Annotated in this window: 45 protein-coding genes (1 of these 45 running past the window's edge); 29 read left to right on the top strand and 16 right to left on the bottom strand. The window is 60.8% G+C overall.

All coding sequences use genetic code 11. The annotated features are described in order from the left end of the window. Positions 1 to 153 carry the 5' end (the start) of a hypothetical protein gene (locus ACVW0Y_RS20475; protein WP_457440941.1) on the bottom strand. 195 nt of this gene lie to the left of the window's left edge, so the window shows 153 of its 348 coding nt (coding positions 1-153); the start codon lies at positions 151 to 153; the stop codon falls past the left edge of the window. Positions 154 to 382: 229 nt separating this feature from the next. On the opposite strand from ACVW0Y_RS20475, the gene ACVW0Y_RS20470 reads away from it, so the two are divergent. Continuing rightward, positions 383 to 820 (top strand): nucleoside deaminase, encoded by a 438-nt coding sequence (locus tag ACVW0Y_RS20470; protein WP_457440940.1) that lies wholly within the window; start codon positions 383 to 385, stop codon positions 818 to 820. Between the two features lie 222 nt (positions 821 to 1,042). Beyond that, on the top strand, positions 1,043 to 2,149 hold the full coding sequence (locus tag ACVW0Y_RS20465) for a polyamine ABC transporter substrate-binding protein (RefSeq protein ID WP_457440939.1): 1,107 nt from the start codon (positions 1,043 to 1,045) through the stop codon (positions 2,147 to 2,149). Positions 2,150 to 2,292: 143 nt separating this feature from the next. On the opposite strand, the gene ACVW0Y_RS20460 is transcribed toward ACVW0Y_RS20465, so the two are convergent. The 3 genes from ACVW0Y_RS20460 to ACVW0Y_RS20450 form a co-directional block, all read right to left on the bottom strand. Further along, positions 2,293 to 3,231, bottom strand: a complete 939-nt coding sequence (locus ACVW0Y_RS20460) for a glutathione S-transferase family protein (RefSeq protein ID WP_457440938.1) — start codon at positions 3,229 to 3,231, stop codon at positions 2,293 to 2,295. 66 nt (positions 3,232 to 3,297) lie between these two features. Beyond that, positions 3,298 to 3,621, bottom strand: a complete 324-nt coding sequence (locus ACVW0Y_RS20455) for a GIY-YIG nuclease family protein (protein ID WP_457440937.1) — start codon at positions 3,619 to 3,621, stop codon at positions 3,298 to 3,300. A 177-nt stretch (positions 3,622 to 3,798) separates the two neighbouring features. Continuing rightward, on the bottom strand, positions 3,799 to 4,269 hold the full coding sequence (locus tag ACVW0Y_RS20450) for a nuclear transport factor 2 family protein (RefSeq protein WP_457440936.1): 471 nt from the start codon (positions 4,267 to 4,269) through the stop codon (positions 3,799 to 3,801). A gap of 120 nt (positions 4,270 to 4,389) precedes the next feature. Between ACVW0Y_RS20450 and ACVW0Y_RS20445 the strand changes: the two genes are divergently transcribed. Continuing rightward, the gene (locus ACVW0Y_RS20445; protein WP_457440935.1) at positions 4,390 to 5,334 is read left to right on the top strand and encodes a GlxA family transcriptional regulator; all 945 of its coding nucleotides are present in this window, start codon (positions 4,390 to 4,392) and stop codon (positions 5,332 to 5,334) included. Positions 5,335 to 5,397: 63 nt separating this feature from the next. Next, entirely contained in the window at positions 5,398 to 6,177 is a 780-nt protein-coding gene (gene yaaA / locus ACVW0Y_RS20440; protein ID WP_457440934.1) for a peroxide stress protein YaaA, read from the top strand. A 78-nt stretch (positions 6,178 to 6,255) separates the two neighbouring features. Here the strand turns inward: yaaA and ACVW0Y_RS20435 are convergent, their stop codons facing one another. After that, a complete protein-coding gene (locus ACVW0Y_RS20435) occupies positions 6,256 to 8,094 on the bottom strand; it encodes a glycosyl hydrolase family 18 protein (protein WP_457440933.1) in 1,839 nt (612 codons plus the stop codon). A gap of 960 nt (positions 8,095 to 9,054) precedes the next feature. Between ACVW0Y_RS20435 and algD the strand changes: the two genes are divergently transcribed. The 12 genes from algD (at position 9,055) to ACVW0Y_RS20375 (ending at position 25,534) form a co-directional block, all read left to right on the top strand. Continuing rightward, the gene (gene algD, locus ACVW0Y_RS20430) at positions 9,055 to 10,365 is read left to right on the top strand and encodes a GDP-mannose 6-dehydrogenase (protein WP_457440932.1); all 1,311 of its coding nucleotides are present in this window, start codon (positions 9,055 to 9,057) and stop codon (positions 10,363 to 10,365) included. 121 nt (positions 10,366 to 10,486) lie between these two features. After that, on the top strand, positions 10,487 to 11,968 hold the full coding sequence (gene alg8, locus ACVW0Y_RS20425; protein ID WP_457440931.1) for a mannuronan synthase: 1,482 nt from the start codon (positions 10,487 to 10,489) through the stop codon (positions 11,966 to 11,968). 45 nt (positions 11,969 to 12,013) lie between these two features. Continuing rightward, positions 12,014 to 13,180, top strand: coding sequence for a PilZ domain-containing protein (locus tag ACVW0Y_RS20420; RefSeq protein WP_457440930.1), 1,167 nt, complete (start codon positions 12,014 to 12,016; stop codon positions 13,178 to 13,180). Positions 13,181 to 13,182: 2 nt separating this feature from the next. Next, a complete protein-coding gene (algK, locus tag ACVW0Y_RS20415) occupies positions 13,183 to 14,604 on the top strand; it encodes an alginate biosynthesis TPR repeat lipoprotein AlgK (RefSeq protein ID WP_457440929.1) in 1,422 nt (473 codons plus the stop codon). After that, entirely contained in the window at positions 14,601 to 16,079 is a 1,479-nt protein-coding gene (locus ACVW0Y_RS20410) for an alginate export family protein (RefSeq protein ID WP_457440928.1), read from the top strand. The genes algK and ACVW0Y_RS20410 overlap by 4 nt, the downstream gene beginning before the upstream one ends. A 26-nt stretch (positions 16,080 to 16,105) precedes the next feature. Further along, positions 16,106 to 17,740, top strand: a complete 1,635-nt coding sequence (gene algG / locus ACVW0Y_RS20405) for a mannuronan 5-epimerase AlgG (protein ID WP_457440927.1) — start codon at positions 16,106 to 16,108, stop codon at positions 17,738 to 17,740. A 14-nt stretch (positions 17,741 to 17,754) separates the two neighbouring features. Beyond that, positions 17,755 to 19,221 (top strand): alginate O-acetyltransferase, encoded by a 1,467-nt coding sequence (locus tag ACVW0Y_RS20400; RefSeq protein WP_457440926.1) that lies wholly within the window; start codon positions 17,755 to 17,757, stop codon positions 19,219 to 19,221. Then, positions 19,218 to 20,324, top strand: coding sequence for a mannuronate-specific alginate lyase (locus tag ACVW0Y_RS20395; protein WP_457440925.1), 1,107 nt, complete (start codon positions 19,218 to 19,220; stop codon positions 20,322 to 20,324). Before ACVW0Y_RS20400 ends, ACVW0Y_RS20395 begins: the two co-directional genes overlap by 4 nt. Positions 20,325 to 20,519: 195 nt before the next feature. Then, positions 20,520 to 22,073 carry an MBOAT family O-acyltransferase gene (locus ACVW0Y_RS20390; protein ID WP_457440924.1) on the top strand — a complete coding sequence of 518 codons (1,554 nt, stop codon included), beginning with the start codon at positions 20,520 to 20,522 and terminating at the stop codon, positions 22,071 to 22,073. Between the two features lie 11 nt (positions 22,074 to 22,084). After that, positions 22,085 to 23,269, top strand: a complete 1,185-nt coding sequence (locus ACVW0Y_RS20385) for an alginate O-acetyltransferase (protein ID WP_457440923.1) — start codon at positions 22,085 to 22,087, stop codon at positions 23,267 to 23,269. A gap of 46 nt (positions 23,270 to 23,315) precedes the next feature. Then, a complete protein-coding gene (locus ACVW0Y_RS20380) occupies positions 23,316 to 23,978 on the top strand; it encodes an alginate O-acetyltransferase AlgF (RefSeq protein WP_457440922.1) in 663 nt (220 codons plus the stop codon). 110 nt (positions 23,979 to 24,088) lie between these two features. Further along, entirely contained in the window at positions 24,089 to 25,534 is a 1,446-nt protein-coding gene (locus tag ACVW0Y_RS20375) for a mannose-1-phosphate guanylyltransferase/mannose-6-phosphate isomerase (RefSeq protein WP_457440921.1), read from the top strand. 289 nt (positions 25,535 to 25,823) lie between these two features. Here ACVW0Y_RS20375 and ACVW0Y_RS20370 read toward each other — a convergent pair whose 3' ends face one another. The 3 genes from ACVW0Y_RS20370 to ACVW0Y_RS20360 all read right to left on the bottom strand — a co-directional run bounded on the left by ACVW0Y_RS20370 (position 25,824) and on the right by ACVW0Y_RS20360 (position 29,525). Further along, complete coding sequence (locus ACVW0Y_RS20370) at positions 25,824 to 27,542, bottom strand: ABC transporter ATP-binding protein/permease (protein WP_457440920.1); 1,719 nt, start codon at positions 27,540 to 27,542, stop codon at positions 25,824 to 25,826. Positions 27,543 to 27,690: 148 nt separating this feature from the next. Beyond that, on the bottom strand, positions 27,691 to 28,251 hold the full coding sequence (locus tag ACVW0Y_RS20365; RefSeq protein ID WP_457440919.1) for a response regulator transcription factor: 561 nt from the start codon (positions 28,249 to 28,251) through the stop codon (positions 27,691 to 27,693). Between the two features lie 14 nt (positions 28,252 to 28,265). Then, complete coding sequence (locus tag ACVW0Y_RS20360) at positions 28,266 to 29,525, bottom strand: ATP-binding protein (protein ID WP_457440918.1); 1,260 nt, start codon at positions 29,523 to 29,525, stop codon at positions 28,266 to 28,268. 264 nt (positions 29,526 to 29,789) lie between these two features. On the opposite strand from ACVW0Y_RS20360, the gene ACVW0Y_RS20355 reads away from it, so the two are divergent. From ACVW0Y_RS20355 to ACVW0Y_RS20325, 7 genes are all read left to right on the top strand, one after another. After that, a complete protein-coding gene (locus tag ACVW0Y_RS20355) occupies positions 29,790 to 30,503 on the top strand; it encodes an SIMPL domain-containing protein (protein ID WP_457440917.1) in 714 nt (237 codons plus the stop codon). Positions 30,504 to 30,830: 327 nt separating this feature from the next. After that, positions 30,831 to 32,432: an ABC transporter substrate-binding protein gene (locus tag ACVW0Y_RS20350; RefSeq protein ID WP_457440916.1), complete on the top strand. Its 1,602-nt coding sequence runs from the start codon at positions 30,831 to 30,833 to the stop codon at positions 32,430 to 32,432. A 66-nt stretch (positions 32,433 to 32,498) separates the two neighbouring features. After that, entirely contained in the window at positions 32,499 to 34,115 is a 1,617-nt protein-coding gene (locus tag ACVW0Y_RS20345) for an ABC transporter substrate-binding protein (RefSeq protein ID WP_457440915.1), read from the top strand. Between the two features lie 404 nt (positions 34,116 to 34,519). After that, entirely contained in the window at positions 34,520 to 35,530 is a 1,011-nt protein-coding gene (locus ACVW0Y_RS20340; RefSeq protein ID WP_457440914.1) for an ABC transporter permease subunit, read from the top strand. A gap of 13 nt (positions 35,531 to 35,543) precedes the next feature. Then, positions 35,544 to 36,461 carry an ABC transporter permease subunit gene (locus ACVW0Y_RS20335; protein ID WP_457440913.1) on the top strand — a complete coding sequence of 306 codons (918 nt, stop codon included), beginning with the start codon at positions 35,544 to 35,546 and terminating at the stop codon, positions 36,459 to 36,461. A gap of 10 nt (positions 36,462 to 36,471) precedes the next feature. Next, the gene (locus tag ACVW0Y_RS20330) at positions 36,472 to 37,461 is read left to right on the top strand and encodes an ABC transporter ATP-binding protein (protein ID WP_457440912.1); all 990 of its coding nucleotides are present in this window, start codon (positions 36,472 to 36,474) and stop codon (positions 37,459 to 37,461) included. Continuing rightward, complete coding sequence (locus ACVW0Y_RS20325; RefSeq protein WP_457440911.1) at positions 37,458 to 38,432, top strand: peptide ABC transporter ATP-binding protein; 975 nt, start codon at positions 37,458 to 37,460, stop codon at positions 38,430 to 38,432. Before ACVW0Y_RS20330 ends, ACVW0Y_RS20325 begins: the two co-directional genes overlap by 4 nt. Positions 38,433 to 38,619: 187 nt before the next feature. Here ACVW0Y_RS20325 and ACVW0Y_RS20320 read toward each other — a convergent pair whose 3' ends face one another. Then, positions 38,620 to 41,190, bottom strand: a complete 2,571-nt coding sequence (locus ACVW0Y_RS20320; RefSeq protein WP_457440909.1) for a PepSY domain-containing protein — start codon at positions 41,188 to 41,190, stop codon at positions 38,620 to 38,622. A 318-nt stretch (positions 41,191 to 41,508) separates the two neighbouring features. After that, positions 41,509 to 43,758, bottom strand: a complete 2,250-nt coding sequence (locus ACVW0Y_RS20315; RefSeq protein WP_457440907.1) for a TonB-dependent receptor — start codon at positions 43,756 to 43,758, stop codon at positions 41,509 to 41,511. Between the two features lie 218 nt (positions 43,759 to 43,976). On the opposite strand from ACVW0Y_RS20315, the gene ACVW0Y_RS20310 reads away from it, so the two are divergent. Next, a complete protein-coding gene (locus ACVW0Y_RS20310) occupies positions 43,977 to 44,657 on the top strand; it encodes a Fe2+-dependent dioxygenase (RefSeq protein ID WP_457440905.1) in 681 nt (226 codons plus the stop codon). 1 nt (position 44,658) lies between these two features. Continuing rightward, complete coding sequence (locus tag ACVW0Y_RS20305; RefSeq protein ID WP_457440903.1) at positions 44,659 to 45,447, top strand: tetratricopeptide repeat protein; 789 nt, start codon at positions 44,659 to 44,661, stop codon at positions 45,445 to 45,447. A gap of 48 nt (positions 45,448 to 45,495) precedes the next feature. Here the strand turns inward: ACVW0Y_RS20305 and zapE are convergent, their stop codons facing one another. From zapE to ACVW0Y_RS20290, 3 genes are all read right to left on the bottom strand, one after another. Next, entirely contained in the window at positions 45,496 to 46,590 is a 1,095-nt protein-coding gene (gene zapE / locus ACVW0Y_RS20300; protein ID WP_457440901.1) for a cell division protein ZapE, read from the bottom strand. Positions 46,591 to 46,832: 242 nt separating this feature from the next. Beyond that, positions 46,833 to 48,182 carry a tryptophan--tRNA ligase gene (locus tag ACVW0Y_RS20295; protein WP_457440899.1) on the bottom strand — a complete coding sequence of 450 codons (1,350 nt, stop codon included), beginning with the start codon at positions 48,180 to 48,182 and terminating at the stop codon, positions 46,833 to 46,835. A gap of 18 nt (positions 48,183 to 48,200) precedes the next feature. Next, complete coding sequence (locus tag ACVW0Y_RS20290; RefSeq protein ID WP_457440898.1) at positions 48,201 to 48,836, bottom strand: alpha/beta hydrolase; 636 nt, start codon at positions 48,834 to 48,836, stop codon at positions 48,201 to 48,203. Positions 48,837 to 48,992: 156 nt separating this feature from the next. On the opposite strand from ACVW0Y_RS20290, the gene ACVW0Y_RS20285 reads away from it, so the two are divergent. Then, positions 48,993 to 49,451: a YhcB family protein gene (locus tag ACVW0Y_RS20285; RefSeq protein WP_457440896.1), complete on the top strand. Its 459-nt coding sequence runs from the start codon at positions 48,993 to 48,995 to the stop codon at positions 49,449 to 49,451. Positions 49,452 to 49,577: 126 nt separating this feature from the next. On the opposite strand, the gene cysN is transcribed toward ACVW0Y_RS20285, so the two are convergent. The 3 genes from cysN to ACVW0Y_RS20270 form a co-directional block, all read right to left on the bottom strand. Beyond that, the gene (gene cysN, locus ACVW0Y_RS20280; protein WP_457440894.1) at positions 49,578 to 51,476 is read right to left on the bottom strand and encodes a sulfate adenylyltransferase subunit CysN; all 1,899 of its coding nucleotides are present in this window, start codon (positions 51,474 to 51,476) and stop codon (positions 49,578 to 49,580) included. Position 51,477: 1 nt separating this feature from the next. Beyond that, positions 51,478 to 52,395 (bottom strand): sulfate adenylyltransferase subunit CysD, encoded by a 918-nt coding sequence (gene cysD / locus ACVW0Y_RS20275; protein ID WP_457440892.1) that lies wholly within the window; start codon positions 52,393 to 52,395, stop codon positions 51,478 to 51,480. Positions 52,396 to 52,542: 147 nt separating this feature from the next. Continuing rightward, on the bottom strand, positions 52,543 to 53,301 hold the full coding sequence (locus ACVW0Y_RS20270) for a Nif3-like dinuclear metal center hexameric protein (RefSeq protein ID WP_457440890.1): 759 nt from the start codon (positions 53,299 to 53,301) through the stop codon (positions 52,543 to 52,545). Between the two features lie 112 nt (positions 53,302 to 53,413). Between ACVW0Y_RS20270 and algW the strand changes: the two genes are divergently transcribed. The 3 genes from algW (at position 53,414) to ACVW0Y_RS20255 (ending at position 57,538) form a co-directional block, all read left to right on the top strand. Further along, complete coding sequence (gene algW, locus ACVW0Y_RS20265; RefSeq protein WP_457440888.1) at positions 53,414 to 54,568, top strand: Do family serine endopeptidase AlgW; 1,155 nt, start codon at positions 53,414 to 53,416, stop codon at positions 54,566 to 54,568. Between the two features lie 136 nt (positions 54,569 to 54,704). Then, positions 54,705 to 56,798 carry a TonB-dependent siderophore receptor gene (locus tag ACVW0Y_RS20260; protein ID WP_457440886.1) on the top strand — a complete coding sequence of 698 codons (2,094 nt, stop codon included), beginning with the start codon at positions 54,705 to 54,707 and terminating at the stop codon, positions 56,796 to 56,798. A gap of 23 nt (positions 56,799 to 56,821) precedes the next feature. After that, on the top strand, positions 56,822 to 57,538 hold the full coding sequence (locus ACVW0Y_RS20255) for a DUF4198 domain-containing protein (RefSeq protein WP_457440884.1): 717 nt from the start codon (positions 56,822 to 56,824) through the stop codon (positions 57,536 to 57,538). Positions 57,539 to 57,671: the final 133 nt, after the last annotated feature.

Below are 57,671 nucleotides of genomic sequence, written 5' to 3'. Positions count from 1 at the left end.
TTCAGCGACGCGGTTTACGCCGGTACGGTCAGCGCCACTTTCAGCGACTACCGGGGAACTCAGTTGTTGGTACAGGTCGGTGGCATGCACGGTGACTGCGCTGGCGGCCAGTACGGAGAGGGTCAGGCTGAGGATCAGTTTGTTGGTTTTCATGATGGTCGCTCCAGAAGATGTTTTGAGAGGTTGTTTTGCTTGGGTGGAGCTAGTGTTGATCGAAACAATTCGATTAAAAAGCGCAAATATTCGGCTTAAACAATCAACAATTTCGATTCGTAAGCAAAAAACACTCTAGCTCAGAGGGTTAGCAGCGGCTGGTCATGGGCAAAGGACTGCTCTAGGGTAAGGCTCAGCGCCACTTACCGGTCTGAATCAAGGAGAAACCATGGACGCTTTTATGCAAGCGGCAATCGAGGAAGCACAGCTGGGGTTGGCCGAAGGCGGCATTCCCATTGGTTCGGTGCTGGTGCATGACGGCCGCATCATTGGCCGCGGGCACAACCGCCGGGTGCAGGAAGGCAGTGTGATCAAGCACGGTGAAATGGATGCCCTGGAAAATGCCGGCCGCCAACCCGCCAGCCTGTACCGCGAGGCGGTGCTCTACACCACCCTGTCGCCCTGCCCGATGTGCAGTGGCGCGATTCTGCTCTACGGCATTCGCCAGGTGATCGTTGGCGAGAACCAGACCTTTATGGGCGACGAGGAGCTGCTGCGCTCGCGCGGCGTGAATGTCGATGTGCTGCAGAACCACAGCTGCGTGGCGATGATGGAGCAGTTCATTGCCGACCAGCCGCAGTTGTGGAATGAAGATATCGGCGAGTAATTGCCGGGCAGCGCACTGATGCTGCCAACGGCCCCGCCCCCCACATCCAGCGATTTTCCATGCGTGCACGCGCGAACGACAGCGTACCGGGCAGCCCCTAGATTCGAGCAACTGCCCGCTTTACCTGTTTGCGCGCCAACCACTCCCGTGGCTTGGCAAACCCTCACCGAACCGACGCCGGCCTAATTCCAAATCACCTGCGCGGTTCACTGGAGTACGCATATGAAAAGCTCGTTCGGCAAAACCACGCTTAGCTGTGCAATGGGGCTGTTATTGGGGTTCACACTGCAAGCCAGTGCAGCCCAGCAGGAAATTCACTTCGCCAACTGGGCCGACTATGTTGGGCCAACCACCTTCGCCGATTTTGAAAAAGAAACCGGCATCAAAGTGGTGCTGGAACCCTTCGACTCCAACGCCATCCTGGAAACCAAGCTGCTCACCGGCAACTCCGGTTATGACGTGGTGGTCACCCCGGCCGACTTTCTCGCTCGCCAGGTAAAAACCGGCATCTATCTCCCGCTGGACATGGCGCAGCTGCCGAACAGCAAAAACCTCAATCCCTCGCTGTTGAAACGCCTGGAATCCTCCGACCCGGGCAATAAATTTGCCGTGCCGTACCTGTGGGGCACCGTGGGCATCGGCTACAACGCGGAAAAAGTCAAAGCAGCGTTCGGCGACAACGCACCCGTCAACAGCTGGGACTTTGTGTTCAAACCCGAGAACTTGGCCAAGCTCAAAGGCTGCGGCGTGGCGATGCTCGATGAGCCGACCAAGATCATTCCGCTGGCCATGCTCTACCTGGGTCTGGACCCCAATAGCGAAAAAACCGAGGACATCGCCGCCGCCACCAAACTGCTAAAAACCCTCACGCCGTCGATCACCTACTTCAACTCCACCAAATACATCGCGGACCTCGCCAACGGTGACATCTGCGTAGCCATCGGCTTCTCCGGCGACGTGCTGCAAGCACGGCAAAGCGCGATTGATGCCGGCAACAAAAACACCGTCGCCTACAGCCTGCCGAACGGTGGCAGCAACATCTGGTTCGACAACCTGGCCATCCCGAAAACCGCCAAAAACGCCGCCGGCGCCCACGCGTTTATCAACTACCTGTTGCGCCCGGACGTGATCGCCAAGGTCAGCAACTACCTGCATTACGCCAACCCCAACACGGCGTCGCAGGAACTGCAGGACGCGGCCGTGCGAGAAAACCCGGCGATCTACCCGGATGAAAGACTCATCGACAAGCTGTTCGTCAGCCTGCCGCCGTCGCAAGCGGCGATGCGCGTGATTACCCGCAGTTGGAGTTCGATCAAGTCGGGTATCTGATTTAAAAGCGCACACAAAAACGCCCGGCCATTGCCGGGCGTTTTTGTTCAGATCTCGCGTAGGAGCGGCTTCAGCCGCGATGCTCTTGATTTTTCGTTTCCAAGAATCGCGGCTGAAGCCGCTCCTACGAGATCGAGGGATGCTTACGCCTGCGCTTCGATCTTGAAGCCATAGCGCGGGAAGTGCACATGCACCACGCCGCCACGGGCATCTTCACGGCGCAGGATCAGCTCCTCACGACCGGCATACACCAGCTCACCGGCCACCGGGTCCACACCGTAGTCGGTAGCGGCGATGGTCACCTGCTGGCCGGCCTTGAAGCCGTTGGGGTCTTCGAATACTTCATCCGGCAGTGGTGCCGGGGTGGCGTTGCGTGCCACGTCCAGGGCTTCCTCGGCAGTCATCGGCGTCGAAGAGCCATGACCAAAACCTAGCACCCGAGCGAGCCAGGCAGAAACCAGCGGGTAGTTATCCACCAACGGCGAAGTTACCGGTGTGCCTTTGAGGAACCACAGTTGGTGGGCGACGGCAAAGTCGGCATGGCTGGCTTCACCAAACAGGAAATCGCTACCGCTGGCATCGAGCTGTTGCTCCAGACGGGTCATCAGTTGCGGCCATTGGTGCTGCGCCTGCGCCAAGGGCACACGGGCGGCGCTACCACCGCTGAAGAGCCCGGCGCGGTCAGCGATAAACGCCTTGACCGCTTCCGGCGGCAATTTGCCAAAGCGGATCGCCACCGAATCCGGCTGGAACACCAAGGCGACGGCGTGCTGGAACAGCACCGAATCGATCCAGTTGGTAAAGCCGGTGATGGCGAACAATTGTTCCGCCGGGAACAGTGCCGGGGTGGCCTTTTCCGCTTCCAGACGGCGGGCGATCAGCGCGGTGTCGCAGTAGATATCAGCGCCCACTTGCAGCACCGGAGTCTTGCGGTAACCACCGGTCAGCGCCACCAGATCAGGCTTGGGCATCACCGGCGAGATCATTACCGAGCGCCAGGACAACTGCTTGAACCCCAGCATCAGCCGCGCTTTTTCGGCAAAGGGCGAAGTGGGGTAATGGTGCAGGATCAACTCGTGCATAGCAGGCTCCAGGCGCATTTTTATGAACGCTGAGCTTACGCGGCTGCGCCGCCCCGGCCTACCCAATCAGGCTGATGGCGCGTCATAACCGGGTTGAATCGCCGCCCAGGCCAGCACCAGGTTTTCCTTGGCCTTTTTGCTCAGGCGCTTGATCGTGCGCTCACGCCGCAAGGCATCGCCCTTGCCCGCGCAAGTCTCGACATACACCAAGGCCACCGCCGGGCTCGAATAGAAAAACCGCGCGCCCTTGCCACTCTGGTGCACAGCGAAACGGCGTTGCGCGTCGTCGCTGATACCGCAGTACAGCGCGCCATTGGCGGCGCGGACGAGGTAGACGAACCAGGGTTTACCAGCAGTTTCGACGACAGGCGTCGGGAGAGATTCGGGCAACGGCAACGCGATCAGCCTGCAAGTAAATAGAAGTTCCCCCGGTCGTCCCAGCGCAGGCTGGGACCCAGATTCTGAAGTCCAACCTCAAACGTTGTAACGTCCAACATTCTGGGTCCCAGCCTTCGCTGGGACGACGGAGTTGTGGCCGCTATGGTAACCGACGCCTCTCCAGAATATTCAGCGCCCCGCGCGAAACGCCGCCAGCCCTTTGGCCGCCTGCTTGCGAATCGCCCCCTGCACCAAGGGCGTCCAGCCCAGCAGCGCGCCCTTGGCACCCAGCGCCTGGGCCGACCATTTCCACAGATCGAAGTAGTCGTGGTGCTCGACAATCTTGCCGTCACGAAACACGAAGCTCGCCTGGATACGATTGACCACCATGCGCCCGGTGCCGCTGAACAGATAGGTGGCCACCCACTGCGCACTGCCCTGCTGATCGTCGGCCTGAACAGCGGAAAAATTCAGGGAGAAGTTCTGCGCGCGGCTGGTGAGCATGCGCCACATATCGGCGGCTTCAGCACCTTTCAGTTCGGGAAACACCGGGTCGCTGAACTGCACATCATCGGCATAACAGGCAGCCATGGCTTCGGCGTCCTGGCGTTGAAAGGCCTGGTAAAAGAGGGTGATCAGTTCGGCATTGGGGTGGCTCATGACAACTCCGGTGTGGACAAAGGATGGCCCATTGTCGAGGCGTCAAGGCCAGGCGGCGATTGGCTATATCGACAACTTTGTGTCAAATATAGCCAATATTTACCCCTGGCTAGCTGACTCATGCTGCGTATCGCTCTGTATGTTTGCCCGCAAACCGTCTGTTCAAGCCTGAGCACGGCGATGGACGCGTTTCAGTTGGCCAACCAGTTGGCGGGTGAGCGGGTGTTTCAGCTGCAACGCTTCAGCCTGGATGGCCATGGGGTGGATCTGCAGTTCGCGCGTATCAATGTCAACGGTGCGCTGCGCTTGGCCGAGACAGCGGATCTGGTTCTGCTGCCTGCCACCGGCAGCGCCATCGACACCACCCTGAGCAGCAACGCCGCCCTCCTCCCCTGGCTGGCAGCACAGGCCCCACAGCGCCATCTGGCCAGTCTGTGCAGCAGCGCCTTTCTGCTCGGCGCGGCCGGGGTGCTGGATGGCCGCACGGCCACTACGCACTGGAGTCTGGCGGCCACGTTTCGCCAGCGCTTTCCTTTGGTGAAGTTGCAGGTGGAGCAGTTGCTTACCCATGACGGTCAGGTGTTCTGCTCCGGGGGTGCCCAGGCTGGACTGGATCTGTGCCTGTACCTGATTGCCTGGCATGCCGGTGCCGACCTGGCGCAAAAGGTCGCGGCCGCCCTGGTGTTCGAACACAATCGCGGTCAGCAAACCCGCTTCGAGCCGCTGCTGCCCGAGGCCGCGCGCCACGACCCGCTGCAACCGCTGCTGCACTGGATGCACCAGCACTACGCCGAGGCGTTGGATCTGCAACGCCTGGCGCAACAAGCCAACTGCTCGCCGCGAACCTTGTTGCGGCGCTTTCGTGCCGGCACCGGCATCACCCCCAACGAGTACCTGCAACGTCTGCGCATCAGCGCGGCCCAGGCCGCCTTGCGCCAGCCATCACGTTCGCTGGAGCAGGTCGCCGCGCAGGTAGGCTTTGCCGATCGGGCGGCGTTCGCCAAGTTATTCAAACAGCTCTGCGGAGAAACGCCGGGGGCCTTTCGCCAGCGCCTGCGCGGCTGAGTACGAACCAGACAAAAACCGCCGCACCGCATAGAATCGCCGCAGCCTTTAGGAGACGCGCCCATGCTGATGGTGATTTCACCCGCCAAAACCCTGGATTACGACACCCCGCCTGTCACCACCCGCCATACCCAGCCGCAACATCTGGATCACGCTCAGCAACTGATCAGCCAACTGCGCGATTTCAGCCCGGCGCAGATTGCCGAGCTGATGCACCTGTCCGATAAGCTCGCCGGCCTTAACGCCGCGCGCTTTGGCAGCTGGACGCCGAAGTTCACCGCCAGGAACGCCAAACAGGCGCTGCTGGCATTCAAAGGTGATGTGTACACCGGCATGCACGCCGAAGACTTCAGCGAAGACGATTTCGACTTCGCGCAGAAACACCTGCGCATGCTCTCCGGCCTCTACGGCGTGTTACGCCCGCTGGACCTGATGCAGCCCTACCGCCTGGAAATGGGCACCAAGCTGGCCAATGCCCGTGGCAAAGACCTGTATGCGTTCTGGGGCGAAAACATCAGCGGCTGGCTGAACCAGGCGCTCAAAGCCCAGGGTGATGACGTGCTGCTCAACCTGGCCTCCAACGAATATTTTGGCGCGGTAAAACGCCAGGCCCTGAAAGCGCGGATCATCAACACCGACTTCAAGGACCAGAAGAACGGCCAGTACAAGATCATCAGCTTTTACGCCAAAAAGGCCCGCGGCATGATGGCGCGCTATGTGATCAAAGAACGCCTTACCGACCCGGCCGGCCTCAAGGACTTCAACTACCAGGGTTATCGCTTCGATGCGGCCCAGTCCAAACCGGACCACCTGGTGTTTCTGCGCGACGAAGCTGAGGACTGAGCAATTCCCGCAGGCAAAAAACAGCCGCATTGCGCGGCTGTTTTTGTTTGCACAGGTTAACTACCCTGCACTCCAGCGTTATGGCCTGATCTGGATGACTGCGTTGATCTTCTGCGCCTCCAGCAGTAGGTTTTTCAACGACGCAGGCGAGGTGTTAAGCGCATTGATAACCTCGTTGAAGGTCATGTCCAAGGTAGCGGGCATCCACACCCCGGCTTTGAACTGATAAGTAGCGCTCGTACCACGCGGAATCTTTACGGCCGTACCGCCGACCAACAGATTGTTTGCCCAGCTGGAGTAGCGAATCAGCTTGACGGTCGCGCCTTCGCTGGCGGTGGCAGGCAGGTAGATATTCTGCGTCCAGGCACCGTCGGCCAGCACAATGGTGGTGGTGGTCGGGGTACTCACATACTTGCTCAAACCGTCCGGTTTGTTGCCAATCGCATCAAACTGCACCTGCTTGGTTATGGTAAAGCCATCAGAGTGCCAAGCCCCATTGCTATAGGTGTAGGTACGAACTTCGCCTGGCAGCGGGGTATCAACTCCATACTCCTGGCTGACAATATCTGTAGGCCAACTCGCTGCTCGTTGAAACTTGAATACACTGCCTTCGGCTACGCCACTGGCTGGCAACACAAATGAACCGGTCCAGGCACCATCTCTGGTAATGACACTGATGCTTTTGTAGGTCTGCAGCAGCGCACCCACGTTAGCCGAGCGAATATCACTGTCACTGGTTAATGTGATCAGCTCCTTACGAGCAGCAGGCGTTACTTCTGTTGGCGTTACGGGGGTTGGAGTGACTGGTGGCACGAGATCAGCCGCTGTATCGGTACTGCTCATCGCCGCAATCATGGCATTGGTTTTGGCCACCTGCTCGGCCATCGACAACTGCTGACTGTTAGCGCCAAAGTTCCAGACAAACAAGCCACCAAAACCATTTTGCGCCTGCCATTTGGCCCGGGCGTTATTGTTCTCGTCGGTTTCTACAAACGGACCTGTGGGTGCCCACTGGGCATTGATGGTGTTACCCAGAACAACTTTGGTTTTGTCGCCCACTTTGTTCGCGTAGTTCTGCAACGCCACCTGATATTTGAAGTTCTTGCCGGCGTCGTAGGTCATCACGTTGAAAAAATTGAAAAGGTTCTTCGACTGAACCAACAGATCCGACACCTCGCCGTGGTGCGCAGAGCGATCTGTCTCGATATACGAGCAGTTCTCCACCACCCCACTGTTGGCGCATTCAACCGGATCGGCGCCGACATGGTAGGTGGTCAGCGACATGATCTTGTTGGCCGGTGCCAGGGCCTTGATGCGCATGGCCAGCGCCAGCAGGTTGGCACTTTCTTCAGGGGTGATGCGTGCGGCCTTTTCGAAGTCGAAGTCGACGCCGTCAATCTGCACGGTGCCGGCTTTCTGGTAATTGTTCAGGTTACAGATGCCGTCCCAATTGCTACTCAAGCAGTCGCCGGAAAGCTGCGATGCCGTAAGGCCTTTGGTATAGACGGGAAAGTCTTTGGTCAGTAACGCGACAATATTCTGCGCGAGAATTTCACGCGCTTCAGGCGTGGTTATATAGGACCAGATGCTTTCATAAGTTTGCCCACCAAACGCCAGCATAATCTTGCGCTGTGGATTGTTACGTTTAAGGTTGGTCCAGGCGGTATAACCCGGCGGCAGCCAATAGTCATTATAAGGAGGGGCGGTAACTAAATTGTCGGAGGAGCTGATGTTTCCGTTTGAGTCCCATTGGCCAAAGGAAAGAATATAAGTATCAACTTCCGACTTCTCCAAAGCGGCCGGATCCGACAAACCCCAAGACGTCAAATAAGCGATTTTGTGCGGGGTAGCAGCCGCATGTGCGGACAAGCAGGCACCCATTAATAGGGCTGCGTATAAGGCGTTGGCTTTAACCATTTAATTGATCTCGATGTAAATAACCTAGGGGGCTGGCGCATAGCTGCACAGCAGCGCGCCCATGCTAATTACCTCACCTTGAAAATATTGAAGGCTCGGTCTTCCTGAGCCATAAGAAAATTCTGTAAATATAAAATGGTCTGACCAGACATCCTGAAAACAGGCGACAGCGAGAGCGTCTGCGCTAAATATTCACCCCGATATCAAGACATCGCTAAGCAACGAACAAATGGAAACACCGCTTCGCTTACTCTTGACGTCAAAAAACAGCGAAGCGGCCAAGGAAACAGCACAAGTAGCAAGAAAGTTCCCTGAATGCCCCCCTAACTTTATAGCGGTGCTGCCGTGCTGGCTTTGCAGCACTGGCAGCTGTGCTCGCCCCCAACTTTAGTCATGGCAAAAAGTTATTGCACCGCTACACGCCCAGTACTTCAGGGTATACAGCGCCGCTGCCATTATCGTGCAATCATCCTATTGCTCCGCACTAAGGGAAAGTGCCGGGCAAGTCTGACGAACGGTAGGAACTATCATTAAATCTGCGGGCTCATAACCCCGTAACGACTTTTTACAGGTTGGTTTTCTTAGTGCTGCCCAGCAATGACCAGCCTAACTTGCTGAATAAGCCGTGGCTGTTTATTCGCACCAAGTCGGTACCGTTAACCGAAGCCGGTTAGCGAAACAGGAAGTGGCTCTAACGAACCAGCCAATAATGGAGAAGCAGGTAGAAGCAGACCTACTGCACAAGCCTCACCCAGGCTCTACGACCAGTGTTGGAGCGTAGGCCAAAGATCCGGGCGCATCCCTTTTACAACATGCCCAAACACGCATTCATAACCTGGATGTGACGAACTTATTATGCCTGCACTTTTGCGATCACAAGTTGCACGGTGCATTACCAGAGCAGTGGAAAGTTGCACACCCACTGTTTAACGGCGTAACTCAAAGTAATAGGTGAATACAATGCGTATTAGCATTTTTGGTTTAGGTTATGTCGGCGCAGTATGTGCCGGCTGCCTGTCTGCACGCGGCCATGAAGTTGTCGGTGTGGATGTTTCCACCGCCAAGATCGACCTGATCAATAACGGCAAATCGCCAATCGTCGAACCCGGCCTGGAAGCCCTGCTGCAGCAAGGGATCGACACCGGACGCCTGCGTGGCACCACTGATGTGGCCGCAGCGATTCGCGATACCGAACTGTCGATGCTATGCGTCGGTACCCCGAGTAAAAAGAATGGCGATCTGGAGCTCGATTACATCGAGTCGGTCTGCCGTGAAATCGGTTTTGTTCTGCGCGATAAAACCTCCCGGCACACTGTCGTCGTTAGAAGCACCGTGTTACCCGGCACGGTGAAAAACGTGGTGATCCCGATTCTGGAGGACTGCTCCGGGAAAAAAGCCGGGGTGGACTTCGGTGTGGCAGTGAACCCCGAGTTCCTGCGCGAAAGCACCGCGATCAAAGACTACGACCACCCACCGATGACCGTGATCGGTGAGCTGGACCGACAATCAGGCGACGCCCTCGAATCGCTGTACAGCGAACTGGACGCGCCGATCATCCGCAAAGACATCGAAGTTGCCGAGATGATCAAGTACACCTGCAACGTCTGGCACGCGGCCAAGGTCACCTTCGCCAACGAGATCGGCAATATCGCCAAGGCCGTCGGTGTGGACGGTCGCGAAGTAATGGACGTGGTCTGCCAGGACAAGACCCTCAATCTGTCCCAGTACTACATGCGTCCCGGCTTTGCCTTTGGCGGCTCGTGCCTGCCCAAGGATGTGCGCGCCCTCACCTATCGCGCCGGCCAACTGGACGTCGAACACCCGATGCTCGGTGCCATCATGCGCAGCAACGTGGCCCAGGTGCAGAACGCCTTCGACATTATCGCCAGCCACGACAAACGCAAAGTTGCCCTGCTTGGCCTGAGCTTCAAGGCCGGTACCGATGACCTGCGCGAAAGCCCGCTGGTGGAGCTGGCCGAGATGCTGATCGGCAAAGGTTTCGACCTGAGCATCTACGACAGCAATGTCGAATATGCGCGCGTGCACGGGGCCAACAAGGACTATATCGAGTCGAAGATCCCCCACGTTTCATCCTTGCTCAACAGCGACTTCAACCAGGTGGTTGATGGCTCCGACATCATCGTGCTGGGCAACCGCGACGAGCGTTTCCGACCCTTGGCGCAGCATGCCCCGGCGGGCAAGCAAGTGGTCGATCTGGTGGGCTTCATGAACCACACCAGCAACGGCACTACCGAAGGCATCTGCTGGTAGCCGTAAGGCCGAAGGCCCGCGCCTTCGGCCTTTACCCCGGCCTTGAACGCAATACGGCCAGGCGCGCAAACCACGCGCCGACGCCGAAGCTATGCCCAAAATCGACGTACAGGACACATAAATGGATAGGCTCAAGCAGGGTTTGGCAGAAGGTGCCGGGTGGTTGTTCTACCTCAGCCTGCTGTGCGGGCTCGCCCTCGCGCTACCCCGAACGGTGTTCGACCCCGAGTCGAAAGACTTTATCTTTCTGATCGGCGCGGTCGGCATCTGGCGCTACTCCATGGGTGCCATGCACTTTCTGCGCGGCGTGCTGTTTCTGTATGTGGTATTTCCGCACTACCGGCGCAAGGCGGCCAAGCTGGGAACAGCGGCCGACCCTTCCCATGTATTTCTGATGGTCACCAGTTTTCGTATCGACGCGCTGACCACCGCGCAGGTGTACCAATCGGTAATCCGCGAGGCGATTGAAAGCGGCTACCCGACCACCGTGGTGTGCTCCATCGTCGAACTCTCGGATGAGTTTCTGGTGAAAAGCCTGTGGGAGAAATACAACCCACCGGAACACGTCACCCTCGACTTCGTGCGCATTGCCGGCACCGGCAAACGCGATGGCCTGGCCCACGGTTTTCGCGCCATTTCCCGGCACCTGCCCGACCGCGATGCAGTAGTGGCGGTGATCGATGGCGACAGCGTGCTGGAGCCTGGTGTGGTGCGCCGCACCGTGCCGTATTTCAAGCTGTTCCCCAATGTCGGTGGCCTCACTACCAACGAATTCTGCGAAGTGCGCGGCAGCTACATCATGAGTGAGTGGCACAAGCTGCGCTTCGCCCAGCGGCACATCAACATGTGCTCCATGGGGCTGTCCAAGCGGGTGCTGACCCTGACCGGGCGGATGTCGATGTTCCGCGCCCCGGTGATCAGCAATCCGGAGTTTATCGCCGACGTCGAAAGCGACTCCCTGGACCACTGGCGCCTGGGCCGTTTCAAGTTCCTTACCGGTGACGACAAGTCCAGCTGGTACAGCCTGATGCGCCTGGGCTACGACACCTTCTACGTACCCGATGCCGCCATCAACACGGTCGAGCACCCGCCGGAAAAAAGCTTTATCAAGGCCAGCCGCAAGCTGATGTTCCGCTGGTACGGCAACAACCTGCGGCAGAATTCGCGGGCCATGAAACTGGGTAAAAAGCGCCTGGGCCTGTTCACCAGCCTGGTGCTGTTCGACCAGCGCGTATCGATGTGGACCTGCCTGCTCGGCCTCACCGTGGCGATCATCGCCAGCCTCAAATACAGCGTCGCCTTTCTGCTCGTCTACCTGCTGTGGATCGGCTTTACCCGCCTGGTACTGACCCTGTTGCTGGCCATCAGCGGCCACCACATCGGCCCGGCCTACCCGGTGATTCTCTATTACAACCAGATCGTCGGCGCGCTGGTGAAGATCTACGTGTTCTTCCGCCTTGACCAACAATCCTGGACGCGTCAGCCAACCAGACTCAACCGCGACCTGGCCAGCTTTCAGCAGTGGTTCAACACCTGGTCGTCCCGAACCATGACCTTCTCCGCCGCCAGCGTGTTTGTCGCCACGTTGCTGCTGGTGGTGTGAGTCGCCGCCATCAACGGATCAATACCTTTGAGTAGGAACAACGCCATGAATACAGCCGTGAACGTCAATGTGGTGCACGAATCCGAAGCCCAGCGCCAGCACGCCCGGGTGCGCCTGCCGGCGAAGATCCGCTTCAGCGGCAAGAACCGCGAAGTGGTCGAACAGACCGTGATGGATATCTCCGCCGGTGGTTTCAGCTACGGCGCGATCAACAGCAACGTACGCGTCGGCGACTTCCACAAAGGCAAAATGCTCTTTGTCATCGACAACATCACCCTGGCCATCGACGTCGAGTTCCAGGTGCGCTCGGTGGACTTCGACGCCAACCGCATCGGCTGCCAGTTCAGCAACCTGCGCCCACGGGAAATCAGCACCCTGCGTCACCTGATCACCGCCCATTTGAGCGGCGAGCTGGTCAGCGTCGGCGAACTGCTCACCACCCTGCAGCGGGAAAACTTCACCAAAGCGCGCAAGCAGAAACTTGGTAGCGGCATGAGCGCCTTTGCCCGTCTACGCGCGGTCACCTTCAGCATCGCGCTGTTTGTGGTCGGTCTGCTGGCCTTCGGTTTTCTGTTCAAGTCGATCTACAGCCTGTACTTCGTCACCCATGCCCAATCGGCCCTGGTGCAGGTCCCCGGCATGCAGGTGACCATGCCCCGTGAAGGCACGGTGCAAAGCCTGATCGGTGCCGACGGCGCAGTGAAAAAAGGCGCGCCAATCGCCACCTTCAGCGCCTCGATGCTGGAGATGCTCAAGGGCCATCTGGACGACAAGGACCTGAGCCCGAGCAATGTCGCCAACCTGTTCAACAAGCAGATGAAAGGCACCCTGACCAGCCCCTGCGACTGCGTGCTGGCCAAGCAATACGTGGCCGACGGCCAATACGCGAGCAAGGGCGATGTGATCTTCGACCTGGTCTCCCGTGAAGCCACCGCGCAAGTGGAAGCACGTTTCCCCTACAGCAAATTCAACGAGATCAAACCGGGTGCGCGGGTGAATTTCCAAGTGGCCGGCGTCGACGAAGTGCGCGGCGGCAAGGTGCTCAGCAGCAGCCTGAATGACACCGGCAACCTGTCTTCGGATATCCGCGTCAGCATCCAGCCGGATGAACCGCTGGACAACGCCCTGGCCGGCCGCCCTGTGGAAGTGAGCAGCGACAACGGTCCTTCCTTGGGCTGGTTTATCGACAAAGCCAACGCAGCAGGGCTCTGATTATGCCGAGTACTCAACCCAAGCTTCTGCTGTTGGCCATGGCCCTGAGTATGGCCGGCTGCGCCGGGCTGCCGGACCAGCGCCTGGCTAACGAGGCATTGAAAAACGGCGACACCGCCACCGCCCAGGCCAACTACCAAGCCCTGGCGGATATGGGTTACGCCGATGCCTCCGTAGGCCTGGCCGATATCCAGCTGGAAAGCGGTGACCCGGCGCAGTTGGCCGCTGCCGAAAACACCTACCGTCAGGCCGCCGATAACTCGCCACGCGCCGCCTCACGGCTGGGCCGCCTGCTGGCAACCAAACCGAATGCCACCGAGGCTGAACACAAGGAAGCGGAGCAGCGCCTGAAGCAAGCTTTCGCCAACGGTGAAGAAGGCGCGGTGCTGCCCCTGGCCATGCTCTACCTGCAATACCCGCAAAGCTTCCCCGAGGTGAATGCCCAGGAAAAAATCAGCCAGTGGCGTGAGCAAGGTCATCCGCAAGCGGAGCTGGCTCAGGTGCTGCTCTATCGCACCCAGGGCAGCTACGACGCGCACCTGGCGGACGTGGAAAAGATCTGCAAAGCCGCGCTTAACACGGCCGACGTTTGCTATGTGGAACTGGCCACCGTGTACCAGAAGCGTGGCGAAGCGGATAAGCAGAAAGCCCTGGTGGACCAACTGCGCGGAGCCTATGGCCGTGGCGTAGTGCCGGCGGCGCGGATGGAAGGTGTGGCGCAGGTTTTGGCCGATCCGGAGCTGGTTGCAGGCCCTCAAGGTGGAGAGAGCGGCGGCAAAACCGACCCCGCCACCGCGCAACAGATGCTCGAACAGATCGCCCCCACCTACCCCGCTGCCTGGGTGAGCCTGGCGCAGTTGCTCTATGACTACCCCGAGCAGGGCGACATCGACAAGCTGCTCGAGTACCTGAAAAAGGGCCGCGAGGCGGCGCAACCGCGCGCCGAACTGTTGCTCGGCAAGCTCTATTACGAAGGCAAGCTGCTGCCCGCCGACCCGGAGAAAGCCGAAGCGCACCTGCTCAAGGCGGCGCAAAGCGAGACCAGCGCCAACTACTACCTGGGCCAGATGTATCGCCGTGGCTACCTCGGCCAAGTCCAGCCGCAGCAGGCACTAGACCGCCTACTGGCCGCCGCCCGCGCCGGGCAGAACAGCGCCGATTTCGCCCTGGCGCAGATGTTCTCCCAAGGCCGCGGCATCGCCCCCGATCCGGTGAACGCCTATGTGTTCAGCCAGATCGCCGTGCAAAAAGGCACAGCGCAAGCGCCGGAACTGGCGGCGCAGATCGAACAGCAATTACCCCCTGACTCGCGCCCCCAAGCGGAACGCTTGCTGCGCGAGGAACAGGCCTTGCGTGGCGCAACGCTACAAACAGCGACCCAGATGCAAGCCATGCAAAGTCAGGACGGGCAGGAGCCACTATGAATCGCACAAAACGTAAAACCGCAAACACATGGACGCGCGCCGGTTTTTGCCTCAGCGCGACCTTGATCACCGCCCATTCCGCCTGGGCCGTGCAGATGACCGACAGCAGCAGCTACGGCCTGGACGTGAAGATCACCGCCCAATCCGAAGATGACCGCGACCTCGGCACCCGCAGCGGCGGCGATGTAAACGGTATCGGTATCGACCTGCGCCCCTGGGTGTATGGCAAGCGCGGCAACTGGAGCGGCTATGCCATGGGCCAGGCGGTGAGCGCCACCGACATCATCGAAACCGACACCCTGCAACAACCCGAAGACGGCGAAAACACCGATAGCGGCAGCGGCGACGACCGCCGTCAGCCGGACAAAAGTTACCTGGCCCTGCGCGAATTCTGGGTGGGTTATTCGGGCCTCACCCCCTACCCCGGCGAAGAACTGCGCCTGGGTCGCCAGCGCCTGCGCAACGACGACGGCATGTGGCGCGACACCAATATCGAAGCGCTGAACTGGACCTTCGATACCACCCTGCTGAAAGCCAATCTGGGTGTCGCCGAACGCTTTAGCGAATACCGCACCGATATCGACGAACTCTCGCCCAAAGACAAAGACCGTCTGCATATTTACGGCGACGTCGCGGCGCAATGGACACCCGGTCACTGGGTGGGCCTGAACGTGCAGCACGCCCGTGACGACGGCAACCTCAATAGCCCTGGCGAAAGCGTCGATGAACTGGATAAAACCAGCACCGGCGATCTCACCTGGGTCGGCCTGCAAGCCAATAGCGATGCCTACAACCCACGCAACGAAAACCGCCTGAACTACTGGGCCAGCGTCACCAGCCTGACCGGTGACCGGGATCGCCTGACCACCCAGAGCGTGGGCGGCGAAGAGTTTGCCACCGGCAAGCAGAGCGGCGATGTCAGCGCCTGGGCCACCGACCTGGGCCTGCGCTGGAAATTCGATGAAAACTGGCAGATCGGCGGTGCCTACGCCCGCGGTAGCGGCGGCGGGGGTGACGATGGCGGCGACAACTACGAGCAGACCGGCCTGCAAAGCAACCGCTCCACCTACACCGGCACGCGCTCGCGGGTGCATCGCTTTGGTGAGGCGTTTCGTGGCGAGCTAAGCAACCTGCAGGCGGCCACGCTGTTCGGCTCCTGGCAGCTACGCGAGGACTACGACGCCAGCCTGGTGTACCACAAGTTCTGGCGCGTCGATGACCAGCAGCCCATCGGCACCAGCGGCATCAACGCCGCCATGCAGGACGGCGAAAAAGACGTTGGCCAGGAAGTGGATCTGGTGCTCACCAAGTACTTCAAACAGGGTCTGCTACCCGCCTCCCTCAGCCAGGCCATCGACGAACCATCGGCCCTGGTGCGCTTTCGCGGCGGCGTATTCAAGCCCGGCGATGCCTACGGCCCGGATGCCGACTCGTATATGCACCGCGCCTTCGTCGATGTGATCTGGCGCTTCTGATGACGCGGCCATGGAGAACTCCTGACATGCCTGACCAGACCCCGCCGTTGCTTGCGCTGCTATTGGCTGGTGCGCTGCTGCTCAGTGGCTCGGCCCTGGCCGTCGAAGCACCGGCCACCCCCAGCCAACAGGATGTGGCGCGCGCCAGTGACGCGCCCCTTCCACAAGCAGGTGAAGACGGCAAACCGCAGGCCACCAAAGAGCTGCGCCAAGCCAAGAGCTACACCGTGACCACCGCGCCCACCAAGGCCCTGGAGCTGGACGCACCGAAGTTGCCCGACCTCAGCGGCTACACCGCGAAGGCGGTCAACGCCAAGATCGAGCGCAGCAAAAAGGGCAGCGTCACGGTCCGGCGCATGGTGCAGCAAGACGCCCTGAAAGAATTTATCGGCGGCAACAACCGCATGGCCGAGTGGGTGACCCGCCAGCGCGGTATGCCCCAGGCAATCTTCGTCGAGGGCGGCTATATGAGCTTCAGCGAGCTGACCAAGAAGGTGCCCAAGCAGTACCTCAGCAGTGATGCCGATGGCACCTACACCCTGCGCCTGCCACTGGTGGTGGCGCACAACGCCAGCCTGCAGATCGACAAAGACGTAAAAGAACTGCACCTGTCGCAAGACCGCGGCGCGTTTATCGTCAACGACGGCAAGCTGTTTATCACCGACACCCGGCTGACCGGTTGGAATGAAGCGAAAAAGGCCCCGGCCACGTTTAAAAAACCGGAAGAATTCCGTCCGTTTCTGCTGTCCTGGGGCGGCACCGAGACCTATATCGTCAACAGCAAGATCGCAAGCTTTGGCTACAACACCAGTAAGTCCTACGGCCTGAGCATTTCCCAGTACACACCGAACATGAGCAAGCAGATGGGCCGTGGCATGCCCACCGGCTGGATCATCGGCTCCGAGTTCTCGGACCTGTGGTACGGCTTCTACTGCTACGAAACCCAAGACTTCGTGGTGAAAGACAACACCTACCGCGACAACATCATCTACGGCATCGACCCCCACGACCGTTCCCGTCGCCTGATCATTTCCGGCAACACCGTATACGGCACCCACAAAAAGCACGGGATCATCATTTCCCGCGAAGTGGATGACAGCTGGATCATCCATAACAAGGTCTACGAGAACGCCCTTTCCGGCATCGTTATCGACCGCAACAGCGTCAACAACCTGGTGGCCTACAACGAGGTTTACCGCAACCAATCCGACGGCATCACCCTGTACGAAAGCTCCAACAACCTGCTGTGGGGCAACAAGGTGCTGAGCAACCAGCGCCACGGCATTCGCCTGCGCAACAGCACCAACATTCGCCTGTACGAAAACCTGGCGGTGGATAACCGCCTGGTGGGCGTGTACGGCCATATCAAAGACTTGAGCGACACCGACCGCGATATCGACCTCGACCCCTTCGATACCAAGGTGTCGATGATCGTGGTCGGCGGCCAGCTGATCAGCAATGGCTCCGGGCCTTTGTCCATCGACTCGCCGTTGTCGGTGGAGCTGTACCGGGTGGCCATGCTGGCGCCGACCAAATCCTCGGGTATCAGCTTTTCGGGAATTCTCGGCGACAAGCAAAACGAAATTCTGGACCTGATGGTCCGCCAGGATAAGGCAGTGCTGATCGACCCCGTTGAAAGCCAGGCCGAACTTCAGGACTGAGGAGCATGCATTCCATGACAGCAACCACCACAACCCGCCATTGGCTCGCCCCTTCTGCCCTGGCTATGGCACTGCTGGCAGCCAGCAGTCTGAGCCAGGCTGCTGACGAAGGCGTGCCGCAGTACAAAGTGAGCGGCAACCCGCCACTGTGCCCCGCCGCCGCCAATAACGGCCTGTACAACACTAAATACCTGGGCTTCTTTACCCACCTGGTACAGGCCCAGGACGACTGGCTGTTCCGCACCACCTACGACCTGCGCACCGACTTCGGCACCAGCCCCGAGGGCTACGCCAAACTCAAGGGGCTGCGCGATGCCCTGCACCAAAAAGGCATCGAGCTGGTGGTGGTCTACCAACCCACCCGAGGCCTGGTGAACCGGGAAAAACTCACCCCCGCCGAAAAGGCCGCGTTCAACTACGACCTGGCGAAAAAGAACTACCTGGCGACCATCGAAAAACTGCGCGCCACCGGCCTGTACGTGCCCGACTACAGCCCGCTGTTCGATGAAAAGGAAGAGCACGCCTTCTACTTCAAGGGCGACCACCACTGGACCCCATACGGTGCCGAGCGTGCCGCGAAGATCACTGCCGAAACGCTGAAAGAAGTCCCAGGCTTTGCCGACATTCCCAAGCAGCAATACGAGAGCAAGCGCGTCGGCCTGCTAAGCAAACTCGGCACCTTCCACAAGGCCGCCGCCCAGCTGTGTGGCAATAGCTACGCCACCCAGTACGTCGACCGTTTTGAAACCACGGTGGCCGGCAGTGGCGATGCCGCTGGCGGTGAAGGCGATCTGTTTGGCGATGAAAGCCAGCCACAGGTGGCGCTGGTGGGCACCAGTAACAGCGGTCCGGCCTATAACTTCGCCGGTTTTCTGGAGCAATACAGCGGCGCGGAAATTCTGAATAACGCCATCTCCGGCGGTGGTTTCGACAGCTCCCTGCTGCAATACCTGAGCAGCCAGGAGTTCCACGAACACCCACCGAAAATCATCGTCTGGGAATTCGCCACCCACTACGACATGGCGCAGAAAAGCTTCTACCGCCAAGCCATGCCGCTGGTGGACAACGGCTGCGAAGGACAACAAGCAGTACTTAAAAACGATGTAAAGCTGCACAACGGCGCTACCGAGATTCTGGTCAACGGCAAGAACCAATTGCTCAACCTGCAGGGCAACCAGTACCAGGTTGACCTGACCTTCAGCGACCCCTCGGTAAAAACCCTGAAGGCCACCATCTGGTACCTGAATGGCCGCCGGGAAAACTTGAAACTGGAACAGAGCGCCGCTGCCGATACCGGCGGCCGTTATGTCTTCCAACTGCGCAACGACCCTGGCTGGGCAGACCTGAACATGCTCGCCATGGAAATTCACAGCCCCGAGCAGATGCCGGACAACCTCAGCGTCAAAGCCACGCTGTGCAAACGGCCAAACCTCGGTGGCGGCACCCTTACGGCGAAAGCCGCAGGAGGCACAGACTCATGAACACCTCCCATCCGTTGCTACGCGGGGTTGCGCTCAGCACCCTGATTTTTGCCGGCAGCGCCAGCGCGGCGCTGGTTCCACCCCAGGGCTACTACGCGCCCATCGAAAGCCACAAAAGCAAACCGCCGCAAGAGCAGTGCGGCGCGCCGCCCAAGCCGTACACCGACAAGCTGGTGTTCCGCAGCAAATATGAAGGCTCGGACAAAGCCCGCGCCACGCTCAACAAGGAGTCGGAAAAAGCCTTTCGCGACTCCACCGCGAGCATCACCGAGCTTGAGCGAGGCGTGAGCAAGCAAGTGATGGGCTATATGCGCGATGGCCGCCAGGAGCAGCTCGACTGCACGCTGAGCTGGCTGACCAGCTGGGCCCAGGCCGATGCGCTGCTGTCCACCGACTTCAACCACACCGGCAAGTCGATGCGCAAATGGGCCCTGGGCAGCGTGGCCTCGGCCTACCTGCGGCTGAAGTTCTCCGAGTCCAAACCGCTGGCCAACTATGGCCAGCAATCCCAGCTGATCGAAGGTTGGTTCGCCAAGCTTGGCGAGCAGGTGGTGAAGGACTGGAGCTACCTGCCACTCAAGCAAGTGAACAACCACTCCTACTGGGCGGCCTGGTCGGTCATGGCCACCGCCGTGGCCACCAACCGCCAGGACCTGTTCGACTGGTCCGTGGAGCAGTTCCGTGTCGGAGCCAACCAGGTCGATGCCGACGGCTACCTGCCCAACGAACTCAAACGCAAACAGCGCGCCCTGTCCTACCACAACTACGCCCTGCCGCCGCTGGCGATGATTGCCAGTTTTGCCCAGGCCAACAACGTCGACCTGCGCACGGAAAATCGCGATGCCTTGAGCCGTTTGGCCAAGCGGGTGATGGAAGGGGTCAACGACCCCGATGAGTTCGCCGACAAGGCCGGCCAGAAGCAGGACATGGACGACCTCAAGATCGACAGCAAATACGCCTGGCTGGAACCCTACTGCACCCTCTACCAGTGCGGTGCCGATACGCTGAAATGGAAACAGTCGATGCAGCCGTTCAAGACCTTCCGCCTCGGTGGCGATTTGACCCGGGTGTATGACCCCAAGGCGGAGAAAAAGAGCTCCTGAGCAAACGCTGGCCCCGTAGGAGCGGCTACAGCCGCGATTGCTTGTTAACGATCAACAGCATCGCGACTGAAGTCGCTCCTACAAGGGCCCAAGTGGCTGGAAAGAACGTTATCCCTCCGGAAACCCTGGGGGGGTTGGGGGGGATGTGGCGCTAGCCACGTCCTCTGAACCGAAGGTGAAGATGGAGAGAGGCGGATGGTTTTCTCGTCCAACGTGTTCCTGTTCTTGTTCCTGCCGATCTTTCTCGGCTTGTACTACTTGAGCGGGCGACGCTATCGCAACTTGCTGCTGCTGATTGCCAGCTACGTGTTCTACGCCTGGTGGCGAGTGGACTTCCTCGCCCTGTTCGCCGGGGTCACCCTGTGGAACTACTGGATCGGCCTCAAGGTGGGTGCCGCCGGGGTGCGCAGCAAACCGGCACAGCGTTGGCTGCTGCTCGGTGTGGGGGTGGACCTGTGCATTCTGGGCTACTTCAAATACGCCAACTTTGGCGTCGACAGCCTCAACGCCATCATCACCTCGTTCGGCCTTGAGCCCTTTATCCTCACCCATGTGCTGCTGCCAATCGGCATCTCGTTCTACATCTTCGAGTCGATCAGCTACATCATCGACGTGTACCGCGGCGACACCCCGGCCACCCGCAACCTGATCGACTTCGCCGCCTTTGTGGCGATCTTCCCGCACCTGATTGCCGGCCCGGTGCTGCGCTTTCGCGACCTCGCCGACCAGTTCAACAACCGCACCCACACCCTGGATAAATTCAGCGAAGGTGCCACGCGTTTTATGCAGGGTTTTATCAAGAAGGTGTTTATCGCCGACACCCTGGCGGTGCTCGCCGACCATTGTTTCGCCCTGCAAAACCCCACCACTGGCGACGCCTGGCTTGGCGCTCTGGCGTACACCGCGCAGCTGTATTTCGACTTTTCCGGCTACAGCGATATGGCCATCGGCCTGGGTCTGATGATGGGCTTTCGCTTTATGGAGAACTTCAAGCAGCCCTATATCAGCCAGTCCATCACCGAGTTCTGGCGGCGCTGGCATATCAGCCTGTCCACCTGGCTGCGCGACTACCTGTACATCACCCTGGGTGGCAACCGCGGTGGCAAATTCGCCACCTATCGCAACCTGTTCCTGACCATGCTGCTCGGCGGTTTGTGGCACGGAGCCAACATCACCTACATCGTCTGGGGTGCCTGGCATGGCGTGTGGCTGGCGATTGAAAAGGCCATCGGCATCAACACCGCGCCGCGCAGTTTCAATGTGCTGCGCTGGGCCTTGACCTTCTTGCTGGTGATCATGGGCTGGGTGATTTTCCGCGCCGAGAACCTGCACGTCGCCGGGCGCATGTACGGTGCCATGTTCAGCTTCGGCGACTGGCAGCTGTCGGAACTCAACCGCGCCAGCCTCACCGGTCTGCAAGTGGCGACCCTGGTGGTGGCCTATGCCACCCTGGCCTTCTTTGGTCTGCGCGACTTCTACACCAACCCGCCAACCAAGCCGCAAGTCAGCACTGAAGCGGACGGCCCGGCCACCGCGCAACCCGGCACCGTCAAAGCCGTGCCCGGTGAGCAGCCGACCATTCATGTGCCTGGCTACACCGTCGGCAGCGACGCCAACGTGCAAGCGGCCTACTGGACCACCGACCGGCCGCGTTACGCCATGCGCGCCCTGGTGCTGCTGCTGTTTGTCGCCTCGATTCTCAAGCTCTCGGCGCAGAGCTACTCGCCCTTCCTCTACTTCCAGTTCTGAGCGAGCCGACCATGACCCGATCCTTACGCATTCTCTATATCGCCGTGTTCCTCGGCCTGCTGCTGGGCTTGGGCCTGTGGTCGTTGCGCGGCTTTATGGGCTTTAACACCACGCCGCAAGACACCGTGCTCAACGGCAAATGGGCCAAGGCCACGGAAACCCAGTACGACAAGGAGTTCCCGCTGAAACGCCTGGGCACCAACCTCTGGGCCGCATTGGACTTCAAGCTGTTTAACGAAGGCCGTCCCGGCGTGGTGCTGGGCCGCGATCAGTGGCTGTTCAGCGATGAAGAGTTCAACCCCATCGCGAACGGCAGCCAGTACCAGGATGAAAACCTGGCATTGATCCAGGGCGTGCGCGAGCAGTTGGATAAAAACGGCGTGAAGCTGGTGCTCGCTATCGTCCCGGCCAAAGCGCGGCTGTACCCGGAACATATCGGCGACCAAGAGCCGGCCAAGCTGCATGAAGACCTGTATCAGCGCTTCCACGCCAGCGCCGAACAGGCCGGCATTCTTGCCCCCGACCTGCTCACCCCGCTGCAACACGCCAAGCTGCAAGGCCAGGTGTTTCTGCGCACCGACACCCACTGGACGCCCATGGGCGCTGAAGTGGTCGCGCAGAACCTGGGTGCCAGCGTGGCGCAGAAAGCTCCGCTGGATGCGCCGCCGCAGCAGTTCGTCACCGAAGCCAAGCAGGCCGAACCCTACAAGGGCGACCTGACCACCTTCCTGCCGCTGGACCCGCTGTTCAGCAACCTGCTGCCCAAGCCCGACCAACTGCAACAACGCACCACCCGCGCCGCCGAAGAAGGCAGCAGCGAGGGCGGTGACGACGCGTTGTTTGCCGACAGCCAAGTGCCGGTGGCGCTGGTAGGCACCAGCTATAGCGCCAACCCGCACTGGAACTTTGTCGGTGCCCTGCAACAGGCGTTGCAAAGCGACGTGGTCAGCTACGCCGAAAACGGCCATGGCCCCATCGAGCCGATGCTCAAGTACCTGCAAAGCGGTGCCTTCAAAGACTCGGCACCGCAGTTGGTGATCTGGGAATTCCCCGAACGCTATCTGCCAATGAAAACCAACCTGAGCGATTTCGACCCGAACTGGATCGCTCAACTAAAGGCCGCCGGTGCGGCCACCCGCAACCTGGCCACTTCAGCGGCCAGCCACTCACCGTTGCCAATTCAGGCAAACCGCTAGACCCGGTGCTGCTCGAAGCACCCACCCAATCATGGAGAACAACACAATGAAGCCATCCATCACCCATGCAATCGTTAACAACCGCCTCGGTAAAGCCTGCGCGTTCGTGGTAGTTGGCCTGCTCGCTGCCCAGGTGCACGCCGACGAAGCCGCCCTCTACGGGCCGACCGCGCCGAAAGGCTCGGCCTTCGTGCGGGTGTACAACGCCGGTAGCCAGGAAGTCAGTGCCAATGTCGGCAGCGCCAAACTCAGTGAAGTCGGCCCCCTGGCCAGCAGCGACTTCGGCTTTCTGCCAGGCGGCGACTACAGCGCCCAGGTGGGCTCACAAACCCTGCCGGTAAAACTGGCCGCCGATAAGTACTACACCATCGTCGCCCTGCCCGGCGGCCAGCCGAAACTGGTGGAAGAACCCCCATTCAAAAACAAACAGAAAGCCCTGGTGCGCGTGCAAAACCTGAGTGACACCAAGGTCACCCTGAAAACCGCCGACGGCAAAACCCCGGTGGTGGCCGACGTGGCACCTGCCGGACGAGGCGACCGGGAAATCAACCCGGTGAACGTCAAGCTGGCGCTGTTCAACGGCACGCAAAAAATCAGCGACCTCAAACCGGTGAACCTGGCCCGTGGTGAAGCCGTGGCCCTGTATGTCACCGGCAGCGGCAGCAAGCTTTCGCCGGTGTGGGTGAAACGCCCGGCCGCTACCGAGTAAATGCCTTTCGCGGCTGACCGGCCACTCCTACGGATCGCGTAACCCGTAGGAGCGGCTTGAGCCGCGATGCCCTCGATCTACCCAACCGATCTTTGCCAGGAGAAACCCCCATGATTCCAATCATCTTGTCCGGCGGTAGCGGCTCACGCTTGTGGCCTTTGTCGCGCAAACAGTTTCCCAAGCAGTTCCTCGCCCTCACCGGTGAGCACACCATGTTCCAGCAAACCCTGCAGCGCCTGGTGTTCGAAGGCATGCAGCCACCAGTGATCGTCTGCAACAAAGACCACCGCTTTATCGTGCAGGAGCAACTCAGCGCCCTGAACCTGGCCAGCCAGGCCGTACTGATGGAACCCTTCGGCCGCAACACCGCCCCCGCCGTGGCGATTGCCGCCATGAAGCTGCTTAACGAAGGCCGTGACGAACTGCTGCTGGTGATGCCCGCCGACCATGTGATCGACGATCAGAAAGCCTTCCAGCGTGCCCTCGCCATTGCCACCATTGCCGCCGAAGGCGGTGACCTGGTGCTGTTTGGCGTGCCGGCCAGCAAGCCGGAAACCGGCTACGGCTATATCAAATCCAGCCAGGATGGCGAGTTGCCCGAAGGGGTCAGCCGCGTCGAGCAATTCGTGGAAAAACCGGACGCGCAACGCGCCGCCGAATTCGTCAAATCCGGCAACTACTTCTGGAACAGCGGCATGTTCCTGTTCCGCGCCAGCCGCTTTCTGGATGAACTGAAACGCCACGACCCGGATATCTACGACACCTGCCTGCTGGCCCTGGAGCGCAGCGCCATCGACGGCGAAAACATCGACATCGACGCCGCCACGTTCGAATGCTGCCCGGACAACTCCATCGACTATGCCGTCATGGAAAAAACCACCCGCGCCTGCGTGGTACCGCTGTCCGCCGGCTGGAGCGACGTCGGCTGCTGGAGCTCGCTATGGGACGTGCATGAAAAAGATCAAGACGGCAACGTCACCAAAGGCGACGTGGTGGTACGCGACAGCCACAACTGCCTGGTGCACGGCAACGGCAAGCTGGTGTCGGTGATTGGCCTGGAGAACATCGTGGTGGTGGAAACCAAAGACGCCATGATGATCGCCCACAAAGACCGGGTGCAGGAGGTCAAGCAACTGGTCAACACGCTGAACGAGGCTGGCCGTAGCGAAACCCAGAACCACTGCGAGGTATACCGGCCGTGGGGCTCGTATGACTCCGTCGATATGGGCGGGCGTTTTCAGGTCAAACACATCTCGGTGAAGCCAGGGGCGCAGCTGTCGCTGCAGATGCACCACCACCGGGCTGAGCACTGGATTGTGGTGTCGGGCACGGCTGAGGTGACCTGTGATGAGAATGTGTTTTTGCTGACGGAAAACCAGTCGACCTATATCCCGATTGCTTCGGTACACCGCTTGGCCAATCCCGGGAAGATTCCGTTGGAGATTATCGAGGTGCAGTCGGGGAGTTATTTGGGTGAGGACGATATTGAGCGGTATGAGGATATTTATGGGCGTAATGAAGAGCATGGGGTGCAGGTGAAGACTGTGGTGCGGTAACGGTTATACGTATCGCGGCTGAATCGGATGGCCGCCCCCCTCTCCCCCAGGAACCGAGTTGTTTGTGGGAGGCTTCAGCCTCGATTCCTGCAAACGGTGGTTCTGTAGGGGCGGCTGGGCGGCATTCCGATCAGCCGCGATGCTTTTTGTGCGGGCTGCTTCGTGGTTGTGGCGTTCTTTTTTTTCGCGTGCGCTGGGCGTTTTGTTTCGCGCGTAAGGCGCGAAACAAAACGCCCAGCACACGCGGTAATGAAGACCATCACCGCCCCCGAAACAAACGACAGAACTATCAGGCCTCAACGAGGCCCTTCTCCTCCAACCGCAATTGCCGCGAATGAAACTGCTGCAAGCTCGTCCGGTGGCCAATACTCACCAAACTGCTGCCCGGCAGTTTCTCGGTCAGCAACCGATAAACCGCTGCCTCGTTCACTTCATCCATCGCCGAAGTCGCCTCATCCAGGAACAACCAGCGCGGCTCCACCAACAACGCGCGGGCAATCGCCACCCGCTGCTGCTCACCCGGCGACAACACCCGCTCCCAGTGATCTTCCTCATCCAAGCGCCCAGCCAGATGCGCCAGATTGCAGGCCTGCAATACCTCCTGCAAGCGCTCGGACGAGTACACATCATCAGCCTGGGGATAACTCAACGCCGCACGCAAGCTACCAATCGGCAAGTACGGTTTCTGCGGCAAGAACAGACTGCTTTCCGGCAGGTTCAACGCCCCGCTGCCAAACGGCCACAGGCCACTCAAGGCACGCAGCAAGGTGCTCTTGCCACTGCCTGAAGCGCCGCTAAGCAACACATGCTCACCTGGTGCGATAGTCAGATCGGATGGGTTCAACAACACACGGCCATCGGCCAGGCTCAACTGCACGTGGTTCAAACTCACCTGGCCGGCATTGCGAGTGCGCTGGATGGCGGGGTTGGCGTCCAGGTGGTCACCTTCGGCCAGGGCCTGGCGGAAGCTCAGAATCCGGTCGCAGGTGGCGCGCCAGGTGGCCAGGCTGGCGTAGGCGTCGATAAACCAGCTCATGCTCTCCTGCACATTGCCGAAGGCGGAGTTGATTTGCATCAGATCGCCCAACTGAATCTTGCCGGCGAAATAACGCGGGGCGGCAACGATCATGGGGAAAATAATCGCCGCCTGACCATAAGCCGAGCTGAAAAAAATCAGGCGTTTTTGCACCTTCATGATTTCCCAGAAATTGCTCCACACATTGGTGAATCGCGACATCAAGCGCTGGTGCTCGTTTGCTTCGCCGTTGTACAGCGCAATGCTTTCGGCGTTCTCACGCACCCGCACCAAGCCAAAGCGCATGTCGGCCTCGAAACGTTGCTGCCGGTTGTTCAGCCCGATCAGGCGACGCGCAACCAGATGCACCAGCCAGCTGCCCACCAGCGCGTAGAGCAACGCGGCCCAGAACATGTAGCCGGACACTTCGACGCCAAAGATATCCATGCTGCCGGACACGCCCCAGAGAATGACGGAGAACGACACCAAGCTGACCACGTTACGAATCAGCCCCAAGCCCAGGCTCAGGGTGCTGTCGGTGAAGCTGTTGAGGTCTTCGGCCAGACGTTGGTCAGGGTTGTCGGTGTAGCCGGCCTGTTCCAGGCGGTAGTAGTTTTTATGGGCCAGCCACGCGGAGAAATGCTGTTCGGTCAGCCAGCGACGCCAACGGATAGTCAGCATCTGGGTCAGGTACATCTTGTACACGGCAACCAATATGTAAACGGCCGCGATGCCGCAGAAGTAACCGATCAACGTGGTAAACGCCGCCAGGTCCTTGTTCTGCAGAGCGTTGTAGAAGTCGCGGTACCAGCTGTTGAACCACACCGAAATCGCCACCCCCACCAGCGACATGGCAATCACCACAATCAGCAGCAACCAGGCCATGCCCTTCTCTTCGCTGCGCCAGTACGCACTGGCCAGCTGCCAGACGCGGGAAAAAAAGTGACTGGGCAGCGCATCATTGACCGCTGAATATTCGGCGTTCTTGCTCATGAAAGGCACTCTGGGCGGTTATAAAAAAGCGCCTCTGAGGGCGCTCTTGTGGGAGGCGACAATCGGCGTATATCGACTGCGGTGTATCCGCCGATTCACCGATTAAGACAGCTTCGCGTCCTCTTGGATAGTCCAACAAAAGGTGAGTTCAGCGCCGTACCGGACGCTTCTGCAACTTGCGCTGCAAAGTCCGCCGGTGCATGCCCAGGGCTCGGGCCGTGGCGGAGATATTGCCGTCGTGCTCGCCCAGTACGCGCTGGATATGCTCCCACTGCAGACGGTCGACCGACATCGGGTTTTCCGGCACCAGGGTCGACAGATCGGCATGCTCGGAAACCAGTGCGGTCAGCACATCATCGGCATCGGCTGGTTTGCACAGGTAGTTGGCGGCGCCGCGTTTGATCGCTTCCACAGCAGTGGCGATGCTCGAGTAGCCGGTAAGGATCACCACGCGCATTTCCGCGTCCAGGGCCAGCAGCTTGGGCAGCAGCACCAGGCCGGAGTCGCCTTCCATTTTCAGGTCGAGCACGGCGTAGTCGGGCAGGTCCTGTTCGGCCAGGGCCAGCCCCTCTTCGGCCGAACCGGCAATCGACACCCGCAGACCGCGGCGGCTCATGGCGCGGGCCATCACGCGGGTGAAGGTCTGGTCGTCATCGACCAGCAACAGATGCGGTTGCTCTTCGCCTTCGATGGGGGTTTCTTCGCTCATTGGGATCTCCCGGTTCAGCTTGGCTGACGAGGCAGGCGCAGCTCGGTAAGCGTGCCGCCCTCTTCATGATTGTAGAGTTTCACCGAACCGCCAGCCCGCGTAACGCTGGCCTGGCTAAGGAACAGGCCGAGGCCGAAGCCTTTGCCCTTGGTGGTGATAAAGGGTTTGCCCAGCTGTTCGGCGATGGCCAGCGGCACACCGGCACCGTGGTCGCGAATGCTGATGCACATTTCCAGCACGTTCCAGTCCACGCGAATGTCGAGCTTGTCGGCGCAGGCATCGGCGGCGTTGTTCAGCAGGTTCAGCAGCGCCTGGGTGAGGTCCGGTGGCGGTGCCATCCGCGGTACCGAGCCGATGCCGAGAATCTGGTAGCGGTAGGTCGCTTCCGGGCGCATCAGGTGCCAGCGGTTCAGGGTGGTTTCCAGCCAGCTGGCTACCGACTGATCTTCCACGGTCAGGCGGCGATCGGCTTCGGCGGCGCGCACCAGCTGCTGCAGGGTTTCTTTGCACAGGCGCACTTGTTCCTGCAGGACGGCGAGATCTTCCTGCAGCAGGGGATCGGGGTGTTCGCGGCGCAGTTCCTTGATCAGCACGCTCATGGTCGCCAGCGGCGTACCCAACTCATGGGCGGCACCAGCGGCCTGGGTGGCGACGGCAAGCAGTTGCTGGTCGCGCATGCTTTCCTCGCGGCGCTCGGCCTGCAGTTGCACCTGGCGGCGCACGGCACCGGCCATCTTGACCACGAAGAAGGTGATAAAGGCCGCCGACAGGGCGAAGTTCAGCCACATGCCGAACAGGTGCAGGCTGATCAACATGGCTTCGTGCTGCACGCCGTGCAGGTGCAGCGGGTGGTACCAGATCAGCAAAGCGGTGTAGCCGGTCAACGCCAGGCCACTGAGCACCATGGAATACAGCCAGGGCAAGGTGGCGGCGGCGATGGTCAGCGGCACCAGGTAGTAGGACACGAAGGGGTTGGTGGAGCCGCCGGAGTAATACAGCAGCACGCTGTGGATCAGCAGGTCGCAGGCCAGTTGTGCGGCGTACTCCAGCTCGGTGACCGGCCACGGCCCACGCAGGCGCAATGCGGTGAACGCACAGAGGACGGCGGAGCAGATCAGGGTCAGGCACAGCGGCAGCCACGGCAGCGGCAGCAGATCCAGCAGATAGGCCACGCCCACCGAACTGGCCTGAGCGGCGAGCACCAGTACGCGGATCAAGCTCAGGCGCCAGAGGTTCTGGCGGCTGGCAGACAGCAGTAACACGGGGGCGAGCATGAGCGCTCCTGATGAGAGCTTCAAATGACGGGCGAGTATAACCAGCGGTGCGACAAACAGTGCCAAGTGCGGCAACGGGCCGCAGTGATTGCGCTCAGCGCTGAAATCAAAAGCTCGCGGCTGAAGCCCCCACATGGATCGTATTTCCTTGTGGGGGGGCTTTAGCCGCGATGCTCTTCGCCGCGCTCCAAGCCGTGACGGAACCCGCCCCCACCGCTACAGTCTCATGCGCGTAATCCTGCCCCGCGCCAACAAGGAGTTTGCATGTCGTCCCTCAGCCGTCTTACCGCTGCCATTGCCTTCAGTGCCGCCGCTCTGGCCGCCCTGCCCAGCCATGCCGAAGAGGCTCGTTACAATCAGGTGGCGCTGCGCGCCGAAGTCAGCCAGGACGTGGCGCACGACCTGATGAATGTCACCCTGTACACCGAAGCGCAGAACAACGATCCGGCCAAGCTCGCCGCCGACACCACGCAAACCCTGAACATCGCCGTCGAGCGCGCCCGCCAGAGCAAAGAGGTAACCGTGAAGCTCGGCAGCCGCAACAGCTACCCGATCTACGACAACAATGGCCAGCAGATCACCGGCTGGCGCGAGCGCGGCGAGATCCGTCTGGAAAGCGCCGATTTCGCCACGCTGTCCAAACTCACCGCCGAGCTGTTGAAAGACCTGAAGATGGGCAGCATGGACTTCGCCATCGCCACTCCAACACGCAAAAAGGCCGAGGACGAGCTGCTCAAGGACGCCGTCGCCGCCTTCAAGGCCCGCGCCGATATCGCCACCGCGGCCGTGGGTGGCAAGAGTTACAAGCTGGTCAGCCTGAACCTCAGCAGCGCCGGCTTCCAGCCGATCCGGCCGATGCGCATGGAAGCCATGGCGTCGATGTCGATGAGCAAGTCGGCAGCGCCGCAGGAAATCGAAGCGGGTACCAGCGAAGTGACAGTCGCCGCGGATGGTGTGATTGAAGTGCAGATGCCGTAAGTCCGGCGTTACCTGAAAGACCCAATCGCGGTTGAGGCCGCTCCTACGGATTGTGCGTTTTCGTAGGAGCGGCTTTAGCCGCGATGCTTTTAGCCCCACTCGGTGCTCCTTTCGGAAGCACTCGCCCACCGCCCCGCACCCTGCCGTTTCCCCGACCACCCGGTCAGCCCGCCGAGAGTTACAAAAACGCGACATCCTCGGACGATCCCGTCACAGCTTCTACACTCTTTGACCTATGCAGCTTGTAGTGGGCATACGCCCTGCATAGTTTCTGCGGTCTCGGCTTAAAAGGCCGACTGCAAACAACGACAACAACTTGAGGCCACCATGCATAAGAAAGTTGCCCTTCCTCTGGTACTCGCAAGCGGATTGCTCGCCAGCGCCCCCTTCGCTCACGCCGCCAGCACCCTGGTGTTCTGTTCCGAAGGCAGCCCTGCCGGTTTCGATGCCGCGCAGTACACCACCGGCACCGAGTTCGATGCCGCCGCAGAAACCATCTTCAACCGCCTGAGCCAGTTCGAGCGTGGCGGTACCGCCGTAGTACCGGGCCTGGCCACCAGCTGGGATGTCGCCCCGGACGGCCTCAGCTACACCTTCCACCTGCGCGAAGGGGTGAAGTTCCACACCACCGAGTACTTCAAGCCGACCCGTGAGTTCAACGCCGACGACGTGCTGTTCACCTTCGAACGCATGCTCAACAAGGACCACCCGTTCCGTAAGGCCTACCCCACCGAATTCCCGTATTTCACCGATATGGGCATGGACACCAATATCACCAAGGTGGAAAAACTCGACGACAAGACCGTCAAGTTCACCCTGGCGGCAGTCGATGCGGCCTTTATCCAGAACCTGGCCATGAGCTTTGCCGATATTCACTCGGCTGAGTACGCCGACAAGCTGCTGAAGGAAGGCAAAGCCTCCGACATCAACCAGAAGCCTGTAGGCACTGGGCCGTTTGTGTTCAAGCGTTACCAGAAAGATGCGCAGATCCGTTACACCGGCAACAAGGATTACTGGAAGCCGGAAGACGTGAAGATCGACAACCTGATCTTCTCCATCGTCACCGACGCCTCGGTGCGCATGCAGAAGCTCAAGGCCAACGAATGCCAGATCACCCTCAACCCGCGTCCGGCCGATCTGGACTCGCTGAAAAAAGACCCCAATCTGCTGCTGCCTGAGCAGGCTGGTTTCAACGATGGCTATATCGCCTACAACGTCACCCACAAACCCTTCGAGCAGCTGAAAGTGCGTCAGGCACTCGATATGGCGGTGAACAAGAAAGCCATTATCGACGCCGTGTACCAGAGCGCTGGCCAGCTGGCAGTGAACGGCATGCCACCGACCCAGTGGTCTTATGACGACAGCATCAAAGACGCGCCCTTCGATCCGGAAAAAGCCAAGGCCCTGCTCAAGGAAGCCGGCGTAGCCGAAGGCACCGAGTTCACCCTGTGGGCCATGCCGGTCCAGCGTCCGTACAACCCCAACGCCAAGCTGATGGCCGAAATGCTGCAAGCCGACTGGGCCAAGATTGGTATCAAGGCCAAGATCGTCAGCTACGAATGGGGCGAGTACATGAAGCGCGCCAAAGGCGGCGAGCACGACATCATGCTGATCGGCTGGAGCGGTGATAACGGTGACCCGGATAACTGGCTGGGCACCCTCTACGGCTGCGACGCCGTGGATGGCAACAACTTCTCCAAGTGGTGCGACAAGGACTACGACAAGCTGATTCAGGCTGCCAAGCGCACCACCGACCAGGCCAAGCGCACCGAGCTGTACAAGCAGGCGCAGCAGATCCTCAAGGCCCAGGTGCCGATCACCCCGATCGCGCACTCGACGGTTTATCAGCCGATGCGCACGTCGGTTAAGGACTTCAAGATCAGCCCGTTTGCGCTCAACTCGTTCTACGGCGTCAGCGTAGACAAGTAAGCCACCGACAGCCGCCTGGTTCACGCCAGGCGGTTTTCTTTTTTGTTTTGACAGCGGAGGGCATCCATGACGATTCGGGCATTGCGTTGTTCCCTCTTGCTCGCCCTCAGCTTCACCCCCTTTTTCTCTAATGCCGCCAGCCCTGAACAATCCCTGGTGGTCTGCACCGAAGCCAGCCCCGAAGGCTTCGATATCGTTCAATACACCGCCGCGACCACCGCCGATGCCTCGTCGGAAACGCTGTTCGACCGTCTGGTGCGTTTCGCCCCGGGCAGCACCGAGCTGATTCCGGGGCTGGCTGAACGCTGGGAGATTGCCGAAGACGGCCTGACCTATACCTTTCACCTGCGCTCCGGGGTGAAGTTTCACCACAGCAAGGGCTTTACCCCGAGCCGAGAATTCAATGCCGAGGATGTGCTCTGGAGTTTCCAGCGCCAGCTCGACCCCAAGCACCCCTGGCACGCACTGGCCACTCGCGGTTTCCCCTATGCCGAATCCATGGGCATGGCCGGGTTGATCGCACGTATCGAGGCACCCGATCCGCATACCGTGGTGTTTACCCTGACGCACCCGGAAGCACCGTTTCTGGCTGATCTGGCCATGGGTTTTGCCTCTATCTACAGCGCCGAATACGCCCGCCAATTGCTGGCCAGCGGCACCCCCGAGCAGCTCAATCAACAGCCCATCGGCACCGGGCCCTTTGTATTCGAGCGCTACAGCAAGGACGCGCAGATCCGCTTTACCGGCAACCCGGAGTATTGGGACGGCGCGCCGAAGATCGCGCGGCTGATTTTCGCCATCACCCCCGACCCCAATGTGCGCCTGCAACGGCTAAAGGCCGATGACTGTCAGGTAGCGGTGTACCCGAGGCCCACGGATATTCCAGCACTGCGCAACGAGCCGGAGCTGCAGGTACTGGAGCTGGATTCGCTGCTGATCGCCTACCTGGGCATCAACACCCGCCATCCACCGCTGAACGATGTGCGCGTGCGCCAGGCGATCAATATGGCCTTCGACAAGGCCGTGTATGTGCGTGCGCAATTTGGCGAAGGCGGGGCCAGCCCGGCGGTGGCACCCTACCCGCCGACCCTGTGGGGCAGCGACCCAACTATTGCCGACTGGCCCCATGATCTGGCGCGCGCCAGACAATTGTTGAAAGAAGCCGGCCAGGACCAAGGCTTCAACCTGACCATCTGGACCCGCCCCGGCGGCGGCCCGACCAACCCCAATCCCGGCATTGGTGCCCAACTGTTGCAGGACGACCTCGGCAAGCTGGGGATCAAGGCGACAATCCGCGTGTATGAATGGGGCGAGCTGCTCAAGCGCGCCAAGAACGGTGAGCATGATCTGATCTTTATGGGCTGGGCCGGCGACAACGGCGACCCGGACAATTTCCTCACCCCCAACCTGTCCTGCGCCGCCGCCCAGTCCGGAGAAAACCAGGCCGGCTGGTGCAATGCCGAATTCGACGCACTGATCACCCAGGCCCGCGGCATCAGCGACCAGGCGCAGCGCGCCGGGCTGTATCGCCAGGCCCTGGCGATTTTCCATCAGCAGGCACCGTGGATTCCCCTGGCCCACCCCAAGCAATTCAGCGTGATTCGCCGCGACGTGCAGGGCTTTGAACTGAGCCCCATGGGCTCGAACAACTTTGCCAAGGTGCGCCGTGCTCCCCGCCCGTAGGAGCGGCTTCAGCCGCGATTATCCCCTGCCCGGGGTGGGTTCTTTCCATAGTCGGTGCCCGCCATCGCGGCTGAAGCCGCTCCTACAGGAAAACGCAGTTGCCGTTGCGGCCGGCCGTCAGGAGACGCCTATGCTCTGTTGCAGGGGCGGGCAATTGCGCGAAAAATACGCGCCCTTTTCTGCCTGGGGCGGTTAACCAGGCCGCGTGGCACGCACAGAGACTGAACCTGCACCGCTGGCCGCGCTCCATGTTTCAAGCAGCACCGTCACGGGCACCACCATTAACCCGTCGACCCATAACAGCTTCGCGAACACCGACGCGAAGCGATAAGAAACGTCCGGCACCGCTGACTCTATGCGCTGCCGGGTATGCCTAACCGGCTGATGAGGAGTTCCACCCCGCGATGCTCACTTTTATTGCCCGACGCTTGGGGTTACTGATCCCCACGTTTTTCGGCATCACCTTGCTGACCTTCTCCCTGATTCGCCTGATCCCCGGTGACCCGGTGGAAGTGATGATGGGTGAACGCCGCGTCGACCCTGTCATGCACGCCGAAGCGCTGGAGCGCCTGGGCCTGAACAAGCCGCTCTATGAGCAGTACCTGAACTACATTGGCGACCTGGCCCAGGGCAACCTCGGCGAATCGCTGCGCACCCGCGAAAGCGTGTGGCACGAATTCCTCACCCTGTTCCCCGCCACTCTGGAACTGTCCCTGGCTGCCCTGCTGTTCGCCGGCACCCTGGGGCTGCTGGCCGGGGTGGTCGCTGCGCTCAAGCGCGGCTCGCTGTTCGACCATGGGGTAATGGGCATTTCGCTGGCCGGCTACTCCATGCCGATTTTCTGGTGGGGCCTGCTGCTGATCATGTTCTTCTCCGTGGGCCTGGGCTGGACCCCGGTATCCGGGCGCATCGACCTGCTCTACGACATCGAGCCGAAAACCGGTTTCATGCTGATCGACACCCTGCTCAGCGACGAAGAGGGTGCTTTTGTCGACGCCCTGCGCCACCTGATTCTGCCGGCCATTGTGCTGGGCACCATTCCCCTGGCGGTGATTGCGCGCATGACCCGTTCGGCGATGCTCGAAGTGCTGCGTGAAGACTATGTGCGCACCGCGCGGGCCAAAGGCCTGTCGCCGAGCCGGGTGATTTTTGTGCATGGCCTGCGCAATGCGCTGATTCCGGTGCTCACCGTGTTCGGCCTGCAGGTCGGTGCCTTGCTGGCCGGTGCCGTGCTGACCGAAACCATTTTCTCCTGGCCGGGCATCGGCAAATGGCTGATCGAGTCGATTGGCGCGCGTGACTACCCGGTGGTGCAGAACGGCATTCTGCTGATTGCCTGCCTGGTGATTCTGGTCAACTTCGTCGTGGATATCCTCTACGGCCTGGCCAACCCACGCATTCGCCATCAACGTTAAGGGAGGCCTGACTATGACAACTTCAACTTCCAGTCCGGCACCAGTGGCCGACCCGAGCACCCTGTATCCATCACCGCTGAAAGAATTCTGGCAGCACTTCGCCCGCAACAAGGGCGCGGTAGCCGGCCTGCTGTTTATGGCCCTGATCGTGTTTTGCGCGCTGTTCGCGCCCTGGGTTGCGCCCCATGACCCCAGCGAGCAGTTCCGCGATTTCCTGCTCACCCCGCCGTCCTGGCTGGCCGAAGGCAATAGCCAGTTTCTGCTGGGCACCGATGAGCTTGGTCGTGATCTGCTGTCGCGGCTGATTCACGGCGCGCGCCTGTCGCTGATGATCGGTTTGGCATCGGTGTTGATGTCGCTGATTCCGGGGGTTTTCCTCGGCCTGGTCGGTGGCTTTTTCCCGCGGATTCTCGGCCCGACCATCATGCGCGTGATGGACGTGATGCTGGCCCTGCCCTCCTTGCTGCTGGCGGTGGCGATTGTCGCCATCCTCGGCCCTGGGCTGATCAACACCGTGATCGCGATTGCCGTGGTGTCCTTGCCCTCCTATGTGCGCCTGACCCGCGCAGCGGTGATGGGCGAGCTCAACCGCGACTACGTAACAGCGGCCCGCCTGGCGGGTGCCGGGCTGTTCCGCCTGATGTTTATCACCGTGTTGCCCAACTGCATGGCACCGCTGATCGTGCAGGCGACCTTGAGTTTTTCCTCGGCCATTCTCGACGCGGCGGCCCTGGGTTTCCTTGGCCTGGGCGTGCAACCGCCGACGCCTGAGTGGGGCACCATGCTGGCTTCGGCGCGCGACTATATCGAGCGTGCCTGGTGGGTGGTGAGCCTGCCCGGCCTGACCATTCTGCTCAGCGTGCTGGCAATCAACCTGATGGGCGATGGGTTGCGCGATGCGCTCGACCCGAAACTCAAGAATGCCGTCTGAGGAGCCCGTCATGAGCCTGCTGAATATCAAGAACCTGAGCGTGCGCTTCGGCGACGCCAACGCAGTACCGGTGGTCGACGGCCTCGACCTGAACGTGAACAAGGGCGAAGTGCTGGCGATTGTCGGCGAGTCCGGTTCCGGCAAGTCGGTGACCATGATGGCCCTGATGGGCCTGATCGACGCTCCCGGCATCATCAAGGCCGACGCCCTGAGCTTTGACGGCCACGATATGTTGAAGCTCAAGGGCCGCCAGCGCCGCAAGATCGTCGGCAAGGACCTGGCAATGGTTTTCCAGGACCCGATGACCGCGCTGAACCCCAGCTACACCGTGGGTTTCCAGATTGAAGAAGTGATTCGCCAGCACCTCGGCCTGTCGGGCAAAGCCGCCCGTCAACGTGCGCTGGAACTGCTCGAACGGGTGGAAATTCCCGGCGCTGCCAGCCGCTTGAACGCCTACCCGCACCAGCTCTCCGGCGGCATGAGCCAACGGGTGGCGATTGCCATGGCGATTGCCGGCGAACCGAAACTGCTGATCGCCGACGAGCCGACCACCGCGCTGGATGTGACCATTCAGGCGCAGATCATGGACCTGCTGCTGAACCTGCAACGGGACCAGGACATGGCCCTGGTGCTGATCACCCACGACCTCGCCGTGGTGGCCGAAACCGCCAATCGGGTGTGCGTGATGTACGCCGGCCAGGCGGTGGAAGTGGGTCAGGTGCCGGCGCTGTTCGATGCCCCGGCGCATCCCTACACCGAAGCGCTGCTGGCAGCGATTCCCGAGCACAGCCAGGGCGCCAAACGCCTGGCCACCCTGCCCGGTATCGTGCCCGGTCGCTACGACCGGCCGCAGGGTTGCCTGCTCTCGCCACGCTGCCCCTATGTGCAGCAGAAGTGCCGCGATGTGCGCCCGAGCCTCGACCCCAGTGCCCTCGGTGAAGTGCGCTGTTTCTTCCCGCTGAACCAGCCCAGCCACGCCAACCAGGAGCCAGCACGATGAGCGTAGTACTGACTGCTCGTGACCTGACCCGTCACTACGAGGTATCCCGCGGCCTGTTCAAAGCGCACGCCACGGTGCGCGCATTGAACGGCGTGTCGTTCGAACTGCAAGCAGGCAAGACCCTGGCGGTGGTGGGCGAATCCGGCTGTGGCAAATCGACCCTGGCGCGCGCTCTGACCCTGATCGAAGAACCCTCCTCCGGCTCGCTGCAGATTGGCGGCCAGGAAGTGACCGGTGCCAGCAAGGCCGAACGCAAACAGCTGCGTCGCGATGTGCAGATGGTGTTCCAGAGCCCCTATGCCTCGCTCAATCCGCGGCAGAAGATCGGTGACCAACTGGCCGAGCCGCTGCTGATCAACACCAACCTGTCGCGCAGCGAGCGCCGCGAAAAAGTGCAGGCGATGATGCAGCAGGTGGGCCTGCGGCCTGAGCACTACCAGCGCTACCCGCATATGTTTTCCGGCGGGCAGCGCCAGCGTATCGCCCTGGCCCGGGCGATGATGCTCAACCCGAAAGTGCTGGTGGCGGACGAACCGACCTCGGCGCTGGACGTGTCGATCCAGGCCCAGGTGCTCAACCTGTTTATGGATTTGCAGGCCGAGTTCAACACCGCCTATGTGTTTATCTCCCACAACCTGGCGGTGGTGCAGCATGTGGCCGATGACGTATTGGTGATGTACCTCGGCCGGCCGGCGGAGATGGGGCCGAAAGAGAAGATCTACGCCAAGCCGCTGCACCCTTATACCCAGGCGCTGCTGTCGGCGACCCCGACCATTCACCCGGACCCGGACAAGCCGAAGATCAAGATTGTGGGTGAGTTGCCTAACCCGCTGAACCCGCCGAGTGGCTGCGCCTTCCACAAGCGCTGCCCGCATGCCACCGAGCGCTGCGCCAGCGAGGAACCGCAACTGCGGGTACTGGATGAGCGGCAGGTGGCTTGTCACCATGCTGAGGTGATAAACGGGTTGTAGAACGCATCGCGGCTAAAGCCACTCCTACGAGACCATACGATTCCGTAGGAGCGGCCGCTCCGGTCAGCCGCGATTCCTGCAAAAGCAATTTCAAGATCAAACGCATCGCGGCTAAAGCCCCTCCCACATGGCGCTACGATTCCTGTGGGAGGGGCTTTAGCCGCGATGTTTTTAGCGGATGCCGAGATTAATAAACATCCCGCCGATACCGCCCTTCCTCGGTCAATTGCACCACTGCCTCATCCCCCAGCACCTGGCGCAACACCTGGTCCACGCCTTCGGCCATGCCTTGCAGACTGCCGCAGACGTAAACCGCCGCCCCCTCTTCCAGCCACACCTTAAGCTCATCAGCCGCCGCCAATAGACGATGCTGCACATAGACTTTCTCCGCCTGGTCACGGGAAAACGCCAGGTCCAAACGCGCCAGCTGACCGCCGTCCAGCCAGCCTTGCAGCTCGCTCTGACAGAAGAAGTCATGCTCGGCATTGCGCTCGCCAAACAGCAGCCAGTTACGCGTGAAACCTTGGCCGATCTGCGCTTTCAGCAGGCTGCGCAAGCCAGCCAGACCGGTGCCGTTACCCAGCAGAATCAGCGGACGGGGTTCGCTCGGCAGGTGGAAGCTGCTGTTACGGCGCAGGCGCAGGCTGATGCCCTCGCCTATCCGGGCATGCATGCACAGCCAGCCCGAGCCGAGGCCGAAGCTGCCGTCGGGGTGGGTCTCGACCCGCACCAGCAGTTGCAGCGCGCCATCTTCCATTAGCGAAGCAATCGAGTATTCGCGGACAGTCACGGGCACCAGCGCATCCACCAGCGCCTGGGCATGCAAGCCCACCAGGTGGCCGCGGCTATGGGGCAACTGCCGGCTGGCCAGGGCCTGGGCCAGGCTTTCGCGCAAGCCGGCGATTTCCACCTGGGTGTCGGCGGCAATGCCCAGGCCCGCGAGAAAGGTGTCCACGGCTGCCGCGCTATTGCGTGGCATCACTTCCACCAGGTCACCGGCCGACCACTGTTGGCTGGTATCCGGCGGCGTCAGATCAAGCAGATAAGTCGGCGAACCGGCGCTGCCCGGATTGAGCAGCTCGCGCCGGCTCAGGGTCCAGTTGCCGAAGGTCGGTGCCTGCCAGGCCTGCGGTGCGGTACTGCCGGACAACTGCGCCAACTGCTGCTGCCAGTGTTGCAGGGCGGCGCTGTCGCCGTTGTCGACTTCCACGGTGGCAAATAGATGACTGCCGCCTTCGCGGTTCAACCAGGCTTGCAGGCGGTGGGCGAAGCCGCAGAAGTGTTGGTACTGACGATCCCCCAGGGCCAGCACGGCGTATTTCAGCTCGCTCAGGCCGAGGTCCTGGCCGAGCAGTTTGCGTTCAAAACCGCGGGCGCTGTCCGGCGCTTCGCCGTCACCAAAGGTGCTGACCACAAACAGCGCGTTGCGCGTTTCGCGCAGCTGTTGCGGGCTCAGACTGGCCAGCGACTGCACGTTCACCGCCTGGCCGGCGGCCTGCAGTTGCCCGGCGCTTTGCCAGGCCAGTTGCTCGGCAAAACCGCTCTGACTGGCGAAGCCGATCAGCCAGCTGTCGCCGCTGGCATCAGCCGCACTGACGTTGCCACGGGCCGCACGCACCTGGCGTTTCTTGCGGCGACGGTCGAGGTACAACAGCCAGCCGGTGATAAAGAACAGTGGCATGGTCAGGCCGGCAGCGGTGATCAGAATGCGCCCGGTCAGGCCGAAGTAACTGCCAACGTGCAGGGCGTAGATGCTAGTCAGCAGTTGCTGGCCCAGCGGCTGGTCGGTGTACAGCGTATGGCGGCGTACCTGGCCGGTTTGGGCGTCGATCTGGATTTCATTCATCGCCCGTTCGTGGGCAGCGTCATCCAACAGATAAACCACCTGCACCGGTTGCTTGGCATCCTGCGGCGGGCGGATGTTGTACATCGCCAGCGTCGGGCCGGCGGTCTGGGTGATGCTGGTCCATAGCGCGTCGTAGTTGATCGGCACCGGCGCTGCCGCCTGCGGTGGCGGGCCTCTGCGCTCGCCACGACCGCCTTCACCGCGACCACCGCCGGGCTTGGCACCTCGTTCGCCTGCCGGGGCGCTGCCCAACAAGGCGTAGGCACCCTGGTTAAACCACTGGTACGACCAGGTCAGGCCGGTGAGCGAGGCCATCAGGTAAAACACCAGGCACCAGGTGCCGGCCACGGCGTGCAAATCCCAGTTGAAGGCGCGGCCTTTCTTGGCCCAGTCGAAGGTCAACCAGGTACGCCAGCTCAAGGCATTGCGCGGCCAGCGCAGGTACAGGCCGGACAGGCAGAAAAACAGCAGCATCAGGGTGCAGGCGCCGGTGATGTTTTTGCCGAACTCGCCCATCGCCAGAAAGCGGTGCAGCTGGAACATCAGGTCAAAGAAGGCTTTGCCGGAGGGCTCGCCCAGCAGTTCGCCGGTGTAGGGGTCGAAGTAGCGCGAAGGTCCGCGGCGCTCGCCCGGCTTGGGCACAAAGAACACCTGAGCGGCGTGGTTGTCGTTGGTAAACACCCGCAAGCCGGAAACTTGCATGCCCGCTGCGGCCTGGATTTTCTCCACCAATTGCGCCGGCGGCAGCACGCCGCTTTCACGCACCTGCACTTGCAGAACGTCGGGATTCAGCGCGGTGGAAATTTCATCTTGAAACGAATACAGCGCACCAGTGATGCCCATCAGGGACAGCACCAGACCGCCGGTGATACCGAAGAACCAATGCAGTTGAAATAAACCGTTTTTAAACACACCAACCTCATCTGAACCGACGCCCTGGAGCGCTGCATATCGTTAATAGCGGCGAATACTATTTGAGAATAGCTAGCAACTGCGCAACCTTTACCTATCGTTTACCAACACGTTGGTCGCCCCCGTTCGCTCACCTGACAAAAAAGCCCCGAGCGACCAATCGCTCAGGGCTTGCGCAGCGGCGGATGCAACGCCGCTGGTTGGCTCGGTCAAGGTTGTGGGTAGGGCAAATACCCCTTCGGTGTATCCGCCGATTCACCGATCGCGGGTGAACCACGGCGGATATCCGTTGCACGGATATTCGCCCTACGGCTCGCATTAGAAGTGGAAATTGGTGCTGAGCAACGCGGTTCGGCCGGCAGCTACGTGAGCCATGTGCGTCGAGTACACCTGATCGTAATAACGCTCGTCCGTCAGGTTCTGCACGTTCAGTTGCAGGTCGAGGTTCTTGCTCACCACGTACTTGGCCATGGCGTCGTAGCGCCAGTAGTCCGGTACTTGCACGGTGTTGGCCGTGTTACCGAAGCGCGAGTCGACGTAGTAGGCACCAGCGCCCAGGGTTAGCTTTGGCAGCACCTGGTAGGTGGTCCAGAAGCTGGCACTGTTTTCCGGCACGCTGGGGATATCGTTGCCGTCATACAGGCCTTTCACATACACGGCCGGGGCGCCACGGCCAGCGGTGTTGATGACACCACCATCGACAATCTCACCGTCCAGATAGGTGTAGTTGGCGAACACCTGCCATTTCTCGGTGATCTTGCCGCTGACACCCAGTTCAAAACCGTCCACACGGGTTTCACCGATGTTCTGCGTCAGGCCGTCTTCGTCACTCACGCGGGCATTGGTTTTTTCGGTGCGGAATACAGCAGCATTCACACCCAGGCGCTCATCGAAGAAGTCCCACTTGGTGCCCACTTCGTAGTTACGGTTGCGCTCTGGTTCCAACGCCTGAGTACCCACGGCAATAGCGTCGGTACCTTCGCCGCTGGTTTCACCGACCGGGTTGCTGGAGGTCGACCAGGCCACGTAGATGCTGCCGTTAGGCAACGGATTGAAGACCAGGCCCAACTGATAGTTCCAGAAGTGCGAGTTGTTTTCGTTGTCGAACGACCCACTGACCACGTTGGTAGCACTGGCGGTCAGGCCCTGCGACTCGGTCTGGTAGTCGTCGTAGCGCAGGCCGGCGTTCAGCGACCACTGCTCGTTGAACTTCAGGGTGTCGAACACATACGCCGACAGGGTCTTGCTGTCGGTGTCGGTGTAGGCCTTGCTGTCGGCAATGGTGCCGGTGAAGGTGTCGTTGTAGTTCGGGTCAGCCAGGCTGGTGCAGTCGTGGGAGTTCAAGCCCGCGGCGTTACAGGTAGTGCCGGCAACGCCCGGAGTCACGAAGTAGTTGCGGTTATGCACACCTTCCTTGCTGAACTCGACGCCGGTATTGAGCGAGTGCTCGATAAAACCGGTGTCGAAACGGGCGCTCAGGTCGGTCTGGTTGATCAGGCCTTCGGAGGTCGAGTTGCGGCTTTTTGCCGAGCGCGATACGTAACCACGATCGACGTTGCCACGGGAGTCATCGGGGTTGGTGGCGATGTAGTCGAGGGTGGTGCGCACGATGCGCGACGAGTTCGACAGGGTGATGTTGTCGTTCAGGTCGTGCTCGATTTTGAATGTGCCGGTATCGGTGCTGCTGTCGCGGTAATCGCGCGAGCTGAAACCGTAGAACTTGTCCTTGTTGCCTGCCGGTGTACGCACGCCGTCAGAGCCAACAGCACTTTGCAGTGGGTTACCGAGGTCCGGGGTGTCTTCGCCTTCGACGTGATAGTAGGAAAGCGTGGCGCGAGTGGGCGTGTTGAAGCCGAAGGTCACGGTCGGGGCCACGCCCCAACGGCTGACATCGGCACCGGCACGGCCGGCGACATTGGCGTCGTGTTGCATCAGGTTGATGCGCGCGGCGATGTTGTCGGTAAGTACGCGGTTGACGTCCAGGGTGTAGCGACGGGTCTGGTCGGAACCGTAGGTGAAGCCGGCGTCAGCGAAGTCCTGCTGCTTGGCGGACTTGCTGATCAGGTTGAGGCTGCCACCGGTGGAACCGGCACCGGTAAAGGCCGAGCCCGGACCTTTGCTGACTTCGACCTGTTCGAGGTTGAACACTTCGCGGGTTTGCGACGCGACGTCACGCAGACCATCGATAAACACATCGCTCTCGGCGTTGAAGCCGCGAATGATCGGGCGATCGCCAGCCGGGTTACCGCCTTCACCGGCACCAAAGGTGATCCCGGAGGTGGTGCGCAATGCATCGGCGAGGGAAAGGGAACCGGTGTCCTTGATCACCTGGTCGCTGATCACAGTGACGCTTTTCGGCGTTTCACGCAGCGGTGCGGTGTACTTTTTCGACGCCGATTCGTCGACCTTGTAGCTGTCCGGCTGGTCCTGCTCGCCGACCACTTTGGTGGTCTCCAGCGTGAGGGCCTCGGCGGCGTGGGCCAGGGGTGCGGCAGACATCGCCACCCCCACAGCAGTAGCCAGCAGACGTGGTGAAAAAACGGTCGATTCTGTGGACGTGGCAGACATGCGGTTTCCCTCCCCAGGAATGGCAAAGGCCGCGGAATTTAGAGCAACAGCTATTCGTTAGCAATTGTTAATAATTCGCATGTAGCAATATTTACACAATCCTTACACTTTATAAAAACACTTGAAACGCCCGCGCCATGGGGCTTTAAAGCTGTTGCAAGCATGCTAAGCAACGAATTATCATTTGCGACTTATTTTCAAATACTGATGGTTTGGCCATGCTTCTGCACATTCCAGGCGTCTTCAACCGCGACGAGGTCGGGCAAATTCGCGCCGCCCTCGAACAGGCGCAATGGGCTGACGGCAAGGTCACCGCCGGCTACCAATCGGCCAAAGCCAAACACAATCTGCAGCTGCCGGAAGACCACCCGCTGGTCCGCGAAATCAGTACAGAAATGCTCACTCGGCTGTGGCAGAACCCGCTGTTTATGTCGGCGGCATTGCCGCACAAAGTCTTCCCGCCGTTGTTCAACTGCTACACCGGCGGCGGCTCATTCGACTTCCATATCGACAACGCCATTCGCCAGGTGAAGAACAGCGCTGAGCGGGTACGCACCGATCTGTCCGCCACCCTGTTCTTCAGCGATCCCGATGAATACGACGGCGGCGAGCTGGTGATACAGGACACCTACGGCAACCAACGGGTAAAACTGCCCGCCGGCGATATGGTGCTGTACCCCGGCAGCAGCTTGCACAAGGTCGAAGCCGTGACCCGGGGTGCCCGTTTCGCCTCGTTCTTCTGGACCCAGAGCCTGGTACGTGAAGACAGCCAGCGTGCGCTGCTGTTCGAGATGGACCAAGCGATTCAGCACCTGACCCGGGACGTGCCAGACCACCCTGCCCTGCTGCAACTGACCGGTAACTACCACAACCTGCTGCGCCGCTGGGCGGACGTCTGACGTGACCAAGGCCCTGCTACGCCGCGAACAACAGTTGACTGGCGACGACCTCGCCAAGCTGCTCGAAGGCGACCCCGGCCAGGCCGCCCACGCTATTCTCAGCGCGGCCAGAGACGGCCTGCTGGAAGCGCAAACCCTGCTCGGCCAGTTACTGCTCGAAGGCCGAGGTATTCAGCGCGACCCGGCGCTGGCACGCACCTGGTTTCAGATTGCCGCCCGCCAGGGGCACGCCATGGCCCATAACATGCTCGGGCGCTGCCTGGACCAGGGCTGGGGCGGCGAGACCGACATCGCGCAAGCCGCCGAGCACTATCGACAGGCCGCGGAAGGCGGCTCGGATTGGGGTCAGTACAACCTGGCCAACCTACTGGCCACAGGGCGCGGGCTGCCGTGCGATCCACTCCAGGCTTTCGCCCTGTATATGCGCGCTGCCGAACAGGGGCACGCCAAGTCGATGAACCTGGTGGGACGTTTCTACGAAGAAGGCCAGGTGGTACGGCGCGATCTGCCGCAGGCCCATGCCTGGTATCGCCGCTCAGCCGAGGCCGGCGATTTCCGTGGGCAGTTCAGCCACGCCGCCGTGCTAGCTGAGCAAGGCCAGCTCGATGCCGCGTTGAGCTGGCTGCAACGGGCCCTGCAACTGGGCAACCTGAACTTCCTGCGGGTGGCCCGTGAATCGCTGCTGCAATCCCCCCACAGCAGCATTCGGGCCGAGGCCCGCGCGTACTTCCGCCGTGCCGCAGAACTGGGCGAGGACAGTGACCGCGAGCGTTATGCCAGCGTTGCGTAACGCATAAAAAAGGCTGCCCAGGGGCAGCCTTTTTTAATGGCGAAACCGTTACGGCTTGTGCGCCCGCGAGAGGAACTCGTGGGATTGCATTTCCAGCAAACGGCTCAGGGTGCGCTGGAACTCGAAGTTCAAGCGGCCACCGGTGTACAGGTCTTTCAGCTCCACGGCAGCGGAGATGATCAGCTTGACGTTGCGGTCGTAGAACTCGTCCACCAGGTTGATAAAGCGCCGCGCCAGGTCGTCTTCGTTGACGCCCATCTGCTCGACGTTGGAGATCAGGATGGCGTGGAAAATCTTCGCCAGCTCGATGTAGTCGTTCTGGCTACGCGGGCCGTCACACAGCTCGCGGAACTCGAACCAGGCCACGTCGTCGCACACTTTACGCGCGGTGATGCCGCGGTTCTCGATCATCAGCACTTCGTTGACCTGCGCTTGCACGCAATCCGGTACCAGGCTGACAAAGCTCTTGTTCAGGCTGACTTCCGCGCCTTCGTTGAGCGGCCAGTAGTACAGCTCGGCTTGCTCAAGGGCACGCAGGCGGTAATCGACGCCGCTGTCGACGTTGACGATGGTGGTGTGCTGTTTGAGCAACTCGATGGCGGGCAGGAAGCGCGCACGTTGCAGGCCGTCTTTGTACAGGCCGTCGGGGACGATGTTGGAGGTGGACACCAGGCTGACGCCGTTCTTGAACAGCTCTTCCAGCAAGGTCGCCAAGATCATCGCGTCGGTAATATCGGAGACGAAGAATTCGTCGAAGCAGATCACCCGGGTTTCGGCCGCATACCGCTTGGCGATGGCTTGCAGCGGGTTTTTCTCGCCGCTCAGGGTGGTCAGGTCTTCGTGCACACGCTTCATGAAACGGTGGAAGTGGGTGCGGGTCTTTTCCTTGAATGGCAGGGCTTCGAAGAAGGTGTCCACCAGGTAAGTCTTGCCGCGACCCACGCCGCCCCAGAAGTACAGACCCTTGACCGGGTCCTGGTTCTTTTTGCCCAGCAGTTTGCCAAACAGGCCCGGCTTGTTATCGCCGGCGGCAATCAGGTCGTCGTAAAGGCGCTGCAGATGGCGCACCGCAGTTTCCTGCGCGGCGTCATGGAAGAAGTCGGGACGTTTGAGGTCCGCCTGGTATCGCTCGAGGGGCGTCATCGCGTAATGCTCTCAACTATTTACTGGCTCGCGACCGGCCAAGTAGTGGGTATCGCGAGGCATGTGATGGGCAGGTAACGAGTAAACAGTACCCAGGGTCTGCGTCTTGCCGACGTGCTACGGCGCAGTTGCGCGTGCATGTGGAGGGTCTGGAACGCCCCAGACAGCAAAAACGGGGTCGTCACTTTAGCGGCGACCCCGTTGCTTGGCAATCGGCCAGCACTGCTGACCGATCGACACACTCACTCTGGCTGGGCTGCCAGAGCCTCTCGCAGTTGCTGAACTGCCTGCTCGCAGGCGGCGGCATCGGCAAACTGCGGGCTGTCGCCGACGGCTTGGTCATCCAGCCAGACGGCAAAAGCACTGCCTTCAACCCGCACATCCAGCGCGCTGCCATCCTGCAGGCGCTTACTTATCTGGCCAGCGGTTTTGCCATCGGCGAAGTTTTTCGACAGCAGCAATTGCTCGCCATCGGCGGCCAGCAGACGGAAGCGGAAGCTGCCATCGTCTTCGCGGAAGCTGACAAAACGCGCGCCTTTGGCGGCCTTTTTCTTGGTGTTCTGGGTGCTTTGCAGGTCGCTGCGGAACGAGCGCAGGCCCACGGCCTCACGCAGCTCGCCGAGGAATGGCGTGGCGATCTTGCGCGCCTTGGCGGCCCCGGTGAGCAGAATATCTTCGAGGTCGGCCGGGCGCTCGATCAGGCCGTGGTAACGCTCGCGCGCCTCGCCCAGTTCGTTGTCGAGCAGCTCGAACAGGCGCTGCTTGGCTTCACCCCAGGCCAGACCGGCGAGCAGATCGGCGCGAAATTCAGCCTGCTGCTCGGCCGTGGAGAAGGCTTGGTAGAGGGTAAACAGGTGCGAGTTGTCCGGGTCTTTGGCTTCGCCGGGGGCGCGGGAATCAGTAACGATGCTGGAAACCGCCGCCTTCAACTGCTTGGGGCTGCTGAACAACGGAATGGTGTTGTCGTAGCTTTTCGACATCTTGCGGCCATCCAGGCCCGGCAAGGTGGCGACGCTTTCTTCGATCAGCGCCTGGGGCATAACGAAGAACTCTTTGCCGTTGCCGAACAGGTGGTTAAAGCGCTGGCCGATGTCGCGGGCCATTTCCACATGCTGGATCTGGTCGCGCCCGACCGGCACCTGGTGGGCGTTGAACATCAGAATGTCTGCCGCCATCAGCACCGGGTAGCTGAACAGGCCCATGGTCACGCCGGCGTCCGGGTCTTCACCCTGCTCGACGTTTTTATCCACAGAGGCCTTGTAGGCGTGGGCGCGGTTAAGCAGGCCCTTGGCCGCCACGCAGGTGAGCAGCCAGGTGAGTTCGGTGATTTCCGGGATGTCGGACTGGCGGTAAAAGGTCACCCGGTCGGTATCCAGGCCGGAGGCCAGCCAGGTGGCGGCGATTTCCAGACGCGAACGCTGAATGCGCAGCGGGTCATCGCATTTGATCAGCGCGTGGTAGTCGGCCAGGAAATAGAACGAGTCGGCGTCCGCGGCGCGGCTGGCGACGATAGCCGGGCGGATGGCGCCGGCGTAGTTGCCCAGGTGCGGGGTGCCGGTGGTAGTGATGCCGGTCAGGATACGAGTGGTCATTGGCATTCGCTTAATAAGTCAGTTCGACAGACGCGGCAGCAGCAGGTCTTTGAGCTCCGTGAGCTTGCCGTGAAAAAAGTGCCCGCATTCTGCCACTTTCAGCAGCTCGTGGGCACGTTCGAGGTTGGCCGACCAGGCGAAAACTGTGTCCGGGGCGATGACCTCGTCCTGCTCGGGCTGAATCAGGGTCAGGGCACCGTGCTGGGCAATCGGGTTCTGCTCGTTCAGACGGCTGACGGCGGGGGCGACCATAAACAGCCGCTCGATTGCTACGCCGCGGGCTTCCAGGCGACCGCTGAGGCTGGCGGCGACAAAACCACCGAAGGAAAAGCCAAACAGGTTCAGCGGCAGATCCGGTTGTTCGGCAAGCAACCAATTGGCCACTGCTTCGGCGTCATCCACTTCGCCGCTGACCATCTCGCTGGCCCCGGCACTGGCCCCGACACCGCGGTAGTTGAAGCGCAACGTGGCATAGCCGGCATCGCGGGCGGTGCGCTGCAAGGTGGAAACCACCTTATTGAGCATGGTTCCGCCCTGCACCGGGTTCGGATGGCAGATCAACGCCAGGCCGCGGGCTTCAGGGAGGTCGAGGTAGAGGGCTTCGAGTTGGCCGGTAGGCCCGTCAATAAACAGGGAGACTTCGCGAGCTGACAACGGGGAACTCCGTGACCCGGCAAGGGGTCGACACGTCTTGGATAAGATCTTGCGAGCGCCGAACTGCCGACACTCGCCCTTCGAGGCTGCGCCGCGCTATACAGCGCCGGTATGAGCCGTTAACGTAAAGCAAAGCCGTTTATAGAGGAAGGACTCGTGGAACAGACGCTATTGGCCTGGTTACTCCCGGCACTCGCCCTGCTCGCTGGCATCACCATCGGTTTTCTGGTGGCCCGCCTGGTTCCCAGCGCCGCACCGAGCCGCACGCAACGGCAACTGGATGAAATCCAGGAACGCTTCGATAGCTATCAGAGCGAAGTTGTCACCCATTTCAACACCACCGCCAGCCTGGTGAAAAAGCTCACCCAGAGCTACCAGGAAGTGCAGGAACACCTCTCCGAAGGTGCCAACCGCCTGGCCCTCGACGAACTCACCCGCCAGCGTTTGCTGGCCGCACTGCACGACGAAAAACCCGGCACCCGCGAGCGCCTGACGCCTCCACGGGATTCCGAAGTGCCGCGCGACTACGCACCGAAAAGTGCCGATGCGCCGGGGATGCTGGATGCCACTTTTGGCTTGAAGAAGCCGCCGGTCGGCGACACCTCGCCGCGTTAAACCGCAGCCAACAAAAAGCCCCGCCGATGCGGGGCTTTTTTATGTTCGGCGTTTGCAGAATCGCGGCTTAAGCCGCTCCTACAGGGGATCGAGTTTCCCGTAGGAGCGGCTTCAGCCGCGAAGCTTTTAGATAGCCCCGCGACTGCGCAACAGCTCCAGCACCAGCTTCACGCCCTCTTCCACTGACACGCTCTGGGTGTCGACCACCAGGTCGGCATTCAGCGGAATGTCATACGGGAAGGACTCGCCCGGAATGTTGTCGCCACCGGCTGCGTACAGGCCTTGCGGGTCACGCTCGGCGCAGACCTGCGGAGAGGCCTGCACATACACCGTTAGCAGACGCTGGTTGCCGATCAGCGCCTTGGCCTGTTCGCGACCTTCTGCATCCGGCGCAACAAAGGCGGCCAGGGTGATCAAGCCGGCTTCGTTGAACTGACGCGCCACATGGGCGGCACGACGCCAGTTCTCGGTACGCCCGGCGCGGTCTTGCGGCAGACCTTTGTTCAGGTCGTGACGCAGGTTCTGGCCATCCAGTACATAAACGGCGCGGCCCATATCGAACAGCTTGCGCTCCACGGCATAGGCCAGGGTGCTCTTGCCTGCGCCCGACAAACCGCTGAACAGCACGGTGGCCGGCTGCTGGCCGAAGCGCGCAGCACGCTCTTCGGTAGCCACGTGGGCCAGCTTGCCGTGCACACCACCACCCGGAACGCCAACCGGCGCAGCGATGATCATGCCGGCGCCGACGGTGCCATTGGTAAGACGGTCGACGATGATAAACGAACCGGTGGTGCGGTTACGCTCGTAGCCGTCCAGGGCGATGGAGGCGTCCAGGCTGACCTTGACCTTGGCGATCTCGTTCAGTTGCAGGCTGCTCGCCGCGCCTTCTTCCAGGGTGTTTACATCGACCTTGTGGACGATGCTGGCAATCGAACCCGGCACATAGCTGGTGGCGCGTTTGATGTCGTATTTCTTGCCCGGCAGCATCGGCTCTTCGGCCATCCATACCAGCATGGCTTCGAAGCTGTCGGTCACCTGCGGCTGGCTGTCGGCATGCACCAGCAGGTCGCCACGGGAGATATCGATTTCGTCTTCCATGGTCAGGGTAATGGCCTGACCCGGGCCTGCGCTTTCCAGCTCGCCTTCGAAGGTGACGATGGATTTAACCCGGCTGCTCTTGCCCGACGGCAGCACCACGACTTCGTCGCCTTTGTGCACGATGCCGCTGGCCAGGGTGCCGGCAAACCCACGGAAGTTCAGGTTCGGACGGTTAACGTACTGCACCGGGAAACGCATGTCGGTGAAGTTGCGGTCGGCGGAAATCTCTACGCTTTCGAGGATTTCCATCAGGGTCTGGCCGCTGTACCACGGCGAACGGTCGCTGTGGTTGACCACGTTGTCGCCCTTCAAGGCCGACATCGGTACGAAGTGGATCGAGGTCGGTTTCAGCGAAACCTTCTCGGCGAACTCTAAATAGTCGGCCTTGATCGACTCGAACACGCCTTCGTCGAACCCTTTGAGGTCCATCTTGTTGATGGCGACGACGATATGTTTGATGCCCAGCAGGGACGCGATATAGCTGTGGCGACGGGTCTGGGTCTGCACGCCGTAACGGGCGTCGACCAGAATGATCGCCAGGTCACAGGTGGAGGCACCGGTGGCCATATTGCGGGTGTACTGCTCATGGCCGGGGGTGTCGGCAATGATGAATTTGCGCTTGGCGGTGGAGAAGTAGCGGTACGCCACGTCGATGGTGATGCCTTGCTCGCGCTCGGCTTGCAGGCCGTCTACCAGCAGCGCCAGGTCGATGTCTTCACCGGTGGTGCCGACTTTTTTCGAGTCGCGGGTGATGGCTTCGAGGTGGTCTTCGTAGATCATTTTCGAGTCGTGCAGCAGGCGCCCGATCAGGGTGCTCTTGCCGTCATCGACGTTGCCGCAGGTGAGGAAGCGCAGCATTTCCTTGCGTTCGTGCTGGGCCAGGTAAGCGAGGATGTCCTCGCTGATCAACTCGGATTGGTGCGACATATTAAAAGTACCCCTGACGTTTCTTGTCTTCCATCGAACCGGCCTGGTCATGGTCGATAACGCGACCCTGACGCTCGGAGGTTCTGGTCAGGAGCATTTCCTGAATGATGTCGGTCAAGCTGGTGGCGGTGGATTCCACCGCGCCAGTCAGTGGGTAGCAGCCGAGGGTACGGAAACGCACCATCTTCTTGTGAATGCTGGCTTTCTGTTCAGGCGACAGATGCTCAAGGATGCGCTCGTCGTCGATCATGATCAGCGTGCCGTTCATTTCGATCACGTCGCGCTCGGCGGCGAAATACAACGGAACAATCGGGATGCCTTCGAGGTAGATGTACTGCCAGATATCCAGCTCGGTCCAGTTGGAGAGCGGAAACACGCGGATCGACTCGCCCTTGTTGACCTTGCCGTTGTACACGTTCCACAACTCGGGGCGCTGGTTCTTGGGGTCCCAGCGGTGCTTGCTGTCGCGGAACGAATACACGCGCTCTTTGGCGCGGGACTTTTCTTCGTCACGGCGCGCGCCACCGAAGGCAGCGTCGAAGCCATGCTTGTCGAGCGCCTGCTTGAGGCCCTCGGTTTTCATGATGTCGGTGTGTTTGGCGCTGCCGTGGGTAAACGGGTTGATGTTCTGCGCCACGCCGTCCGGGTTCACGTGAGTGATCAGGTCCAGGCCCAGGTCCGCCACCATCTTGTCGCGGAACGAATACATCTCCTGGAATTTCCAGCGGGTATCCACATGCATGACCGGAAACGGCAGCTTGCCGGGGAAAAACGCTTTGCGGGCAAGGTGCAGCATGACCGCGGAATCTTTACCGATGGAGTACAGCATCACCGGATTATCGAACTCGGCGGCGACCTCGCGGATGATGTGGATGCTTTCCGCCTCCAACTGTTTCAGATGCGTCAATTTATCGAGCATGGCTACTCACGGCTTTCTCACGAGGAGAGCGTTATTGGACGGCCTACGGGCCGTGGACGAGGGCGGCACTTTAGCACAGCACTCTATTCTATTCAGGCAGCTACTTAGACCTAAACGATCTAGTCATATGCCCACTAAACAGGGCCGCTACACCGGGTTAGGACAGTCAATAAACAGGTGCTCCAGCGCGAAGCGTTTGGCCAGATAGTCACCCAGCGCCTGCACGCCGTAACGCTCGGTGGCGTGGTGGCCGGCGGCGATAAAGCTGATGTCGTTTTCCCGTGCGCTGTGCACGGTTTGCTCGGAGGCTTCGCCGGTCAGATAGAGATCGACACCGGCGGCAATGGCCTGGTCGATATAGCCCTGGCCGCCACCGGTGCACCAGCCGATGCGGCGAATCATCTGCGAGCCTTCGACCAATAGCGGCTCACGGTTGAGCACTTCCTGCACCCGACGGGCGAAGTCACGGGCACTCATAGGTTCGTCGAGCGAGCCGACCAGGCCGACCACTTTGGCGTTGTCCGGGTCCAGCGGGCCTTCGACGGTAATGCCCAATTGCTCGGCCAGCTGCACGTTGTTGCCGACCTGCGGGTGCAGGTCCAGCGGCAAGTGGTAGGCGAGCAAACTGATGTCATTGTTCAGCAGGGTTTTCAGCCGACGCTGCTTCATGCCGACCACGCAGGGGTTTTCGCCTTTCCAGAAATAGCCGTGGTGCACCAGCACCACATCGGCATCCGCCTCGACCGCAGCATCCAGCAGCGCCTGGCTGGCGGTCACGCCGCTGACGATCCGCCGCACCTGCGGCCGGCCTTCCACTTGCAGGCCGTTGGGGCAGTAATCGGCGATGCGCGCCGCACCGAGAAAACGCTCGGCTTCTTCCAGCAAGGTGCTCAGCGCAATCGCCATGACATTTACTCTCCCGTACAAATCTAAGCTGCTTTTTATTGCCGCGACGGCCTCTATAATGGCCGCCACCTTAAGGGCCTGCCATGGCCCTCGCAACCCTCAGGATTTATCGATGTTCAAGGCTCTGCGTTATCTCGGCTGGCCGCTCCTGGTCGGCGTGCTGTTGGCGTTGCTGATTATCCAGTACTACCCGCAATGGGTCGGCCTGCCGCGCCAGGATGTGCATATGCAGCAAGCGCCGCAATATGGCATGGCGCAACAGGGGCCGGTGTCCTATGCGGACGCGGTAACCATCGCCGCCCCCGCCGTGGCCAACCTGTACACCACCAAGATTGTCAGCAAACCGGCCAACTCGCTGTTCGAAGACCCGCAGTTCCGCCGCTTCTTCGGCAATAACCTGCCCAAACAACGGCGCATGGAGTCCAGCCTGGGTTCGGCGGTGATCATGAGCCCTGAAGGCTATCTGCTGACCAACAACCACGTCACCGCCGGTGCCGACCAGATTGTGGTGGCGCTCAAGGACGGTCGCGAAACCCTGGCCCGGGTCATCGGCAGCGACCCGGAAACCGACCTGGCGGTATTGAAGATCGACCTCAAGGACCTGCCCTCCATCACCCTCGGCCGTTCCGACGCCATTGCCATCGGCGACGTGGCCCTGGCCATCGGCAACCCGTTTGGCGTCGGCCAGACCGTGACCATGGGCATTATCAGCGCCACCGGGCGCAACCAGTTGGGCCTTAACACCTACGAAGACTTTATTCAGACCGACGCGGCGATCAACCCTGGCAACTCCGGCGGCGCGCTGGTGGATGCCCACGGCAACCTGGTGGGCATCAATACCGCCATCCTGTCCAAGTCCAATGGCTCGCAGGGCATTGGTTTCGCCATCCCCACCAAGCTGGCGCTGGATGTGATGAAGGCGATCATCGAACACGGTCAGGTGATTCGTGGCTGGCTGGGGATTGAAGTGCAGCCGTTGACGCCGGAGCTGGCCGAATCATTCGGCCTGGAAGGCAAGCCGGGCATTGTGGTGGCCGGTATCTACCGCGACGGTCCGGCGCAAAAAGCCGGCCTGCAGCCGGGCGATCTGATTCTGAGCATCGATGGCGAGCCGGCCAGCGATGGTCGTCGTTCGATGAACCAGGTAGCCCGCGCCAAGCCGGGTGACAAGACCAGCATCGAAATCATGCGCAACGGCAAACCGATGGAATTGACTGCCGAGATCGGCCTGCGTCCGCCACCCGCGACCAACGATGCCACCGAATGAATGCCCCTGAAAGGCACCAATAAGGCGCCTTTTTTCTGCCTGCGATTTTTCCCAACACATACAGCGACAGATGACGCGTCCGGTTTCCCCTGATTAAAATGTTATGTTATTACATATTTTTCATCGGAACCCGGACATGAAGTCACCTGCCCTCGCCTCGCTTACTGCACTGACCTTTGGCCTGCTTGGCGCGCCTGCATCTGCGGCGAATCAACCCTTGGAAATGGAAGAAATCAGCATCACCGCCGAACACGCCGATGAACGCGCAGACGGCCCGGTTCGCGGCTATCGCGCCACTCGCTCGTCCACCGCCACCCGTACCGACACCGACATCCGCGACACCCCGCAAAGCATCAACGTAGTCCCCGCCCAGGTACTCACCGACCTCAACAGCACGCGGATCGACCGCGCCCTCGATTTCGCCGGCGGCGTATCGCGGCAAAACAACTTCGGCGGCCTGACCTTCCTCAACTACAGCGTGCGCGGCTTTACCACCGGCGAGCTGTACCGCAACGGCTTTGCCTATAACCGCGGCAGCAACAGCGCTCCGGATACCGCCAGCATCGAACGCATCGAAGTGCTCAAGGGCCCGGCCGCCAGCCTGTACGGCCGTGGCGACCCTGGCGGGCTGGTGAATATCGTCAGCAAAAAACCTCAGGCCGACGCTTTCAATACCCTGCAATTGAGCGCCGGCAGTTGGGACCGCTACCGCAGCAGCCTGGACGTCAACACCCCGCTCAATGAGCAAGGCACCGTGCTGTCGCGAGTAAACCTGGCGGTGGAAGACAACCACAGCTTCCGCGACCACGTCGGTAGCCAGCGCCAGCTGGTAACCCCGACACTGTCCTGGCAGCTGAGCCCCGATACATTTCTACTGATCGAAAGCGAATTCAGCCGCAGCGAGTCGGTGTTCGACCGTGGTGTTCCCGCAGTCAATGGCGAGATGGGTTCGGTCTCCCGCTCGACCTTTCTGGGCGAGCCCAATGACGGCGATATCCGCAACGACAACCAGCTGCTGCAGATCAGCCTCGAGCACTACCTGAACGACAACTGGAAAACCCGCCTGGCCAGCCACTACAGCCAGGGCACGCTAAATGGCGACAGTTCGGAAACCCAGCGCCTGGTCGGCGCGCAGGTGTCGCGTTTCTACCGCCAGCGCGACTTCGAGTGGAACGACAGCATCACCCAGGCCGAACTGCACGGCACCTTCGAGCTCGCCGGCTGGGAGCATCAAGTCCTCACCGGCTTGGAGTACGAGAACTACCGCAACAGCCAGAAGTACCCGCAAAGCCTGACGTCGCTGGGCTACGGTGTGGATATCTACCAGCCGGTCTACGGCCAGCCGAAACCGGCGCTGGCAAGCAAAAACGACTTCTTCGAACACACCGAGAGCTATGCCCTCAATCTGCAGGACCAGATCCTCATCTCCGATAACTGGCGCGGCCTGCTGGGCGTGCGCCTGGAGCGCGTCGAACAGCATTCGCTGAATCGCAGCACGGGCCTCGACAACCGCCAGGACAAAGACGTAGCGACTCCCCGCGCGGGCCTGCTTTATCAACTCACCCCGCAAGTCGGCGTATTCGCCAACGCCTCCACCTCGTTCAAGCCCAACAGCATTGGCACCCAGGGCCAGGTGTTCAAACCGGAAAAAGGCCTCGGCTACGAGACCGGCCTGAAGCTCGACCTGCTCGACGGCCGCCTCGGTGCCACCGTGGCGCTGTTCCATATCGACAAGGAAAACGTCCTCACCAGCGACGCCAACGGCGACAGCATCGCCGCCGGTAAAGCCCGCAGCCAGGGTCTGGATCTGCAGTTCAGCGGCCAGCTCAGCGATGCCGTGCGGATAATTGGCGCGTACGCCTACCTAGATGCAGAGGTCACCCAAGACAACGTCATCAAAGAGGGCAGCGACCTGCTGGGCATCGCTCGCAACAGCGCCAGCCTGATGGCCGTATACGAGGTCCAGAGCGGTGCCTGGCGCGGCTCGGATATCGGCGTCGCCGGCAACTACGTGGGCGACCGCTCGGGGCAAACCGGCACCCAGTTCGAGCTGCCGGCCTACAGCACCGTCGACCTGCTGGCCCACTACAAGGCCAGCGAAACCGTTACGGTCGGCTTCAACCTCAACAACCTGTTCGACCGCACGTACTACGAGCGCTCCTACAACAGCACCTGGGTGTTGCCCGGCGACCCGCGCAATTTCAGCGTCAGCCTGACCCTTTCCCTTTAATCCCGCCCCAACAAGGAAGAACCATGCCCAAACTTCACCTGATGTTGATCGCCGCGCTGTTCACCATGGAAGTCCAGGCCCACGGCCTTTGGACCGAACAACGGCGCGGCAACATCGAAGTGGTTTATGGCCACGGTGCCGAAGACGATGCCTTCAAGGCGGCGAAAATCAGCGATGCCTGGGCGTTCGATGCACAAGGCAAGCCCATCGCCGTCAATATCGAGCGCCTCAACGACCACGCCCGCCTGCACCCGGCAACTGCGCCGGCGAGCCTGGCGGTCGCGCTCGACAACGGCGCCTGGTCGCAAACGCCCGACAACAAATGGATTAACCAAGGCCGCACCCAAGTGCCGAGCGCGGTTCACGCCCTGCACACCTGGAAATACAGCCTGGCCATCTATAAGGAAGGCGCTACCCTGCCGGATTTGAGCGCGCTGAAACTGCTGATCAAGCCGCTGCAAGACCCGCTCAAAGTCGGCCCAGGCAAACCGTTGCGCGTACAGGTGCTCCTGGATGGCAAACCGGTGTCCGGGCTCAAGCTGATCGGCGACTACCGCAGCGCACCGTCTACCGTCAGCGCCACCACGGATACCAATGGCGAGGCATTGGTGGTGGTGCGTAACGAAGGGCTGAACATCATCGCCGCCGAAACCAGCGTGCCGGTTAGCGGTGATGCGGATATCGATGAGCGCGGGTTGTTTACTTCGCTGAGTTTTATTGGCAGCAGCCACGAGGAATAATCCCGGGCTATCCCCACCTGTAGGAGCGGCTTCAGCCGCGATGCTCTTAACATCAAAAGCATCGCGGCGGAAGCCCCACCAACCGGGGGGGGGGGTTTTGTTTTGGGGGGGGGGGGCAGGCGCGCCGCCCCCG

This window comes from Pseudomonas sp. TE3786 (genome assembly GCF_054057335.1).
The sequence above is the reverse complement of the archived record's forward strand: the minus strand, read 5'-3'. Positions and strand labels throughout refer to the sequence as shown.

Bases quoted from the DNA above. Each gene is read 5' to 3' on its own strand.
- ACVW0Y_RS20470 (WP_457440940.1), top strand. From the start codon at position 383: ATGGACGCTTTTATGCAAGCGGCAATCGAGGAAGCACAGCTGGGGTTG.
- ACVW0Y_RS20465 (WP_457440939.1), top strand. From the start codon at position 1,043: ATGAAAAGCTCGTTCGGCAAAACCACGCTTAGCTGTGCAATGGGGCTG.
- ACVW0Y_RS20460 (WP_457440938.1), bottom strand. From the start codon at position 3,231: ATGCACGAGTTGATCCTGCACCATTACCCCACTTCGCCCTTTGCCGAA.
- ACVW0Y_RS20450 (WP_457440936.1), bottom strand. From the start codon at position 4,269: ATGAGCCACCCCAATGCCGAACTGATCACCCTCTTTTACCAGGCCTTT.
- ACVW0Y_RS20445 (WP_457440935.1), top strand. From the start codon at position 4,390: ATGCTGCGTATCGCTCTGTATGTTTGCCCGCAAACCGTCTGTTCAAGC.
- yaaA (WP_457440934.1), top strand. From the start codon at position 5,398: ATGCTGATGGTGATTTCACCCGCCAAAACCCTGGATTACGACACCCCG.
- ACVW0Y_RS20435 (WP_457440933.1), bottom strand. From the start codon at position 8,094: ATGGTTAAAGCCAACGCCTTATACGCAGCCCTATTAATGGGTGCCTGC.
- algD (WP_457440932.1), top strand. From the start codon at position 9,055: ATGCGTATTAGCATTTTTGGTTTAGGTTATGTCGGCGCAGTATGTGCC.
- alg8 (WP_457440931.1), top strand. From the start codon at position 10,487: ATGGATAGGCTCAAGCAGGGTTTGGCAGAAGGTGCCGGGTGGTTGTTC.
- ACVW0Y_RS20420 (WP_457440930.1), top strand. From the start codon at position 12,014: ATGAATACAGCCGTGAACGTCAATGTGGTGCACGAATCCGAAGCCCAG.
- algK (WP_457440929.1), top strand. From the start codon at position 13,183: ATGCCGAGTACTCAACCCAAGCTTCTGCTGTTGGCCATGGCCCTGAGT.
- ACVW0Y_RS20410 (WP_457440928.1), top strand. From the start codon at position 14,601: ATGAATCGCACAAAACGTAAAACCGCAAACACATGGACGCGCGCCGGT.
- algG (WP_457440927.1), top strand. From the start codon at position 16,106: ATGCCTGACCAGACCCCGCCGTTGCTTGCGCTGCTATTGGCTGGTGCG.
- ACVW0Y_RS20400 (WP_457440926.1), top strand. From the start codon at position 17,755: ATGACAGCAACCACCACAACCCGCCATTGGCTCGCCCCTTCTGCCCTG.
- ACVW0Y_RS20395 (WP_457440925.1), top strand. From the start codon at position 19,218: ATGAACACCTCCCATCCGTTGCTACGCGGGGTTGCGCTCAGCACCCTG.
- ACVW0Y_RS20390 (WP_457440924.1), top strand. From the start codon at position 20,520: ATGGTTTTCTCGTCCAACGTGTTCCTGTTCTTGTTCCTGCCGATCTTT.
- ACVW0Y_RS20385 (WP_457440923.1), top strand. From the start codon at position 22,085: ATGACCCGATCCTTACGCATTCTCTATATCGCCGTGTTCCTCGGCCTG.
- ACVW0Y_RS20380 (WP_457440922.1), top strand. From the start codon at position 23,316: ATGAAGCCATCCATCACCCATGCAATCGTTAACAACCGCCTCGGTAAA.
- ACVW0Y_RS20375 (WP_457440921.1), top strand. From the start codon at position 24,089: ATGATTCCAATCATCTTGTCCGGCGGTAGCGGCTCACGCTTGTGGCCT.
- ACVW0Y_RS20370 (WP_457440920.1), bottom strand. From the start codon at position 27,542: ATGAGCAAGAACGCCGAATATTCAGCGGTCAATGATGCGCTGCCCAGT.
- ACVW0Y_RS20365 (WP_457440919.1), bottom strand. From the start codon at position 28,251: ATGAGCGAAGAAACCCCCATCGAAGGCGAAGAGCAACCGCATCTGTTG.
- ACVW0Y_RS20360 (WP_457440918.1), bottom strand. From the start codon at position 29,525: ATGCTCGCCCCCGTGTTACTGCTGTCTGCCAGCCGCCAGAACCTCTGG.
- ACVW0Y_RS20355 (WP_457440917.1), top strand. From the start codon at position 29,790: ATGTCGTCCCTCAGCCGTCTTACCGCTGCCATTGCCTTCAGTGCCGCC.
- ACVW0Y_RS20350 (WP_457440916.1), top strand. From the start codon at position 30,831: ATGCATAAGAAAGTTGCCCTTCCTCTGGTACTCGCAAGCGGATTGCTC.
- ACVW0Y_RS20345 (WP_457440915.1), top strand. From the start codon at position 32,499: ATGACGATTCGGGCATTGCGTTGTTCCCTCTTGCTCGCCCTCAGCTTC.
- ACVW0Y_RS20340 (WP_457440914.1), top strand. From the start codon at position 34,520: ATGCTCACTTTTATTGCCCGACGCTTGGGGTTACTGATCCCCACGTTT.
- ACVW0Y_RS20335 (WP_457440913.1), top strand. From the start codon at position 35,544: ATGACAACTTCAACTTCCAGTCCGGCACCAGTGGCCGACCCGAGCACC.
- ACVW0Y_RS20330 (WP_457440912.1), top strand. From the start codon at position 36,472: ATGAGCCTGCTGAATATCAAGAACCTGAGCGTGCGCTTCGGCGACGCC.
- ACVW0Y_RS20325 (WP_457440911.1), top strand. From the start codon at position 37,458: ATGAGCGTAGTACTGACTGCTCGTGACCTGACCCGTCACTACGAGGTA.
- ACVW0Y_RS20315 (WP_457440907.1), bottom strand. From the start codon at position 43,758: ATGTCTGCCACGTCCACAGAATCGACCGTTTTTTCACCACGTCTGCTG.
- ACVW0Y_RS20310 (WP_457440905.1), top strand. From the start codon at position 43,977: ATGCTTCTGCACATTCCAGGCGTCTTCAACCGCGACGAGGTCGGGCAA.
- zapE (WP_457440901.1), bottom strand. From the start codon at position 46,590: ATGACGCCCCTCGAGCGATACCAGGCGGACCTCAAACGTCCCGACTTC.
- ACVW0Y_RS20295 (WP_457440899.1), bottom strand. From the start codon at position 48,182: ATGACCACTCGTATCCTGACCGGCATCACTACCACCGGCACCCCGCAC.
- cysN (WP_457440894.1), bottom strand. From the start codon at position 51,476: ATGTCGCACCAATCCGAGTTGATCAGCGAGGACATCCTCGCTTACCTG.
- cysD (WP_457440892.1), bottom strand. From the start codon at position 52,395: ATGCTCGATAAATTGACGCATCTGAAACAGTTGGAGGCGGAAAGCATC.
- ACVW0Y_RS20270 (WP_457440890.1), bottom strand. From the start codon at position 53,301: ATGGCGATTGCGCTGAGCACCTTGCTGGAAGAAGCCGAGCGTTTTCTC.
- algW (WP_457440888.1), top strand. From the start codon at position 53,414: ATGTTCAAGGCTCTGCGTTATCTCGGCTGGCCGCTCCTGGTCGGCGTG.
- ACVW0Y_RS20260 (WP_457440886.1), top strand. From the start codon at position 54,705: ATGAAGTCACCTGCCCTCGCCTCGCTTACTGCACTGACCTTTGGCCTG.
- ACVW0Y_RS20255 (WP_457440884.1), top strand. From the start codon at position 56,822: ATGCCCAAACTTCACCTGATGTTGATCGCCGCGCTGTTCACCATGGAA.